Source organism: Conservatibacter flavescens, from assembly GCF_002795425.1.
GTDB classification, from domain to species: domain Bacteria; phylum Pseudomonadota; class Gammaproteobacteria; order Enterobacterales; family Pasteurellaceae; genus Conservatibacter; species Conservatibacter flavescens.
The window spans coordinates 1-57,671 of record NZ_PHHA01000018.1 but is presented as its reverse complement, the minus strand read 5'-3'; the positions used below and the strand labels follow the sequence as shown (position 1 = coordinate 57,671).

Annotated in this window: 49 protein-coding genes, 2 tRNA genes, 1 rRNA gene and 1 pseudogene (1 of these 53 running past the window's edge); 20 read left to right on the top strand and 33 right to left on the bottom strand. The window is 39.3% G+C overall.

The window, feature by feature from the left end:
- Both hpaI and CVP05_RS07410 read left to right on the top strand, forming a co-directional pair.
- Window positions 1–321, top strand: partial view of a 4-hydroxy-2-oxoheptanedioate aldolase gene (gene hpaI / locus CVP05_RS07415; protein ID WP_100288936.1) — the final stretch only. It extends 480 nt beyond the left edge of the window; the window shows 321 of its 801 coding nt (coding positions 481–801); its start codon lies off the left edge, out of view; its stop codon occupies window positions 319–321.
- Window positions 322–329: 8 nt separating this feature from the next.
- Window positions 330–1,775 (top strand): NAD-dependent succinate-semialdehyde dehydrogenase, encoded by a 1,446-nt coding sequence (locus CVP05_RS07410; protein WP_100288935.1) that lies wholly within the window; start codon window positions 330–332, stop codon window positions 1,773–1,775.
- A 31-nt stretch (window positions 1,776–1,806) separates the two neighbouring features.
- Here the strand turns inward: CVP05_RS07410 and CVP05_RS07405 are convergent, their stop codons facing one another.
- The gene (locus CVP05_RS07405; protein ID WP_100288934.1) at window positions 1,807–2,793 is read right to left on the bottom strand and encodes an amidohydrolase family protein; all 987 of its coding nucleotides are present in this window, start codon (window positions 2,791–2,793) and stop codon (window positions 1,807–1,809) included.
- 333 nt (window positions 2,794–3,126) lie between these two features.
- Window positions 3,127–4,497: a glutathione-disulfide reductase gene (gene gorA, locus CVP05_RS07400; protein WP_100288933.1), complete on the bottom strand. Its 1,371-nt coding sequence runs from the start codon at window positions 4,495–4,497 to the stop codon at window positions 3,127–3,129.
- 332 nt (window positions 4,498–4,829) lie between these two features.
- Here gorA and CVP05_RS07395 point away from each other — a divergent pair, with 332 nt between their 5' ends.
- The gene (locus tag CVP05_RS07395; RefSeq protein ID WP_100288932.1) at window positions 4,830–5,624 is read left to right on the top strand and encodes a hypothetical protein; all 795 of its coding nucleotides are present in this window, start codon (window positions 4,830–4,832) and stop codon (window positions 5,622–5,624) included.
- A 65-nt stretch (window positions 5,625–5,689) separates the two neighbouring features.
- On the opposite strand, the gene CVP05_RS07390 is transcribed toward CVP05_RS07395, so the two are convergent.
- The 4 genes from CVP05_RS07390 to CVP05_RS07375 form a co-directional block, all read right to left on the bottom strand.
- On the bottom strand, window positions 5,690–6,859 hold the full coding sequence (locus tag CVP05_RS07390; protein WP_100288931.1) for an iron-containing alcohol dehydrogenase: 1,170 nt from the start codon (window positions 6,857–6,859) through the stop codon (window positions 5,690–5,692).
- Window positions 6,852–8,258 (bottom strand): hypothetical protein, encoded by a 1,407-nt coding sequence (locus tag CVP05_RS07385; protein WP_100288930.1) that lies wholly within the window; start codon window positions 8,256–8,258, stop codon window positions 6,852–6,854. The genes CVP05_RS07390 and CVP05_RS07385 overlap by 8 nt, the downstream gene beginning before the upstream one ends.
- 154 nt (window positions 8,259–8,412) lie before the next feature.
- Complete coding sequence (locus tag CVP05_RS07380; protein WP_100288929.1) at window positions 8,413–9,429, bottom strand: LacI family DNA-binding transcriptional regulator; 1,017 nt, start codon at window positions 9,427–9,429, stop codon at window positions 8,413–8,415.
- 13 nt (window positions 9,430–9,442) lie between these two features.
- Window positions 9,443–10,282, bottom strand: coding sequence for a 23S rRNA (adenine(2030)-N(6))-methyltransferase RlmJ (locus CVP05_RS07375; protein ID WP_100288928.1), 840 nt, complete (start codon window positions 10,280–10,282; stop codon window positions 9,443–9,445).
- A 289-nt stretch (window positions 10,283–10,571) separates the two neighbouring features.
- Here CVP05_RS07375 and CVP05_RS07370 point away from each other — a divergent pair, with 289 nt between their 5' ends.
- The 6 genes from CVP05_RS07370 (at window position 10,572) to rnb (ending at window position 15,541) form a co-directional block, all read left to right on the top strand.
- On the top strand, window positions 10,572–11,327 hold the full coding sequence (locus CVP05_RS07370; RefSeq protein WP_100288927.1) for a Nif3-like dinuclear metal center hexameric protein: 756 nt from the start codon (window positions 10,572–10,574) through the stop codon (window positions 11,325–11,327).
- 143 nt (window positions 11,328–11,470) lie between these two features.
- The gene (locus CVP05_RS07365) at window positions 11,471–11,782 is read left to right on the top strand and encodes an ElaB/YgaM/YqjD family protein (RefSeq protein ID WP_100288926.1); all 312 of its coding nucleotides are present in this window, start codon (window positions 11,471–11,473) and stop codon (window positions 11,780–11,782) included.
- A gap of 118 nt (window positions 11,783–11,900) precedes the next feature.
- Window positions 11,901–12,302 carry a phage holin family protein gene (locus tag CVP05_RS07360; protein WP_100288925.1) on the top strand — a complete coding sequence of 134 codons (402 nt, stop codon included), beginning with the start codon at window positions 11,901–11,903 and terminating at the stop codon, window positions 12,300–12,302.
- Window positions 12,303–12,319: 17 nt separating this feature from the next.
- Window positions 12,320–12,589, top strand: a complete 270-nt coding sequence (locus CVP05_RS07355) for a hypothetical protein (protein ID WP_100288924.1) — start codon at window positions 12,320–12,322, stop codon at window positions 12,587–12,589.
- Between the two features lie 105 nt (window positions 12,590–12,694).
- Window positions 12,695–13,483 (top strand): SDR family oxidoreductase, encoded by a 789-nt coding sequence (locus CVP05_RS07350; RefSeq protein WP_100288923.1) that lies wholly within the window; start codon window positions 12,695–12,697, stop codon window positions 13,481–13,483.
- Between the two features lie 78 nt (window positions 13,484–13,561).
- A complete protein-coding gene (rnb, locus tag CVP05_RS07345) occupies window positions 13,562–15,541 on the top strand; it encodes an exoribonuclease II (protein ID WP_100288922.1) in 1,980 nt (659 codons plus the stop codon).
- Window positions 15,542–15,625: 84 nt separating this feature from the next.
- Here rnb and ligA read toward each other — a convergent pair whose 3' ends face one another.
- Together ligA and zipA are read right to left on the bottom strand one after the other, a co-directional pair.
- Complete coding sequence (gene ligA, locus CVP05_RS07340; RefSeq protein WP_100288921.1) at window positions 15,626–17,644, bottom strand: NAD-dependent DNA ligase LigA; 2,019 nt, start codon at window positions 17,642–17,644, stop codon at window positions 15,626–15,628.
- 59 nt (window positions 17,645–17,703) lie between these two features.
- Window positions 17,704–18,789 (bottom strand): cell division protein ZipA, encoded by a 1,086-nt coding sequence (zipA, locus tag CVP05_RS07335; protein WP_100288920.1) that lies wholly within the window; start codon window positions 18,787–18,789, stop codon window positions 17,704–17,706.
- 200 nt (window positions 18,790–18,989) lie between these two features.
- On the opposite strand from zipA, the gene cysZ reads away from it, so the two are divergent.
- Window positions 18,990–19,778: a sulfate transporter CysZ gene (cysZ, locus tag CVP05_RS07330; RefSeq protein ID WP_100289087.1), complete on the top strand. Its 789-nt coding sequence runs from the start codon at window positions 18,990–18,992 to the stop codon at window positions 19,776–19,778.
- Between the two features lie 108 nt (window positions 19,779–19,886).
- Window positions 19,887–20,837: a cysteine synthase A gene (cysK, locus tag CVP05_RS07325; protein WP_100288919.1), complete on the top strand. Its 951-nt coding sequence runs from the start codon at window positions 19,887–19,889 to the stop codon at window positions 20,835–20,837.
- Between the two features lie 96 nt (window positions 20,838–20,933).
- On the opposite strand, the gene CVP05_RS07320 is transcribed toward cysK, so the two are convergent.
- From CVP05_RS07320 to yejK, 11 genes are all read right to left on the bottom strand, one after another.
- A complete protein-coding gene (locus CVP05_RS07320; RefSeq protein WP_100288918.1) occupies window positions 20,934–23,099 on the bottom strand; it encodes a TonB-dependent hemoglobin/transferrin/lactoferrin family receptor in 2,166 nt (721 codons plus the stop codon).
- A gap of 42 nt (window positions 23,100–23,141) precedes the next feature.
- Window positions 23,142–23,666 carry a heme utilization protein HutZ gene (gene hutZ, locus CVP05_RS07315; RefSeq protein WP_100288917.1) on the bottom strand — a complete coding sequence of 175 codons (525 nt, stop codon included), beginning with the start codon at window positions 23,664–23,666 and terminating at the stop codon, window positions 23,142–23,144.
- A 9-nt stretch (window positions 23,667–23,675) separates the two neighbouring features.
- Window positions 23,676–24,167, bottom strand: a complete 492-nt coding sequence (hutX, locus tag CVP05_RS07310; RefSeq protein ID WP_100288916.1) for a heme utilization cystosolic carrier protein HutX — start codon at window positions 24,165–24,167, stop codon at window positions 23,676–23,678.
- A 17-nt stretch (window positions 24,168–24,184) separates the two neighbouring features.
- Window positions 24,185–24,988: a heme ABC transporter ATP-binding protein gene (locus tag CVP05_RS07305; RefSeq protein WP_100288915.1), complete on the bottom strand. Its 804-nt coding sequence runs from the start codon at window positions 24,986–24,988 to the stop codon at window positions 24,185–24,187.
- On the bottom strand, window positions 24,988–25,977 hold the full coding sequence (locus tag CVP05_RS07300; RefSeq protein WP_100288914.1) for a FecCD family ABC transporter permease: 990 nt from the start codon (window positions 25,975–25,977) through the stop codon (window positions 24,988–24,990). Before CVP05_RS07300 ends, CVP05_RS07305 begins: the two co-directional genes overlap by 1 nt.
- A complete protein-coding gene (locus CVP05_RS07295; protein WP_341476357.1) occupies window positions 25,977–26,816 on the bottom strand; it encodes a heme/hemin ABC transporter substrate-binding protein in 840 nt (279 codons plus the stop codon). The genes CVP05_RS07300 and CVP05_RS07295 overlap by 1 nt, the downstream gene beginning before the upstream one ends.
- Window positions 26,817–27,017: 201 nt before the next feature.
- Window positions 27,018–28,598: an AbgT family transporter gene (locus CVP05_RS07285; RefSeq protein ID WP_100288912.1), complete on the bottom strand. Its 1,581-nt coding sequence runs from the start codon at window positions 28,596–28,598 to the stop codon at window positions 27,018–27,020.
- A 140-nt stretch (window positions 28,599–28,738) separates the two neighbouring features.
- Window positions 28,739–29,326 carry a Maf family protein gene (locus CVP05_RS07280; protein WP_100288911.1) on the bottom strand — a complete coding sequence of 196 codons (588 nt, stop codon included), beginning with the start codon at window positions 29,324–29,326 and terminating at the stop codon, window positions 28,739–28,741.
- A 48-nt stretch (window positions 29,327–29,374) separates the two neighbouring features.
- Window positions 29,375–29,731, bottom strand: a complete 357-nt coding sequence (locus CVP05_RS07275; RefSeq protein ID WP_100288910.1) for a RidA family protein — start codon at window positions 29,729–29,731, stop codon at window positions 29,375–29,377.
- Between the two features lie 110 nt (window positions 29,732–29,841).
- Window positions 29,842–30,261 carry an outer membrane protein assembly factor BamE gene (bamE, locus tag CVP05_RS07270; protein ID WP_100288909.1) on the bottom strand — a complete coding sequence of 140 codons (420 nt, stop codon included), beginning with the start codon at window positions 30,259–30,261 and terminating at the stop codon, window positions 29,842–29,844.
- A gap of 91 nt (window positions 30,262–30,352) precedes the next feature.
- Entirely contained in the window at window positions 30,353–31,366 is a 1,014-nt protein-coding gene (yejK, locus tag CVP05_RS07265; RefSeq protein ID WP_100288908.1) for a nucleoid-associated protein YejK, read from the bottom strand.
- A 135-nt stretch (window positions 31,367–31,501) separates the two neighbouring features.
- Here yejK and CVP05_RS07260 point away from each other — a divergent pair, with 135 nt between their 5' ends.
- Window positions 31,502–31,729 (top strand): YejL family protein, encoded by a 228-nt coding sequence (locus CVP05_RS07260; RefSeq protein ID WP_100288907.1) that lies wholly within the window; start codon window positions 31,502–31,504, stop codon window positions 31,727–31,729.
- Window positions 31,726–33,462: a DUF3413 domain-containing protein gene (locus tag CVP05_RS07255; protein ID WP_100288906.1), complete on the top strand. Its 1,737-nt coding sequence runs from the start codon at window positions 31,726–31,728 to the stop codon at window positions 33,460–33,462. The genes CVP05_RS07260 and CVP05_RS07255 overlap by 4 nt, the downstream gene beginning before the upstream one ends.
- Window positions 33,463–33,520: 58 nt before the next feature.
- Here the strand turns inward: CVP05_RS07255 and rlmC are convergent, their stop codons facing one another.
- Together rlmC and nagZ are read right to left on the bottom strand one after the other, a co-directional pair.
- Window positions 33,521–34,714 (bottom strand): 23S rRNA (uracil(747)-C(5))-methyltransferase RlmC, encoded by a 1,194-nt coding sequence (gene rlmC, locus CVP05_RS07250; RefSeq protein WP_100288905.1) that lies wholly within the window; start codon window positions 34,712–34,714, stop codon window positions 33,521–33,523.
- Between the two features lie 4 nt (window positions 34,715–34,718).
- Entirely contained in the window at window positions 34,719–35,765 is a 1,047-nt protein-coding gene (gene nagZ / locus CVP05_RS07245) for a beta-N-acetylhexosaminidase (protein WP_100288904.1), read from the bottom strand.
- Window positions 35,766–35,921: 156 nt separating this feature from the next.
- On the opposite strand from nagZ, the gene CVP05_RS07240 reads away from it, so the two are divergent.
- Complete coding sequence (locus tag CVP05_RS07240; protein ID WP_100288903.1) at window positions 35,922–36,719, top strand: tetratricopeptide repeat protein; 798 nt, start codon at window positions 35,922–35,924, stop codon at window positions 36,717–36,719.
- Window positions 36,720–36,766: 47 nt separating this feature from the next.
- Here CVP05_RS07240 and CVP05_RS07235 read toward each other — a convergent pair whose 3' ends face one another.
- Window positions 36,767–37,135, bottom strand: a complete 369-nt coding sequence (locus CVP05_RS07235) for a YcfL family putative periplasmic lipoprotein (protein WP_100288902.1) — start codon at window positions 37,133–37,135, stop codon at window positions 36,767–36,769.
- 1 nt (window position 37,136) lies between these two features.
- The gene (gene hinT / locus CVP05_RS07230; protein ID WP_100288901.1) at window positions 37,137–37,487 is read right to left on the bottom strand and encodes a purine nucleoside phosphoramidase; all 351 of its coding nucleotides are present in this window, start codon (window positions 37,485–37,487) and stop codon (window positions 37,137–37,139) included.
- Window positions 37,488–37,710: 223 nt separating this feature from the next.
- Here hinT and focA point away from each other — a divergent pair, with 223 nt between their 5' ends.
- From focA to pflA, 3 genes are all read left to right on the top strand, one after another.
- Window positions 37,711–38,562 (top strand): formate transporter FocA, encoded by an 852-nt coding sequence (gene focA, locus CVP05_RS07225; protein WP_100288900.1) that lies wholly within the window; start codon window positions 37,711–37,713, stop codon window positions 38,560–38,562.
- Between the two features lie 71 nt (window positions 38,563–38,633).
- Window positions 38,634–40,946, top strand: a complete 2,313-nt coding sequence (pflB, locus tag CVP05_RS07220; RefSeq protein WP_100288899.1) for a formate C-acetyltransferase — start codon at window positions 38,634–38,636, stop codon at window positions 40,944–40,946.
- A 174-nt stretch (window positions 40,947–41,120) separates the two neighbouring features.
- The gene (pflA, locus tag CVP05_RS07215; RefSeq protein ID WP_100288898.1) at window positions 41,121–41,861 is read left to right on the top strand and encodes a pyruvate formate lyase 1-activating protein; all 741 of its coding nucleotides are present in this window, start codon (window positions 41,121–41,123) and stop codon (window positions 41,859–41,861) included.
- A gap of 38 nt (window positions 41,862–41,899) precedes the next feature.
- On the opposite strand, the gene tadA is transcribed toward pflA, so the two are convergent.
- The 7 genes from tadA to aceE all read right to left on the bottom strand — a co-directional run bounded on the left by tadA (window position 41,900) and on the right by aceE (window position 53,874).
- Window positions 41,900–42,394, bottom strand: coding sequence for a tRNA adenosine(34) deaminase TadA (gene tadA, locus CVP05_RS07210; protein ID WP_279324785.1), 495 nt, complete (start codon window positions 42,392–42,394; stop codon window positions 41,900–41,902).
- A gap of 76 nt (window positions 42,395–42,470) precedes the next feature.
- A complete protein-coding gene (locus CVP05_RS07205) occupies window positions 42,471–44,294 on the bottom strand; it encodes a DEAD/DEAH box helicase (RefSeq protein ID WP_100288897.1) in 1,824 nt (607 codons plus the stop codon).
- Between the two features lie 66 nt (window positions 44,295–44,360).
- Window positions 44,361–45,284 carry a lipoprotein NlpI gene (nlpI, locus tag CVP05_RS07200; RefSeq protein WP_100288896.1) on the bottom strand — a complete coding sequence of 308 codons (924 nt, stop codon included), beginning with the start codon at window positions 45,282–45,284 and terminating at the stop codon, window positions 44,361–44,363.
- A gap of 97 nt (window positions 45,285–45,381) precedes the next feature.
- Window positions 45,382–47,517: a polyribonucleotide nucleotidyltransferase gene (gene pnp / locus CVP05_RS07195; protein ID WP_100288895.1), complete on the bottom strand. Its 2,136-nt coding sequence runs from the start codon at window positions 47,515–47,517 to the stop codon at window positions 45,382–45,384.
- A gap of 252 nt (window positions 47,518–47,769) precedes the next feature.
- Window positions 47,770–49,194 (bottom strand): dihydrolipoyl dehydrogenase, encoded by a 1,425-nt coding sequence (gene lpdA / locus CVP05_RS07190; protein ID WP_100288894.1) that lies wholly within the window; start codon window positions 49,192–49,194, stop codon window positions 47,770–47,772.
- A gap of 92 nt (window positions 49,195–49,286) precedes the next feature.
- Window positions 49,287–51,167 carry a pyruvate dehydrogenase complex dihydrolipoyllysine-residue acetyltransferase gene (gene aceF / locus CVP05_RS07185; protein ID WP_100288893.1) on the bottom strand — a complete coding sequence of 627 codons (1,881 nt, stop codon included), beginning with the start codon at window positions 51,165–51,167 and terminating at the stop codon, window positions 49,287–49,289.
- Window positions 51,168–51,219: 52 nt separating this feature from the next.
- Complete coding sequence (gene aceE / locus CVP05_RS07180; RefSeq protein WP_100288892.1) at window positions 51,220–53,874, bottom strand: pyruvate dehydrogenase (acetyl-transferring), homodimeric type; 2,655 nt, start codon at window positions 53,872–53,874, stop codon at window positions 51,220–51,222.
- A gap of 537 nt (window positions 53,875–54,411) precedes the next feature.
- Here aceE and CVP05_RS07175 point away from each other — a divergent pair.
- The 3 genes and pseudogenes from CVP05_RS07175 to CVP05_RS12865 form a co-directional block, all read left to right on the top strand.
- Window positions 54,412–55,065: a TfoX/Sxy family DNA transformation protein gene (locus tag CVP05_RS07175; protein WP_100288891.1), complete on the top strand. Its 654-nt coding sequence runs from the start codon at window positions 54,412–54,414 to the stop codon at window positions 55,063–55,065.
- Window positions 55,066–55,129: 64 nt separating this feature from the next.
- A complete protein-coding gene (locus CVP05_RS07170; protein WP_100288890.1) occupies window positions 55,130–55,786 on the top strand; it encodes a TfoX/Sxy family DNA transformation protein in 657 nt (218 codons plus the stop codon).
- A 1,203-nt stretch (window positions 55,787–56,989) separates the two neighbouring features.
- Window positions 56,990–57,243 (top strand): annotated as a pseudogene (locus CVP05_RS12865) (site-specific integrase); the annotation flags it as partial.
- A 39-nt stretch (window positions 57,244–57,282) separates the two neighbouring features.
- On the opposite strand, the gene CVP05_RS07155 reads toward CVP05_RS12865, so the two are convergent.
- The 3 genes from CVP05_RS07155 to rrf form a co-directional block, all read right to left on the bottom strand.
- A tRNA-Trp gene (locus CVP05_RS07155) sits at window positions 57,283–57,358 on the bottom strand.
- A 9-nt stretch (window positions 57,359–57,367) separates the two neighbouring features.
- Window positions 57,368–57,444: transfer RNA gene (locus CVP05_RS07150), tRNA-Asp, on the bottom strand.
- A gap of 10 nt (window positions 57,445–57,454) precedes the next feature.
- Window positions 57,455–57,570 (bottom strand): 5S ribosomal RNA (gene rrf, locus CVP05_RS07145).
- Window positions 57,571–57,671: the final 101 nt, after the last annotated feature.

The window sequence follows — 57,671 nt, the reverse complement described above, 5'->3', positions numbered from 1 at the left end:
GTCGCAGTGGAAGGCGTTGACGGGGTCTTTATTGGCCCAGCAGATCTTAGCGCCTCACTTGGTCATTTAGGCAACCCAAGCCACCCTGATGTACAATATGCCATTGAGCAGGCCATTCATACCATTAATCAAGCCAATAAAGCAGCGGGGATCTTATATGCCGATGAAACCCTAGCAAAACATTATTTGCAATTGGGTTGTTTATTTGTTGCTGTCGGGGTGGACACTTCATTATTGATGCAATCACTTAAAAATTTAGCCCAAAAATATAAAAATAGTGATAACATCAATATCTCTCCCAATGCAAACCAAATTTACTAGGAGCCTATATGTCTGAATTTTCTTTATTAAAAACGCAATGCTATATTGATGGACAATTTGTTATTGCAGATGATAAGAAAACCTTTGAGGTCATCGATCCTGCTTCAAACCAAGTCATTTGTCATGTTCCTGATATGGGCATAAACGAAACCCGTAAAGCCATTGAAGCCGCAGCCATTGCACAAAAAAAATGGCAACAGGTTACCCCAAAAGAAAAAGCACAGATTTTACGCCGTTGGCATGATTTAATTATGTCCAATCAAGAAGAACTCGCTCAAATTTTAAGCTTAGAACAAGGTAAACCCATTACTGAAAGTCGTGGCGAAATTGCTTATGGTGCAAGCTTTATTGAATGGTTTGCAGAAGAAGCAAAGCGTATATATGGCGATGTGTTGCCACAAGATAAAACAAACCATCGCTTATTGGTTATCAAACAACCCATCGGTGTCGTTGCCGCGATTACCCCTTGGAACTTCCCTAATGCGATGATTACACGCAAAGCTGCACCGGCATTGGCTGCAGGTTGTGCCATTGTCATTAAACCTGCGGCAGAAACCCCTTTATCTGCATTGGCTTTAGCTGAATTAGCTCACCAAGCTGGCATTCCGGCAGGCTTATTTAATGTCATCACCTCCACCGATGCGGTAGGAGTGGGTAAAGAAATGACAACGAACAAACTTGTGCGAAAAGTAACGTTCACAGGTTCTACTCGCGTTGGTAAAATTTTAATGGAGCAATCTGCTAGCACAGTAAAAAAACTCGCCCTTGAATTAGGTGGTAACGCCCCGTCTATTATTTTCGATGATGCAGACTTAGATAATGCGGTTGACAACGCTATTGCTTCCAAATTTCGTAATAGTGGGCAAACTTGTGTCTGCACCAACCGCATTTACGTTCAATCGGGGATTTACGATCAATTCGTAGAGAAATTTAGTCAAAAAGTGGCTCAATTTAAAGTGGGTTCTGCTAATGAACCTGGTGTGAATTTAGGGCCATTAATTAGCCAAAGTGCGGTACAAAAAATCGAAGAACATATTCAAAACGCGATTGATAATGGCGCAGAAATAGTACTCGGCGGACAGCGTCATGATCTTGGTGGCACTTATTTCCAACCAACGGTATTAAAGAATGTCACACAATCTATGCGTGTTGCCAAAGAAGAAACATTTGCGCCTTTAGCCCCTATTTTTAAATTCGATAGCGAAGAAGAAGCTGTCGCAATGGCTAATGATACGGAATTTGGTTTAGCCTCTTATCTCTATACACAAGATATTTCTCGTTTATGGCGCGTGGCCGAACAACTGGAATATGGCATTGTGGGCATTAACGAAGGCTTAATCAGCAATGAAATCGCACCATTCGGAGGAATTAAAGAATCCGGTTTAGGTCGAGAAGGCTCTAAATATGGGCTGGAAGAGTTTTTAGAAATGAAATACTTGTGCTGGAAAGTCTAAAGGATTGAGGCGGTATATTACCGCCTCTATATTACTCCAATCCCAATACTTTACGCCCGTTGACACTCGCAATATCAACCATTGATTCCAAATCTGGGAAACGGCAACCGGCAGATAATAAACTGAGTTCTTGCCACATATCTCCCTCACAAAGGGGAACCATATAGTCACAGATATTATCCGTACCAATGGCCACGGTGATCCCTTCTGGAATCATTTCATCTGCTGGCGTTAATGCGTTATGAAATGGCATAAGTTCTTCTTTACGATTGCTGTCAATCCATGCCATCGGACAAGCAATCATCATCATTTGAGCTTGGCGCATTTTTTCATAAAGACGATAACGGTAGTCTTTAGAATGAGAACCGATCGAAATACCATGGATCGCAACCACTCGCCCTTGCATACCATGTTCAATCGTTTTATCGCAAAGCTGTTCGGTTTCTTTTTCCGTCGGGGTGTTAAATTGATCCACATGTACATGGCACATAATACCGCGTGATTTCGCTGCCTCAAGTAGAATATCCATCGCTTCTAACCCTTTACCGTAGTCCAATTCGTCACGATAAGGCAAACCGCCGATCATATCGACCATATCCGCACCAATATCAAACCACTGTTTCGCGACAGGATCAATCACACCTTTTAAGGTCTGATTCGCAAATTTCAGTACGATATCATTTTTATACACTTCACGCGCTCGGTGTGCTGCGATAATCGCCCGGTCTTCACACACCGGATCAATATCCACAAAGGTCCCAAATGCTGTTACCCCTTGAGAAATCATTAATTCAATCGCTTGACTAAAACGCGCATAATAATCTTCAATGCTTGAATTACGCTTTACTTCATCAACCAAATCCCATTTTTGTTGCAAATTGGCAGTACGATAAATATTGATCTTTTCAGGCGTCATCGTAAATGCGCGATCAGCATGCGCATGGGCATTAACCCAGCCGCCTTTTTTGATAATTTCATCTCGGATATAGGATTTCAGGGTAGGAATTAAGTTATTCATAATCACCTCAGATTGTGAAACTAAGCGAACGAAAAGCAGCCAAATCGTAGATGGAAAGAGATAAGAAATTCAGATTAATCAAAAATAAAAGACTGGCACGACACAATAATAAACCCCTTGTGTCTGTGTAGTTGGGAATGTTATGAAAAATTCTCAGATTTTTAATTAATAACATTTGGTATCTAGTCCTGTCTTGGCACTAGGTGGATAGTATAGTGACTTGCCACAAAAAAATATAATTGGTTTTGGCTATTGATTTCTTGAGTATAATCAAAAAAGTGCGGTAAAAAATTTTTCTTTTTTCACCGCACTTCGCATATTAAGCCTTTATCGTTAGCGCATCGTCACAAATTCTTCTGAACCGGTTGGGTGAATAGCAACCGTATTATCAAAATCTGCTTTTGTTGCACCCATTTTAATGGCCACGGCAAACCCTTGAATCATTTCATCGACACCAAAGCCAATACCATGTAACCCCACAATTTTTTCATCTTTGCCTACACATACTAACTTCATGCGACAAGGCTGACGATGTTGTGTCACAGCAGTATACATGGCCGTAAAGCTGGATTTATACACTTTCACATTGTCTGCGCCATATTGTTCAATGGCTTGTGGTTCTGTTAGTCCCACCGTACCTATCGGCGGGTGGCTAAATACGACCGTTGGCACTAAATTATAATCTAAGTGTTCATTCGGTTTATTATTAAATAAACGTTCAGATAAACGACGACCTGCGGCAACCGCAACCGGCGTTAACTCTATTCCACCCTCAATAATATCTCCAACGGCATAAATATTAGGCACGTTAGTATTTTGGAATTTGTCCACTTTAATATAGCCACGTTCGTTGGTTTCCACGCCGGCTGCTTGTAAATTAATCACATCAGTTGCGGGTTCACGCCCAATCGCCCAAATGAGTGTTTCAACTGTTTGTTCACGACCATCGGCTAATTTCAACGTTAAAGAACCATCTGCGTTTTTTACCACTTCTTCAGGCGTGGAATGGGTATGTAGTTTAATACCATCTTGTTCTAACACCTCAAGTAAAGTTTCGACAATTAAAGGATCTTGGTTACGCAATGGCGCATGTTGACGCACAAATAAATGGCTTTCTACCCCAAAACTATTTAAAACACCAGCTAGCTCTACAGCGATATAACCCGCCCCCACAACTGCGACACTTTTTGGTAATGTATCCAATGCAAAAACACCATCAGAATCAATTCCATATTCTGCACCAGGAATATTTGGACGAGAAGGACGACCGCCTGTCGCAATTAAAATATGATCAGCTGTAACACGCTCTGTTCTACCATCAGCATATTTCACCTCAACAGTTTTACTATCAACAAAAGTGGCAAAACCATTTAATACATCGACATTATTTTTGCCTAACACATTGCCATAAGAGGTGTGAATACGTCCGATATAAGCTTGTCGGCTTTCAACTAACTTAGCAAAATCAAAATTATTTACCTTAACATCAAAGCCATAATCAGGCGCATAACGATGAATCGCTTCTGCAATTTGTGCGCCATAAAACATCACTTTTTTAGGCACACAACCGACATTAACACAAGTCCCACCTAAATATTTGGCTTCCACAATGGCACATTTTTTTCCATAACTTGCAGCACGGTTAATTGACGCGATTCCACCGGAACCACCACCAATCGCTAAATAATCATAATGTTTAGTCATATTATTATCCTTTTTTCAGGTTCAAAAATTTTTTCTATTCTGCGGCAAAAGCGCTATAAAGACAACCAGTCCAATTAAATTAGTTTAATCGGTTTTATCAATATATCTCCAGAAAATCCTTCAAATCTGACCGCACTTTCATTTAAAAAGTAAATGATAAACACATAAAACTCTTAAATTTACAATTAATATTATTAACTTACATTTTGATTTATGTTAAAAATATAGCGGTGTTTTCTACCTTGCTTTCTCAATCAATAAAAATAAGCGCTTGTGAGGGAGAAAATACTCAAAATAATGAGTCATACAATTTTATAACTATAGGAAAAAATATGAAAAAACTCTGTCTTATCGCGAGTGTAGCTTTGCTACAAATGAATATCGCCTCCGCTTCACCAGTAGAATATACTTTGGGTGGCGAATGGTATAAAGAGACCTATCGAGAATATGTTCAAGGTAATGAAAGATTTATGCAACAACGTGGCAATCTCTGGTCTTTTAATGGCGCAGTCAAATACAATTTCAATCAACAACACTCCCTTAAACTTGCTGGACGCTATTCTAAAGGTAAAATCAATTATATTGGCGGTGTTAATGGTGATGAAGAAAATCCAGAAGGCTCCCCTTACGGCTCCGTCACTCAGAAAGGCGCTCCCCGTAATAGCTTTGATATCCGCTTAACCTATCAGTACAGCATGCCTGTGTACCAAGACATTAGCGCGTTTATTGAGCCTGGTTTCGGTTATCGGGAACTGAATGATCACAGTACGAGAATTCAGCACGATGATTACGATCGTAAAAACAAATTATTCTACGCGCATTTAGCTGTCGGCATGGTTATCCCTTTCGCTACAAATTATGAATTTACCCCTCGTGTCGCTTATAATCAGCTCATTCGTGGTAAACAATATTCATATATGGAATCAACCATTGTCAATAAGCAAAGAAATGGTAAAGGTGTTGAAGTGGATTTATTGGTGTCAGCTCGTCTGCCTTATGATACAAAATTGACATTCGGTCCATTCTATCGAGGCTGGAAAGTATTTGACTCTAACGAAGCTGAGGAGATTTTTGAGCCTAAAAACTATACACACGAAGTCGGCGTGAAAGTGACTTATACTTTCTAAGCCTATATAACGTTTGAATTACGACCTAACACCGGGCGCGGCAAAACCGCACCCGGTTACAAGCTTTATTTCTCACCATGTCCATGATATGCCGCGTAGTAAATATGATAAATATCCTCTTGAGTTAAACGTAATGGGCTACGTTCAAGTAAACGGGTTTGCTTCATAGCCTCAGCTGTCAATGTGCTCAGTGCAGATTCTGGAATATTAAATGCCTGAATACTGTTTGCAATTCCGACGGCATGCACCAGCTGTTCTAATTCTTGAATACATTTTATTGCCGCCTCTTGGGTTGAAAGTGAGCCGATATTAAATCCCATTGCCTGATAAATATCTTTCAACTTTGACTCACAACTTTTAGCAATATATTTCATCACATACGGCAGTAATACCGCGTTAGATTCGCCGTGAGAAACATGAAATTGTCCACCTAAAGGATATGCTAATGCGTGCACAGCGGCACAACCGGCATTAAAAAAAGCCAAGCCAGCCAAATAACTCCCATAACTCATATCAATTCTAGCTTGTTTGTTATTTCCCTCACGAACGGCTGTTAATAAGGAACCTGCGATAAGCTTAATCGCTTGTAGTGAGAACCCCTCACTTATCGGAGTAGCATTGACTGATACATAAGATTCTATCGCATGAGTCAAGGCATCAATCCCTGTCGCCGCAGTAATTTTGGCAGGAACAGAAACCGTCAATTCCGGATCGACAATCACGACATCAGCCAATAAATAATCATGTACAACCGCATCCTTTGTGCTAGCTAAAGATAATACGGAAATATTTGTGACTTCTGAGCCTGTTCCAGATGTGGTGGGAATGAATATTTTAGGCAGCCCTTTCGATTGAAACTGTTTTTTCGCCGTTAAATTTAAATAATCAGCGACTTGCCCTTCTTGAGTGGCCAATACCGCAACCAATTTTGCCAAATCTAAAGCGCTTCCACCACCCAATCCAATCACTAAATCAGCAGTATGTGCACGGGCAAATTTAACTAAATTCTCAGCACTCTCAATAGGTGGTTCAGGTACCACATCACTATTTACTATGCATGCAATGTGTTTTTCATTTAACATATCCACGATCTTTTGGCTCAAACCATTTTGAACTAAAAATGGATCCGTAATGAGCAGTACGGTCTTCGCACCAAACTTAATCACCTCGTCAGGCAAAGCACTTAAACTTCCCCACCCATGAATATTTTGGGGAACAAATGTTGTTTTAATCATTACCCTCTCCTTCTAATTGTTTATCATGATCTTTAGTAAAGGTATAATCCACTTCCCCTTTAAAAAAATCTCGACCAAAAATCAATCCACACAATAAAATGCCAGCAGCAAACGCCCAACCCGCGCCTTTGATACATAAGATGGCAGCAACAATGCCCGCTATACCTAAGTCCTTACCACACTTCGCTTCTAATACCCCTATTTTCATATTGACATAGCCCTGAATCAATAAAGTTAATGCTAACGCAATACCTAAAATAGGTTCCACCAAACTCACTATGGGCATTAATAACAACCCAGTATTCGTTCCCCAACGGAATGAACCAATTCCACCAAAGAATGAATCCATTGCTTGACGGCCTTTTTTCCAACGCTCAATCATCACTACTTGCATTGCAGACCAAATCGGCCCGCACATAGTCACATCGGGCCCAACAATACTCATAATAGTATTACGCCCTCCAAAAATAAGATGAGCGCGACTCGATTTATATTTCACCACTTCATCAGTACGCACTGCCTGTCCATCTGCAACCAGTGCTTTATTTTGTAAAATATCACCAAACAACACGATATAAGTCGCTAATACTGTGGGAATTGCTGTAATAAACATGGAAATAGGAGGAAATCCAATGCCAAAAATCGTATATTGCTCCCACAATGTTTTAAAATCCGGTTGAGAAAATCCCCATTTAATGTCAGGCCATTTCGCCTCTCCAAAAAGCGGCGCAATGATAACCGCTAGTAAAATAATCGGAAAAATGCCTAATTTGCCAATGGTGTTTAATACTGAAAAACGCTGTTGTAGTTGCGCAAAATGTGCCGAGTAAAGTAGATAGAAAGCAATACCTACCGCAATACTGATGGACCAAGGAAAACTTTCAAAACGTCCTCCGACTTGGAAAATTGAGATAATAGCGGCTAAACCCGCGCCAATAATGATCCCTGATTTTATTGCAGATGGAATAAGACGAACAATTTTAGAAGCCAATCCTGTTGCCCCTAAGAAAATAGATAAAATGCCTAGCATCATTTGGAAAGCGATTAATGAATGAATACGCTCCGGTCCTTCCGGAAACTGCTGACAATATATCATGATCAAAGGAATCGCTGGGGTGATCCAACCTGGTACACAAGGATCACCAAGTAAATGGTGAGCTAGATAAAATAGTCCATTCAATACAATAATTGCAAGTGCCACTTCAAATGGCATTCCAAGCAATTGGGTTAATAATGGAATTGCTGCTAAATCAACCGCACACATCAATAGACCTTGTAAATAATCAGGCCATTCAAAGCGGTAATGAATAAAAGGCAAACGAATTTGAAATGGTCCGAAAGGAATATAAGGTGCGGGCTCTCCAGACTTGCGTGTTTTCCACTGGGCAAAAACTCTCATGTTCGACTCCTAATAATTAAATAGATTTCACTAGGAACAAAAGACAGCATATTGTTAACCTTACTGTTAGCCATTAATGAATACGAATTCACAAAATGGTTACGTATTCACAATAAGATACAAAAAAGTTTAGTCAACATTTTTTTAACATTTGTTATTGATTGTATTGCTGAGTACTACCACGTGTGTATAAAGAAACGGGTAAGGTGATGGAAAATTCATCTAGCTTATCTTTATGTTCAATCATCTCAATGAGTTTTTGAATAGCCAATAAGCCGAGACAAGTATTATTTTCGGCCCCCACTGTGGTTAATTGCACTAGATAATTGCCACTTAAATCCACATTATCAATGCCAATAATACTGATGTCTTCGGGAATTGATACCCCCAAAGAAATTAAGATCTCCATTGCGGCAATTGCCATTGCATCTGTTGCTGCACAAATTGCACTTGGTAATCGCTTGGTTTGATATAATTTGGTCAACAATTTGCGTAAGTCAGGCTGATCTAATTGTTTATAATTAATCGTCCTCACGTTGAGTTTGGAAGAATTCGGTTGTTTTTTCAACCATTCATAATGCTGTTTAAAGCCTATAAAACGATCACGAAAAGTACTCACTACATCTGAGGCGCCAATCCACAAAATATCAGTATGCGCCAAATCCACTAGGTGTTGTAACGCTTTTCGCCCAGCTGCAATATTATCAATTTCAACAAAATGCCTTGCTGTTGAATGGCGACGATTAAAACTAATAAAAGGCAGGTTCAATTTCTTTAATTGTTCAACAATAGGATCATCTAATAAAACACAAGACATGATTAAGCCGTCGATTTTGTGGCTTAACGCTAATTCATAAATATGCTGTGCATTATCTATAGTCGAAAAATGGACATTTACCTTATAACCCAAAGTAGTTGCATACTGAATAATTCGAGAAGTCGTGTCCACATAAAAAGGATTGTGCAACGGGCCAGAGATTAACGAGATAGTATATGTACGTTTGGCAACCAAATTACGCGCATTTTCATTACGCACATAACCTAACTCTTGTATCACTTGTAATACTTTATCACGAGTTTTTGCTTTCACTCGCTCAGGCGTATTCAGCACTCGGGAAACCGTTGTTTGTGAAACGCCTGCTCTTTTAGCCACATCTTTTGATGAAAACATGACAGCCTCACCATTACTCAGGCGTAATCCAGTTTACTGTCCAACTCCCTGTTTCTGGCGCTAAAAGTGCGGTTAAATATGGTAGAATTTTTTTCATTTGACTTTCTAATTGCCAAGGCGGATTAATCACAATCATACCACTTGCCGTCATGCCTTTTTGATCGCTATCAGGACGAACTGCCAGCTCAAGCTGTAAGATTTTACGAATACCTGTGGATTCCAGCCCTTTAATCATACGTTTAATTTGCTGGCGCAATACAACGGGATACCAAATGGCATAAATTCCTGTGGCAAAACGTTTATATCCTTCTTTGATTGCTTCTACGACTAATTCATAATCCTCTTTCAGTTCATAAGGCGGATCAATGAGCACTAACCCTCTACGTTCTTTAGGCGGTAATGTTGCTTTTAATTGCTGAAAGCCATTATCACGTTTTGTCGTCACATTCTTAAACTGACTAAAATTATGACGCAATAAAGGAAAATCTGTTGGGTGTAGCTCTGTTAATAACGCATGATCTTGCTGGCGTAACAATGTGGCAGCAATCAATGGTGAACCGGCATAATATCGCAACGTCTGGCTACCATTGAGTTTTCTGATTAATTGTATATAGCGCTCAACCTCTTCCGGCATATCCTTTTGCGCCCATAACCGCCCAATTCCTTCTTTAAATTCTGCCGTTTTCTCAGCTTCTTCACTAAAAAGGCGATAGCGCCCCACGCCCGCATGCGTATCGAGGTAATAAAAACCTTTTTCTTTTTGTTGTAAACTCTCAATAATTAACATTAAAGTAATATGTTTGAGTACATCTGCATGATTGCCTGCATGAAAACTGTGACGATAGCTCAGCATGATAGCCCTTAATAATAAAATAAATTTGTAAAATTCTACCGCACTTTTTAGCAAATGAGAATCATGGACTTCCTCCTATTTGAATGCACATAAATTCTCCTTGCCTTGTTATATAAACAAGTATATAATGAATCTATCTTATAAAAATAAATAATTGTTAGGTTGTTCAATTTGAGTTGGTATAAATTCATCCCCCACGAATTTATGCCAACTTTTTTTATTGGACTTTTGATGATTCATTAAAAATCCTTTAGACTAATGCAAAATAGCCAAATACTAGAGGGATATTATGAATAACATTGCGCTTGAACAGCTGCTTGATCAAAAATTAAATGCAAATAGTATCAAAGATTATGCGCCAAACGGTCTACAAATTGAAGGCAAAACAGAAGTCAAAAAGATCATCACAGGCGTGACCGCCAGCCAAGCATTAATTGATTATGCCGTTAGCCAAAATGCCGATGCCATTTTAGTTCATCATGGCTATTTTTGGAAAAGTGAAAACCCATGTATTCGAGGAATGAAAGGCAAACGGATTAAAACCTTATTGCAGCATGAAATAAACTTATATGCCTATCATCTGCCTTTAGATATACACCCTGAGCTTGGTAATAACGCTCAACTTGCTCAGCTATTAGGTATTGAAAACTTAAAACCGTTGGAAGACACAACTAATAGTATTCCTATGTATGGCGAGTTAACTGCTCCAATAACAAGTGAAGCTTTTATCCAACGAATTGAGCAAAAATTACAACGTACCCCCCTTGTGTGTTGTGATGCTGGCCCAACTTTAATTAAAACTATTGGTTTATGCACCGGTGGAGGACAAGGCTATATTGATCTTGCTGCGGCTAAAGGACTCGATGCTTATATTACGGGAGAGGTTTCCGAACAGACCATTCATTCCGCCCGTGAACAAGGCATGCATTTTTTTGCGGCTGGACATCATGCTACAGAGCGTTATGGCATCAAAGCGCTTGGTGAATGGCTCGCTGAGCAGTACCACTTTGATGTGGAATTCAAAGATATTGATAATCCTGCATAGACAAAAATAGAGATTAATTGACAAAAAAATATGATTAAAATTTGACATTGTTAATAGAGTTTGACTATCATGAGGACATCTAGCAAATAAATTCTATCTATTTTCTAGAAAAGAAATGTATATGAAAGACAACCAAAGGGGAAATTATGAGTCAATTCGATAAAAAACGTGATGCCTTATTAGATGAAATTCGTGATATTTTAGCTAATGCGGAAGAATTATTTGATGACCAAAAACAATCAGGCGAAGCTGAACTCAAAAAATTGAAAGATACCCTAAACTCGCGTATTGGTCGCGCAAAAGAACAGTTCAGCAATTTACAGCAAGATGCGGTAGCTGGAGCGAAACAAGTGGCAAAACAAACTGATGCTATTGTTCAAGACAATCCTTATAAAGCTATCGGTATTGCTGGGGTTATCGGCTTATTATTAGGTGTTTTAATCAGCAAAAAATAAGCTTTTTAAGTTATGTTTTAGGCGTAAGATAACTAAAACGACTTTATATCTAAACAAATGGGCGAACTCAGTTCGCCCAATCTTTATTGTTACTCGTGACAGCCTTTGAGGGAATCCTATGCAAGCTATTCAAAATATTAAAGTGGGTATAAAAAACATTCTCATTACGACGCTTGAGCTAGCACAAGTTCGCCTAGATATGGCTCGTATTGAGTTAAGCCAATTAAAAGAACGTTTAATTATTACCCTTATTTCCGCACTTATCTTAGTGGTATGTTTGCTGATTGCATTAATGAGTGGGCTGTTTGCGGTTAATGCTTATATTACCGATCCACAACAAAAATTCATTGTATTCAGTGCTATCTGTGGTGGTGGCGTATTCATTGCATTCATTTTATTCCTCGTCATCTTAAATTCTCTTAAGAAACAACGTACATTTATGCAAAATACCCTAGAGGAAGTAAAATTAGATATTGCAACATTAAAACAATTAGCTGATAAATCATCACATAGTAATTAATTGGTAAGGAGGCGACAATGAAAAACCAACTGACCGAAGAAAAAGAGCTATTAATCATGAAAGGCGATGCTTTACGCATGAAATTATTAGCACAAAGCCAACATACTCGCCGCAATGTATCTCAGCCTTTTGCAGGGATAAAAAATTTAGGCTTAAGTTTTTCAAATCCACTTATTCGAGCATTACTTTTTGCCTTACTCAAACGCAAATTATTGACGGTTAAAGGATTAAGCTATTCCGCACTTGGATTAACGGCTCTTTACTTACTCGGAAACAGACAGAAATAAAAACAAACAACGCAATCCTGCTGAAAAATCAAGGTCTGATTTGCGTTATTTGTTTTTTGCCTTATACTAAGCAAAATCTTCTCCACTAATCATTTAGGATATATTATGGGTTTCTTAACAAATAAACGAATTCTTATTACTGGTCTTGCGAGCAATCGTTCTATTGCATACGGCATTGCTGCTGCCATGAAACGTGAAGGCGCTGAACTTGCGTTCACTTATTTAAATGATAAATTAAAACCACGCGTTGAAGAGTTTGCCAAAGAATTTGATTCTAATATTGTTTTGCCGTTAGATGTTGCAACCGATGAAAGCATTCAAAATTGCTTTACTGAATTAAGCAAACATTGGGATAAGTTTGATGGTTTTGTTCACGCTATCGCTTTTGCACCAGGTGATCAATTAGATGGCGATTATGTTAATGCTGCAACCCGAGAAGGTTATCGCATTGCTCACGATATTAGTGCATATAGTTTTGTTGCTATGGCACAAGCTGCACGTCCATTTTTAAATCCAAATGCAGCCCTATTAACCCTGACTTATTTAGGGGCTGAACGCGCTATTCCAAATTATAATGTAATGTGTTTAGCGAAAGCTTCTCTTGAAGCCGCTACGCGTGTTATGGCAGCAGATCTAGGTAAAGATGGTATTCGCGTTAATGCGGTATCTGCAGGTCCAATCCGTACACTTGCCGCCTCTGGCATCAAAAACTTTAAGAAAATGCTGTCAGCTTTTGAGAAAACGGCTGCACTACGTCGCACCGTTACCATTGAAGACGTTGGTAATTCCGCTGCGTTCCTATGTTCTGATTTAGCTTCAGGCATCACTGGAGAAGTCGTGCATGTTGATGCTGGATTTAGCATTACCGCAATGGGCGAATTAGGCGAAGAGTAATTTGCTCAATATTGATTATTTTCAAAGGGCGGTCCCCACCGCCCTATTCCATTTATATTAACTTTCCATAGCAATAACATGTTTCAAAACAATCCCCTATTAAGTCAACTTAAACAACAAATTCGCGAAAGTAAACCCCATGTAGAAGGTGTCGTAAAAGCTTCCGACAAAGCTTATGGCTTTCTTGAGTGTGAAAAGAAAAGCTATTTTATTCCGCCAATGGCAATGAAAAAGCTAATGCATGGTGATAAAATTAAAGCGGTAATAGAAACCATTAATGACAAAGAACAAGCTGAACCTGATGCGTTAATTGAAGCTATGCTCGATCGCTTTATTGCGAAAGTACGCTTTAACAAAGAAGGCAAATTGCAGGTTATCGTCGATCATCCAAATATTAATCAACCCATAGGCGCAAATTGTGCTAACCCTATCAAAAAAGAGCAATTAAAGGAGGGAGATTGGGTTGTCGCTCGCTTAAAAACACACCCTTTACGTGACGATCGTTTCTTCTTTGCGCAAATTGAACAATTTATTTGTGCAGCTAACGATGATTTTGCGCCTTGGTGGGTCACATTAGCACGCCACGAACAATCCCGCTATCCGGTAGAAGGCCAAGACCACTATGAAATGTTAGATCAACAAACTCGTGAAGATCTGACCGCACTTCATTTTGTGACTATCGATAGTGAAACAACAAAAGATATGGATGATGCGTTATATATTGAACCCATCACAAATAACGGCACGCAAACAGGTTGGAAATTAATTGTCGCAATTGCTGATCCAACTGCTTATATTGCCCTTGATTCGCAAATTGAACAAGATGCTAAGCAGCGGTGTTTTACGAATTACTTGCCTGGCTTCAATATTCCTATGCTACCACGCGAATTATCGGACGAACTCTGTTCATTGGTAGCCAATGAAACACGCCCCGCCCTTGTCTGTTATATTGAAACAGATTTAACTGGCAATATCTCTGCTAAACCCGTTTTTGTATCCGCATTTGTGCAATCCAAAGGGAAATTAGCTTACAACAACGTATCAAATTATCTCGAGCAACAACCAAATGCTTGGCAACCTGAACACCCCGATACTCAACAACAAATTGACTGGTTACATCAATTTACACTCGCACGTATACAATGGCGTAAAACACATTCGCTATTATTTAAAGAAAAACCTGATTACACTTTCCTGCTTGAAGATAATGGCAAAGTCAAAGAAATTAAAGCAGAGCATCGCCGTATAGCAAATCAAATCGTTGAAGAATCTATGATCATTGCAAACATTTGTGCCGCATTATATTTAGACGAACATGCACATTGCGGTATCTTTAATACCCATGCTGGATTTGATAAAAAAAATCTACCTGCTGTACAGCAATTTTTATTAAACCAATTAGCCAATGATGAAAATCGGGAGGCATTAACAGAACGTTATTCACCGGAAAATCTTTCTACCCTAGCTGGCTATTGCCAAATGCGTCATGACATAGAGCCAATAGCGGGAGACTATCTTGAATTACGTTTACGTCGTTTTCTCACTTTTGCAGAATTTAAAGCTGAACTCGCGCCACATTTTGGCTTAGGTTTAACAGGCTATGCCACTTGGACCTCCCCTATTCGCAAATATTCGGATATGGTTAATCATCGCTTAATTAAAGCTTGTCTCACTCAGCAACCTTGTCAAAAGCCGAATGAGCCTATATTAGCACGTTTGCAAGAAGCACGAAAACAGAATCGCTTAGTGGAACGTGATATTGCTGATTGGCTATATGCGTTATATCTACAAGACAAACTTGCTCTTTCACCAGAGTTTGAAGGTGAAATACAAGATGTGAGTCGTGGTGGTCTACGTGTTTTATTATTAGAAAATGGCGCTAGCGTTTTTGTACCCGCGTCAAGCTTACATAACAACAAAGAAGAAATCACCATCAATTCTGACGAACTCGCTTTCTACATAAAAGGAGAGCGCGCTTATAAAATTGGTGATATTGTGAAAATAAAATTAACCGAAGTGAAAGTTGAAACTCGTAGTATTATTGGTCACATTATATAGTCAAATCAATTCGGCCTGAGACAAAGAAACAAGCCGAATTGAAAACCTATTTAAACTCAGTAAGGCAAGGAAACTTGCCTTATTTTATCTCACTAATTGCAAAAACGCCTCTTCACTCAATACCCTAATCCCTAATTCATTCGCCTTTGTCAATTTAGACCCCGCATTATCACCGGCAATCAAAAAATCCGTTTTTGCCGACACACTACCCGTCACTTTACAACCTAACTGTAATAAGATCTCTTTTGCCTCACTACGTCCCATTTGGCTTAATGTGCCTGTTAATACCACAGTTTTGCCTTTCAGTGGATTATCATCGATCTCTTTTGTTTCTACATCCGCCCAATGAACACCTTGCGCAATCAAATCATCTACTACGGCGACGTTATGTGGCTCTTGCCAAAACAAATAAATATGGTTCGCGACAACATCTCCCACATCAGAGACCTCTTTTAATGTGTCAATATCTGCTTGGCGAAGTGCGGTTAAATTTTTGAAATAATTTGCCAAGTTTAATGCCGTACTTTCCCCCACTTCTCGAATACCTAAGGCAAAAATGAAACGAGCCAATGTCGTCTGTTTTGCCTTTTCCAAACTGGATAACGCATTTTCTGCTGATTTCTGCCCCATACGCTCCAAGCGCATTAAGGTTGTCAAATCCAACTTAAACAAATCTGCTGGCGTATGAATGAGTTCACGCTCTACAAGCTGTTCAATCAGTTTTGCCCCAACACCATCAATATCCATAGCTCGACGAGACACAAAATGTTTTAGCGCCTCTTTACGCTGTGCCGCACAGATTAATCCCCCTGTACAACGCGCCACTGCTTCACCATCAATACGCTTAATAATCGAACTACACACAGGACAGTATTGAGGAAATACAATAGGTTTTGCATCAGTTGGGCGGCGCTCATGAATTACCCCCACAATTTGAGGAATGACATCGCCTGCTCGACGGATAACCACAGTATCACCAATGGCAATATTTAAACGTGCAATTTCATCACCATTATGTAATGTCGCATTACTTACTGTCACTCCCGCGACAAACACAGGCTCAAGCTTCGCCACAGGCGTAATCGCCCCTGTTCTGCCTACCTGAAATTCAACATCCTTTAATACCGTTAATTCCTCTTGAGCAGGAAACTTATACGCTATCGCCCAACGCGGCGCTTTCGAGATAAAACCAAGACGTTCCTGTAACGCAATATCATTAATTTTTAGCACGGTTCCATCAATGTCGTAACCTAATTGTGTACGTTTTTCACCAATAACCCGATAAAAACTCAGCACCTGATCGACACCTTGGCATAATTGAATTTCTGAATTCACTGGAATACCAATAGATTTCAACCATTGCAAACGTGCATAATGAGTATCAGGCAAACTCACCCCCTCTACAATCCCAATGCCATAAGCATTTAAAACCAACATACGCTGACGAGTAATACGAGGGTCTAATTGACGTAATGACCCTGCAGCCGCATTACGAGGATTAGCAAACGTTTTTTCCCCTTTTGCTAACGCTTTTTCATTTAGCTGTTCAAATCCCATATGCGGCATAAATATTTCCCCTCGCACTTCTAAACGATGCGGCGGATGCTCTGTTAATAATTGCAGAGGAATATTACGAATTGTGCGAATATTTAGGGTAATATCTTCCCCTGTAGTACCATCGCCTCTCGTTGCTGCTTGAACCAATTTACCATCTACATATAAAATACTCACCGCTAATCCGTCGAGTTTAGGCTCACAACAAAAAGTCAAATCTGTCGTATCCACATTAATTCTATCTTGAATACGTTTTACGAAAGCTAAAAAGTCTTCATCAGAAAAGGCATTATCCAAAGATAACATCGGAATTTCATGACGAACTTGTGCAAAACTCGCGAGGGGTTTCGCGCCTACTCGTTGGGTTGGAGAATCTGCCGTGATAAGTTGAGGATAATTCTGTTCGAGTTGTTTTAACTGGTTCATCATGCGATCATATTCCGCATCAGGAATGATTGGGTTATCTAGCACATGATATTGATATTCATGATAGCGCAAGGTTTCGCGCAATTGTTCACACTGTTGTTGAATTTGATTAAAATCTGACATAGGAAAAACTCTATAAAAACAAACCGCACTTTTAAGTGCGGTCAACATTCACATATTTTTTAATATTGGGTAAACCGTGTTAAATAACGTGTTTTGGTTTCTTCTGTAAACAGCTCTTGTTCTTCATCTAACACAAAGCCCCCCAAGCGCTCAGCCAGCTGTTTCGCATCTTGGTACATATAGAGGAAATTCATACGATCTTTTGCTGTGCTTGATAACTGCATAAAAAACACAATACCAATTGTACTGAACTCCGCCATTGCCCCTAAGTCAAAAGTGCCCGGTTGACGAATATTCGCCACGCTGTACACAACGGGTGTCGCAACGGTATCCACATGACGATTGAAAATTCCTTCTTCACTGAAAACAAAGCCTAGCTCTTCTAAGGCGAGGGCCAAGTGTGAACCATAAAACTCTCGATTTTCTGGCGAAACGACATAAAGCACAACAAAATCTGGTGTCTCATTCACCGCTTTTTTCATCGGCTCTGAAGCAGCTGGCGCATCCATAGTCGGTTGTCGTGTGACACTTGGTTCTGTCGTATAATTCGTTGCTTGCCCTGCAGTCTGTGAGGCCTGAGCTAACTGCTCACGAAGTATGGTCGAAGAAGTATTGATTCCCTCATTTTCATCCACTTGCGCCTCAATATCCGCAATAGAGCGATAGCCTAAATTTTCTCCTTGTGTAACAGGCATGGTATAAACAGGATTGGATTCCTGTGTCATCGTCTCACCAGGCAAACTAATTTTTATTTCGTTTACGGCTTGTTCTACAGATTTAGAAGATGAACTCGGGTATTCATAGTGTGGAGCACGCTTAACCTCCGAGATATCCTCATCAAAATTTAGACCTTGTTGTACCGGTTGTGAAGCCACTTCCTGTGATATAACAGGTTGTTGAATTGGCGAGGTTGTTTGTAATGGGACCTCTTGATTATGTAATTGTGCTGCACGTTGTACAGGCACGCCAGTTAAAGGATCATGCCCGCTATTTTGCGAATGATGCTCTATACGCCCATCACGTGTGAAAGTATTTGCGTTTTTGAAAAATTGCGTTTTTTCGCGGCGATTTGACCATAAACCATGGGCAACTAAAATTACTAAAGCGAGTACGCCTAATATAATTAAAATCGTGTTTAAATCCATTACTCACCCAATCTCATATTGTGATATGCCAACCGTTTTTAACAAAATGATTCTTCATTTGTCAACACGGCACGTTGAATGTAAGCTTAACATAATTCTTATGTAGGTGATAGCGCTTGTCATTGAAAATCTCTTTTTTGCCTACATATATAAAGCAGCATTGATTCTTGTCTATTAAGGAGCATTTTGTGCTAACACAAATGAAATTAGGGATCCATTATTTTGCCCAAGGTTGGCAACTGATCACCCAAAAAGGGTTGCGTCGCTTTGTCATTATGCCTATTTTACTTAATATCTTAATTTTAAGTGGTATTTTTTGGCTATTTATCAGTCAAGTTTCTGTTTTTATCGATTGGGTCATTGATTATATGCCATCGTGGTTGGAATGGCTGAGTTCTATCATTCTTATTTTATCTATCTTGATGATTTTACTCTTCTTCTATTTCATTTTTAACACTGTTTCCGGTTTTATTGCAGCGCCCTTTAACGGATTACTCGCGGAAAAAGTGGAAAAAATGCTCACAAACGAAGATTTCTCTACTGGAAATACCCTTGATTTTATTAAAGATATTCCACGTATGCTCGGGCGTGAATGGCAAAAACTTGTTTATAGCCTCCCTAAATTTATTGGTCTATTCTTATTAGGGTTTGTGCCTGGTATAGGGCAAACCATTGTGCCCGTACTGGTATTTTTATTTACCGCCTGGATGCTCGCCATTCAATATTGTGATTATCCTTTTGATAATCATAAAATCTCTTTTATCAAAATGCGCGAGGAACTGTCTAATAAGCGCACGCTGAATATGACATTTGGTGGGTTAGTCTCCCTTTGTGCATTTATTCCATTAATTAACTTTGTCGTGATTCCTGTTGCTGTCTGTGGTGCAACCGCTATGTGGGTAGATCATTATCGTGAACAACTCACTAAAAATGCTCAAAAATCTACCGCACTTCAAGAAGTTGGACAGGGAACCGATATAGTAAAATAACATTTAGTTATAAAATATAGCCAATAACTATTTTTTTAGACAAAACGCTTATGTTAAAAATACACTATCGAAAAAATTGCAAATATTATTTAGTTTAAGGAGACAATAATGACCATTTATGCAGATAATTCACTTACCATAGGAAATACCCCATTAGTACGTTTAAAAAACTTTGGGCAAAATGGTAATATTGCCGTTAAAATTGAATCTCGCAACCCTAGCTTCAGTGTAAAATGCCGTATTGGCGCCAATATGGTATGGCAAGCGGAAAAAGACGGTATTCTTGGACCAGGAAAAGAAATCGTAGATGCAACTAGTGGTAATACTGGGATTGCTTTAGCTTATGTTGCCGCAGCACGAGGATATAAAATCACACTTACCATGCCTGAGACGATGAGCCTTGAGCGTAAACGCTTATTAAAAGGCTTAGGCGTTAACCTTGTGTTAACGGAAGGAGCAAAAGGCATGAAAGGCGCAATTGCCAAAGCGGAAGAGATTGCTGCTTCAGATCCGGCACGCTATGTCACCTTAAAACAATTTGAAAACCCTGCAAACCCAGCTATCCACCAACAAACTACAGGCCCTGAAATTTGGGCGGCGACAGAAGGTCAAATTGATGTATTAGTTGCTGGTGTAGGAACTGGTGGTACTATCACTGGCGTAAGCCGTGCGATTAAACAAGACAAAGGCAAAGCCATTCTTTCCGTTGCGGTTGAGCCTGCGGAATCTCCGGTGATTACGCAAACTTTAGCTGGTGAAGAAATCAAACCCGGCCCACATAAAATTCAAGGGATCGGTGCTGGATTTATTCCGAAAAACTTAGATTTGTCTTTGATTGATCGCGTGGAAACCGTAGACAGTGAAACCGCTGTTGCCTATGCTCGCCGTTTAATGGCAGAAGAAGGTATTTTAGGCGGGATCTCATCTGGCGCAGCCCTTGCTGCAGCAGATCGTTTAGCTAAACAACCTGAATTTGCTGATAAGCTTATCGTTGTAGTGCTACCATCAGCGTCAGAACGCTATTTAAGCACTGTATTATTTGACGGTATTGAAGCCTAATATTCAACATACTACACCATAATAAACACAAGCCCTAACATTGAGTTAGGGCTTTATTTTTGTGAGTTTGTTAGTTATCTAGATAATTCGTTTAGATTAAAACTCATAACGTAACCCCAAATTGAAATTACGACCCGGTGCGGAATAAGTATCTGCATTATTTGCGGTGAAACTTGATGCACTCGGACCTGCCGCAGCTGATGAACTTTGAATAGCAAAGTAAGAAATATCGGCCCAATTCCAATATTTTTTATTGAAAACATTATTCACATTGGCACTTAACGTTAAGTTCTTCAATGGTTTCCAATAAAAACCTAAGTCGACCAAATTGACATTGCGCGTTGGATTATAAATCTCACCATGAATATCTTTATCTGCTTTTGCCTTAATATGTGTTAACTGAACATTTGCCCCAAAGACTTCACGCTCATAGCCCAAACCGGCTTTCAATTTCAATGGCTGAATAGTATTGATGGGAAAAGTTTCATCTGCTTTTTTGGCTTTGCCTTTAGAATAGGCAATCCCACCATTCACATAAAATCCGTCCATAAAATGCCATTTTGCACTCGCTGTCACACCATAAATCTTCGCTTTTTCTAAATTTTCATATTGAATCAGCGGATTGTATGTTGCCGTTGCACGCGTTGTCCAATCAATAAAATGTTTATATAGGTTATAATAGCCGGAAATATCATATTGAACCGTCTCATTATGCCCTTTAAAGCCCAAGCTAAAATTGTTTGCAGTTTCGGCTTGTAAATTCCCATTCCCTACAACTGCATATTGTCGAATAACCCGACCACCTGCAATCACTGTATTACCGAATGATGAGGTAAGCTGCTGAGCTGATGGTGTTTTAACACCACGAGAATATTGAAAATATGGCTCAAAAAGCGGTGCGATTTTCCAATTTATACTGATTTTAGGTAAAAATTCCGTTTCACGCCGTGCTTTGACTTCTGCATATTGTTCTGCAGCTTGCACATACCCTGCTTTAGATGGGCGAATACGATAATGCAATACCCCCAAATGTGGTGTGAACACAAAGTTACCTATTGCTAGCTCATCTTCAATATATAAGTGAACTTTTTGCTGTGTTGTTTTCGCCACTGGCGCAAAAGACAATCCTGTTGAACACGTATTGCAATCCAATTGCCCCATAAAATCTGTTTGATGATAAGCCACACCATAACGCAATGTTTGCGGAATAGTGGTATCAATCAATGTCATTAAATTGCTACTTAATCCATAGGCTTTTTGGGAAAAAACGCCTTTCTCTACACGATTTGAACGTGCTGAGCTTCGCTGACGAAAGTTTTCAGTTTTCGCATTTTGGAAATAGAAATGGGTATCTACACGATTAACCCAGCCGCTGTCATTTTGATATTCGTGACTAAGCGAAGCTCTGGATCTACGATTTTTATCTTTCGTCACACCGGATAGTTGAATCCCCGTAGCACGATCAATCGATAACCCGTTAGATGAAAGTAATGCGGTATCTTTATTTTTTTGCTGATGTTCAAAAGTCAAATTGACTTTATTATGCTCATTTAATTGATAGCCATTTTTAACTAACACATAGCGATTTTTATAATCTGCTGGATTAGGTTTAGTTCGAGTTTCTCCCTCACCACCGATTTCCCCTTTATTTTTGGTCTCATGTCCTACTCTACCGGTCACAATGAGCAAACCTTCATAACGATCATTTTTAACTGCGCCACCAACTGCACCATATATTGAACGATCTACACTGCTATAACCGGTTGCCAAAAACCCTCCCAGATTGCCCGATTGGATTAAATCTTTTGCTTCAAGTGTGGCAAAATTGACACTATTCGATAATGTTTGAAAAGAGCCACCGTGTTTCACTGTTGCCGAACGAAGCGAAAGAGGTTCAAGGCTATTTGCGCCACCAAAATCCAATCCAAGCGTGTTAAATAATTTATTTTCTTGCGCTTCTGGCAAAGGTACACCATCAATACTGCTTGCTACTCGATTACCTTGTAAACCTCGTACATTAAAACCTTCATTACCAGTACGACTATTTTGTAAATCATTGACGCTAACCTCTAGACTATCCGCAAATAATGCTTTGGCATCTTGTGGTTGTTTTTTAGCAATTTGCGTTTGGATCATTTGATTTGGCGTATTTACCGTCGCCTGTACTTCAATCGTATCAAGTTCAACTGTCGTATCCGCAAATGCGGTAGTCAATGTACAAGCGGTGGTCACGAATATTGCAATTTGAGTCTTCTTTAACATGTTTTGATCCTATTTTAAATATGACGTTATGTTGTGAAAATCTTATTCTTTAATATGTTGATGTCCCTGATCTAAATGCACGAAACTCACTAAATCTTCACTACTCACCTGAAACGCTTTCCCAAAGCCTTTCACAAATAGACCTTGTTGCGGCTTTAAACTAAACAGTTTGAAATCCTCTAATTTAGCCAGTTCAAGTACAAGTTCACCATGCCGTGCTTTTAACGCAGCAATCACTTCTTCCCACTCTGGTGAATGGCGCGCTAAAATACGGGCTGTCGCATCAAAAGTCAGGCGACGCCGGGCAAAAATTTCACGACTTTCGCTTTCATCTTCAATCAACATTAAGGAAACTTTCGGCACTTCCTGTAAGTTACGAGCATGACGAGCTATTGTTGAAATTAAAATTTGATATTCTCCGTTATAAATCACAAAAGGCGCATAACTCACATTCGGATTCCCTTTTGCATCAACCGTTGAAAGCACAATAGTTTTGGCATTCTGTTTAAGTGCTTGAATTTCAGGTTCTAAACGATTTTGTAACACTTCTTGACGGTTTGTAGTCATCTTTCCTCCTTATTTAAAATGTTTAAACTTTTCGATTTGTTCTGGGAAGAGTTTGTGGTTTTCATCTCGCCCAAGATAAACTTTAAAAATCGTGTGTCCATTATGGGCAATAAAAGCAATGTTATAGCTCTCTTTGCCTCGAAATGGCAGGCTGATAAAAGCTATTTGAGCAATATTGTCCAGCTTTAAATGCCCATGTAACGCGCCTTCTTGGTGTTTCATATTTAAATTGTAATAACCACGTCCTATCACACCGCTTGGAAAACGATCTTTGATTTCAAAAATTGAGCCTTCTTTTTCAAGAATCGTCGTAAAAACACCCCAACCACTGATTTCCTTTAGGATCTCCTCCGCTCGTTCTGCCGGAAATACTCGGACAAATTCAGTCGGCAATGCCAGTAAAATCTCTCCCTCTGGACGATTAAACTCAGCGGCAATCTCTAAAGTTATCGCATTCGGGTTTTGAGCCAAATAATCGGCTACTTGTTGTGATAAATTCATAAAAACTCCTTTATTTTCTAATCGCAAAATTGGAATTGCGGAACGGCTTTAGCATAATGTGGTAAGCTTTTCATTTTCGCTTGATACCAACGGTAAATATTTTCTTCAGTCAATACTTCTACAGGTGTGCCTTGTGCCTGTAGTTTTTGCTCAGCAAGTAGAAAAATTTGATCACCAAATAACGCCGCTAAATTGAGATCATGCAAGATACAAAAGACCGTTAATCCTTGTTCTTGACTCAGTTTTTTCAGCAAACGCAAACAATGTTGTTGATGATAAAGATCAAAAGCAGACGTAGGTTCATCTAACATCAATAATTTACCATGCATGTTCTCAGACCAAATTTGTAATAATGCTCTGGCTAACTGAACACGTTGCTGTTCACCACCAGATAATTGACGATAGGTTTTGCCGACCAAAACATCACAATCGGTAAGTTGGATAATGGTATTAAACCATTTATCCACTTCATGTTTACGACGATGATAGCCCCCCATTCGCACAACATCTTCAGCTGAGAAAGGAAAATTTAATGCACCATGCTGCTTCATTACTGCTCGTCGCTCTGCAAGGGCTTTAGCGCTGTAATGGCTAATTTCCTGTCCATTTAATACACAGCGCCCCATATTCGGCGTCAAATAACCTGCAAGGAGACGAAGCAAAGTTGATTTACCCGCGCCATTCGGGCCGATAAGCACATTAAATGACCCAGCTTTTAAAACAAATGAGATATTCTGTACAATCCACTTATGCTGCAAAGCAAAATGAAGATGTTCGGCGATGAACAGATCATTCTTTTCTACAAATTCCGAGCTATTCATCAGTGAACCTCTTTATAACGCAATACTAACCATAAAAAGTAAGGCGCACCGATAAGGCTAGTAAGCATACCTACTGGCAATTCTGCCGGTGAAATGGCTATACGAGCCACAGTATCTGCAATCAACAATAAAATCGCGCCACACAATGCTGAAGCCGGTAATACCCAACGGTGATCAGCGCCCAATTTAAAACGCACAAGATGCGGAATCACCAAACCAATAAAACCAATCGCACCACTCACGGCAACAGAAACACCCACTAACAAAGCACCGATTAAAATTAACTGTTTTTTCAAACGAACCACCTCAATACCTAGATACAGCGCTTCTTCATCTCCTAACTGCAAAATATTTAATTTATTAGCAAGAGAGAAAGCATAAACACTGACAGGTAAAATGATACTGGCGGCAGCAATCAAGGGTTTCCATTGTGCTTGTCCAAGACTTCCCATTGTCCAAAGAGTGAATTGACGAAGTTGCTGATCGTTACTTAAATAAGTTAATACGCCAACACAGGCAAAACAAAGGGCATTCACTGCGATCCCTGCCAACAATAATTTATGGACTGACGCTTTTGAACGAACACTGAGTACATAAATCAGAATAGAGACAATCACACTACCAATAAAAGCCGCAATCATTGTGCTGTAAAGGACAAATTCAGTAGGCAGTAAACTTGGCATTAAAATTGCAATAGCGACTGCAAGCGCAGCGCCGCTATTTACTCCAATTAATCCCGGGTCAGCCATAGGATTATGAAATAGGCCTTGAAATAATGCCCCTGAAATTGCCAATGCGACTCCAACAATCACCGCCAATAAAATGCGAGGTAAACGAATATTAAACCAAATTTTCCATTGGCTCTCATTCCCACTCATACCTAATAGATCTTGCCAAGTCAGCGATAGCGCCCCTACATTGGTCGTAAATAACATCAATCCAAACAAGGCAAGAATTAAGCCAAACAACCAAATTTGCTGACTTTGCATTACTTCTTCACCTTTTCCGCAGCCATTCTAAGTTTTGCCATTTCTTTGGGAGTCGTTAAACCAAAAGACATCAAGGCAATATCTTCCACCACAACCAAATTTCTCTGCTTGCCTGCATTTGTGTGCAAAATTCCCGCTAACTCCCAAACTTTGTCTTCACCACCCAGCGCCTTAATGCCTAACTGGGTCATCACAATTAAGTCTGGATTGGCTGCAATCACGCCTTCTTGAGAAATTGGCGTAAAACGAACTTGGTTTTCCATTGCATTTTTAGCGCCAATCAACTTAATCTCCGTATCCGCCATTGTCCCAGAACCCGCGACCATTTGGTTTGCCCCTGCTCGATTTAAAACAAACAGAATACGCACATCCAGATCTGAGCGATCAATTGCCTCAAGCTGTTGTACAAACGTCTTACTTAATATCTCTGCTTGTGCGCTTTTGTTCAGGCTTTTACCAATACGCTTAATTTTCTCAATCACACTTTCAGCCGTATAACCAAACGGCAAAATATCTACCTGAATACCGACGGACTTCAATTGTTCGAACACCACTGCCGGCTGTGCAACTTCAGAAGCCATCACTTTGGTTGGTTTCAAACTTAAAATCCCTTCAGCATTAAGCTGGCGCATATAACCAATATCCGGTAATTTTTGCACTTGTGTAGGAATAAGGCTTGTAGAATCTCTCCCGACCAATGATTGCTCGGCATTTAGCGCATAAATAATTTCAGTCACATCTCCCCCAATGCTGACAATACGTTCACCGGCAAAAGATTGCACACTGAAAAACATAATAGAAGCGGTAAGATAACGTAAAAGATTCATAAGTTTCATCATGATTGCGCACCCATTGATTAAAATGATTTTAATAATAATTATCAATTACATTTTAATCAAGAGAAAAGAGACAAATTTTGATGTAATAAATGAAATAATTGCAGTGATGTTGGAGATAATTGATATAAGGAAAGGTGTTTTGACTAAAGTGCGGTCAAAAAATCGTGAATTTTTAACCGCACTTTTATCAGAAAGAGGGCATTAGCCTACACTATAATAAGTGGCAGATTCCGGTCCGACTGGTAAACCAAATACAAAGACCCAGAGATAGAACAACAATGACCAACCCACCATAAAGGCGAATGAATATGGAATCATCATTGCCATTAATGTACCAGCACCAGTATCTTTCTTATACCGCATTGCCACCGCCAAAATTAAACCGAAATAACTCATCATTGGGGTAATAATATTCGTTGTCGAATCCCCAATACGATACGCGGTTTGGATCACTTCTGGCGCATATCCGATTAACATTAACATTGGCACAAAAATTGGTGCGGTTAACGCCCATTGCGCTGAAGCCGATGACATTAATAAGTTAATGGTTGCACAAATAAGGATAAAACCGATCAGCATAAGTGGTCCAGTTAACCCGAGTTCTTTTAATAGATCCGCCCCTTTTACCGCAATAATGGCGCCTAAATTCGACCAGCTAAAGAAAGCTAATAATTGAGCTAAGAAGAAAACTAAAACAATGTATAAGCCCATAGAACTCATACTTTCTGACATGGCTTTCACCACATCATTATTATTTTTCATGCTACCGGTGATCTTGCCATATACATAACCTGAAACGGCAAAGAAAACAAAAATAAATACCACAATACCGTGTAAGAATGGTGAACCTGCAACACGACCCGTTTTCGGATTACGTAATACACCATCTTCAGGAATAATTGTCCAAGCTAATAACAGAGCAAAAATGACAGCACTTAAACCCGCAAATAGCAAACCTTTTTTCTCTAGTGCAGTTAAAGGCTCGATTTTAGAATTCAAAATTTCCTCATCAGAGGCATCATTTGGATTATATTTACCCAATTGTGGTTCAATAATTTTTTCTGTTACCAAATAACCCAAAATACTGATCAGGAACGTACTTACCATCATAAAATACCAGTTAGCTTCCGACCCAACCACATAAGATGGATCAATTAGGCGAGCAGCTTCTTGTGTAATTCCGGATAATAACGGATCTACCGTACCTAAAAGTAAATTAGCACTATAACCACCAGATACCCCAGCAAATGCAGCAGCAAGTCCCGCTAAAGGATGACGACCTAACGCATGAAAAATCATCGCCGCAAGTGGAATCAATACCACATAACCCAATTCCGCCGCAGTATTAGACATAATACCTGCAAAAACAATGGTAAAAGTTACTAATTTTCTAGACGCTTTAAGCACTAAACCACGTAATGCCGCAGAAATAACCCCTGAGCGTTCTGCAATTCCAACCCCAAGCAAAGCCACAAGTACTGTGCCAAGTGGTGCAAAATTGGTAAAGTTTTTCACCAAATTACTCACAATTTGAGCAAGCCCTTCACCGCTTATTAAATTTTTAACATAAATTATGCCGTCTGCACTACGACCTGCCGCGCCTTCTGGACGAGGATCAATGGCACTTACCCCCAATGCTGATGCAATATATGATACAGCTAACACAATCACACACATAATCATGAAAAGAATTACTGGGTGAGGCAGCAAATTACCTAGCCATTCTACACCCCGTAAAAATCGCTGAATGCGACCATTTTGCAAAGTATTATCTTGTTGCATATTATCATCCTTATTCGCTTGAAGAATAAATAGGATTGCTTTATATCATGATGTTAAATTTGTGTAAAATACATTGATACAAAAATGTGATCTAGCCAAAATTTTTCCCCCAAACAAAGACCAACCACCCCTAGATAAAACTATAAAACGGATATTCCCACCTGTTTTAATAAAGCACTCGTTTCAAAAATAGGTAATCCCATTACTCCACTAAAGCTGCCTGATAAATGCTCAATAAATACTCCACCTAACTGTTGAATACCATAAGCCCCCGCTTTATCCATCGGTTCTTTGGTGGCGATATATGCTAAAATTTCCTCATGAGATAAGCATTTAAAGGTTACTTCGCTGGTTTGTACCACGTCTAAATGTTGCCCTGCAAAACTCACACATACGGCAGTAAACACCTGATGTGTCCTACCTGAAAGCTGTTTTAACATCGCAAAGGCCTGCTGCGCATCTTTAGGCTTACCTAAAATCTGTTCATCAATGGACACCGTCGTATCCGCAGTTAAAATCGGATAATCGGTAAGTTGCTGCTCTTGTTTCACCGCTTGAGCCGCTTGGCTCTTTAGTCTCGCAATCCGCAAACAATAGTCGCTCGCTCGTTCATTCGGTAAAACACTCTCATCGACCTCACTGGCTAACGGCAATAAGGTCAGGCCCAAATTTTTTAATAATTCCCAACGGCGAGGGCTTTGAGAGGCAAGATACAAGGTGCGATTCATTGAAACTCCTTAGACAATATCGTTATATACGATAAAAGCGTTAATGTTCTATTCTTTAATTGAACATACCGCATTGACCACAATCTCGACTTTCCAATTAGGATTTGCAAGACGTGCTTCAACACAAGCTCTAGGCGGGGCATTATTTGGCGCAACCCACTCGTCCCAAGCTCGATTCATTTCATCATAATCAGCCATATCCGCCAGATAAACTGTTGCCATTAGAATACGGCTTTTATCGCTATCCGCTTTGGCGAGATATTTATCAATTTCACTTAATACTTGCTGGGTTTGGCAATAGGCATTTTGCGTTTCATCTGTAGGTACTTGTCCGGCAAGATAAGCGACACCATTATAAATAGCGACTTCTGAAAATCGTGAACTGACATCAATACGTTTAATCATTATTTTATTCTCTTCCATTAATTTGTTCATGCTTACTTTAAGAAAAATAAAAAACAGCAAGCTCATAGCAAACTTACTGTTTTTAAACTCTCATGGGGAAATACGCTAGTTTACCAATACTGCCAAAATTTCCACCATCTACGTGGTTCTGTTTTTTGTGATTCAATAATCGCATTATTTACTGCAACCTGACTATCATCAGGCAATGGCTTATCTAAATGGAAATCTGTCACAATGTTACGTTGATTAAAATTCACCGTTAAAGTATGTTGCTCTGGTGTCTCATAGCCACGTTGTTCTAAATACACATAGTACCAAGTATTTGCGCCGAATGGATCAGTAAGCATCGGCGTACCTAATAAATATTGCACCTGCTTATCATTCATTCCTGTTTGCAATTGTGCTACTTTTGAGGCCTCTAAAAAATTGCCTTGTGGCACATCAATACGATACACAAGTTTACTCACTGTTGAGCATGACGTCACACTTAATGCCAGCACAAGTGCACTGATAATGGATTTTAATTGCATGGTTTTTATCCTATAAAATACTGCAAATATCTGCAGATAATACCGAAACTTCATTGAAATGCCAAATTAATTCTGATTTTCCCATGTTATTTTATGCTTTTTGTTTTTGTAATTGATCGCGCAAATTGGGTGGAATCCCCTTAATCGTTAACGTATCCGTCATTTCATCCCAAACAATGCGGTTATTCAATAATTCCGCATCAAAACTCAATGTCACGCCTTTGCCTGAACCCGAAAATTTAGTTAAGGATTTCAACGCAGAGCGCATTGGCGGGATACTTTGCTCCAAACCATAATCTTGCTCAACAGTAAATTCAGAAAAAGATTGTTCGTTTAATTTCGGTATATTTTCCGATAAATCCCCTAATGCAATTTCATCGCCTGCATTAATTTGCCCTTTACAATATTCAAATACTTGTTTTTTCACCGCATAGGTTTGCTCTTGGCTCAGTTCGCCCTGCTCGCAATAATCACTCACAGCTTGCAATAAACATTGATTTTGAACTTGCGGATCAAGCCCCGTTTCAGCGCCCAAAAATGCCATAAAGAAATCCCCGACTTTGCGCCCTACTCGCCCTTTCACAAAAGTTAAGTAACGATTTGAGTCAGCTTTTAACTGCAATTCTGTTAAATTAATCCGTGCCGCAATATCAAATTGATTAATATCTAAATACTGAGTACGGTGAATTTCCAAATTCTCATCAACCAACATACTTGAACGGCTATCCAACAACGCAATAAACAGATAATCCGTGGCTAAAAAATTGTACTGACACATAACAAATGTGCCACTATCTGCAAATACATATTGACTTAATTCTTGGCTTAAACGTTGTGCAGCCTGATGGCTCATGGTTAAAAAATCTGTTTCCTGTTCTAACAGATTGTTCAACAATTGAGCAAACTCAGAGGAATCCTGAAATATGCCATAACCTTTGGTTTTATTTTGATAACCTTGATGTAATTGCAACATCATCTGCTCCACCTCTGATGTAATAGGCAATAACTCGTGGCGTAGCTGCGTTGCTAGTTGTGGCGCTTGCCCTTCTTCAACTGGCGTTAGGATCAATTGATGTAATACGATTTGGCTAACATTTATACTCATTTTTCTTTTCCAATAGTTTGAACGTCTGAAAAATATTATAATAAAATTAACCGCACTTTTTTAGCTTAAAAAGCAATAAAATGTGCTAATATTGAGTAAATCGTTAGAATATTAATCATCAAGATAAGGCAAATCATGACCACACGCTCTAAATACCAAGATAAACAAGTCGAGGCAATTTTAAATGATATGATCGCAGTCATTGAAAAACACCAAGCACCAGTGGATTTATCCCTTATGGTTTTAGGCAATATGGTCACTAATTTATTAGCCAGTAGCGTAGGTGAAAATCAACGTATCGTATTGGCGCAGGCGTTTTCCAATGCCTTATTGGATTCCGTTAAAAGTAAAAAATCATCATGATCAAACTAAGCAGACAATATCGAGAAGAAACCTCACAAAAAATTTCTTGGGGTCACTGGTTTGCTTTTTTTAATATTATTTGGGCAATCGCGATCGGTTCTCGTTATGCTTTTCTGATCGACTGGCCAGATACATTACTAGGTAAAATCTACTTTTTTATCAGTATATTAGGACACTTTAGCTTTGCGGTTTTTGCCTGTTATTTGCTAATTGTTTTCCCTTTAAGTTTTATCATAAAAAACCACCGCACTTTTCGTGGGGTCAGTGTTATTTTAGCCACCATTGGACAAACTTTATTATTGGTTGATACGGAGGTTTTTGCGCGTTTTAATCTGCATTTATCTTCAGTCGTGTGGAATTTACTGGTTAACCCTGAAAATGGCGAACTGTCACGAAATTGGCAAATCTTCTTTGCACCAATGCCCATTGTATTATTAGCGCAAATGCTGTTTTCGCGCTGGTCTTGGGATAAATTACGTAGCTTAAGTCGACAACGTTGGCGAAAATGGGTGGCACCTTTTTTCATCGGTTGTTTCATTGCCACACATCTTATTTACAGTTGGGCTGATGCGTTTATTTATCGTCCAATTACAATGCAAAAATCAAACTTCCCCTTATCGTACCCGATGACTGCGCGAACCTTTCTCGAAAAACATGGTTTTTTAGATAAAACGGAATACGATGAAACGATCCAAAAAGAAGGACGCTTAGACGCACCGAAAGTGGATTATCCGCTAAACGCCCTTAAGTTTGGCCAAAATCCTCTTCGCCCGAATATTCTATTTATTACCATTTCCGGTTTACGATATGATGCCATTTCTCCACAAAAAATGCCTCATTTAGCCAAATTTGCGGAGAGTTCCGCACAATTTATGAACCATTACAGCACTGGTAATAGTAATAATGCTGGGCTACTCGGTTTGTTTTATGGACTAAACGGTAACTATACTGACAGTGTATTAAACAATCACACACCATCTGTTTTATTACAAACACTTGATCAAGAAAAATATCACCAAGCTTTCTTTTCAGCTTCTAGCTTTAAAGACAGTTTATTTGGGCAAAGTTTATTTTATCGACAAACAAAACATCTCATTGCCAAACAAACCAACCAAGCCGCAGTGCAAGCATTTATTCATTGGCAGCAAAAACAAGAAAAAAATCAACCGCACTTTGCCTATATCAGCTTAAATATTCGCCCTAATTTAAGCACGGAAACCTATAACACCGACTTAGCAGAACTTGATCGTTTATTCGCTCAAATTTTGCCTCAACTTGATTTAGATAATAGCTTAATCATGATTAGTGCCGAACAGGGCTACACATTCCAAAATCAGGATGAAAATACGCAACGCAATTATTTCGCGCGAGAAGAGATCCAAGTGCCAATGATTATCCATTGGCGTGACTTCCCAATGGGAAAATATGAAAAACTCAGTAGCCATGCGGATCTGTTGCCAACTCTACTGCCGCTATATCAAGTAAAAAATCCAGCAAGCGATTATGCACAAGGTGAGAATTTATTCAATCCGCAGCGTCAATCCAATTGGGTAATGGCGGCGAATTATCGTTGGTATGCCATCATTACCCCTGATGGCACACAATATCATATTGATAACAAAGGGAATTATCAAAAATATAATCGTAACTATGAACAAGAAAATTCTCAACGTCCACCATTGGGATTATTTTTGGAAGTATTTAATCAAAATCAACGCTTTTTGCATAAATAACCGATTTGGCTTTTCCTTGTTGCCAAGCATTTTAAGATCAGGAAAAGTCAAATACTTATTAGGAAATCATTGACTTCCTCTGCAACAAGACCAACACTTCATAATGCGCAGTATGAGGAAACATATCAAATAACTGGATTTGGCACAGCTGATAATGGCTCAACTCCATTAAATCTTTTCCCATGCTTTCGGCATTACAGCTGGAATACAAGATAAAGTGCGGTTGAATTTGATTAAGAAATTGCGCCAATACTTTGCCAATGCCTCGTCGTGGCGGATTAACGATCACTAAATCTGGCACATTGTCATCTTGCTTCAAAGCGAACTGCGCACTGTCTAAAGATCGGAATGTAACTTGAGAAAGTTCCAACTGTTGCGCCGATAATGTGGCGGAAGCAATAGCCGATGGCGAAATTTCAATACCGGTTAGCTCAATATCGCTTGTCGGATTTTTTTCTTGTAATGCCGCTGCACAATGTAAACCAAATCCACCTACGCCACAAAATAAATCCCATAACTTAGTAATCGGTAAATGCTCAACCCAGCGTTGTGCCGTACGATACAACCCTTCTGCTACTTTAGGATTAGTTTGAAAAAAACCTTGCGGACGAATAAATAAAGGAATGTGATTAAAACGTTCCTCTAAGGTTTTTTGCTCTGTTAAAAAGATCTCCTGCGCACCTTCTAAAATCGCGGCGTGTTGAGGCTGAATATTTAAGCTCACCACTTGTAATGGCGGAATTTTTGTCAACAATCCTTTAAGTTCTCGTTGTACTAACGGCAATTTAGCCTCACTTCGCACAACAAAGCGCAACATCAATCCGCCAGAAAAACGACTTTCGGTGAGTAAAATATATTTTAATTCCCCTTTCTGCTTTTGAATGTTATATGGCACTAAACCCGCTCGAGCAATAAAATCTTTTAAGATCGGAAACCACTGCTGAAATGATTGGGGATACAACGCGCAATCACACAAATCTACCGCACTTGTTGGATCATTTGGATCGCGCAAAATACCTAAAATAGGTCGTTCAACTGTACCACTTACCACCATTTTAGCTTTATTACGAAAATGTGTTTGTGCCGATACAAAAGGAGGAAGCCAAGTTAATTGACTACAATCCAAATGAGATAATTGTAATGTTAAATGCTGTGTTTTATCTTGAATTTGTACAGAATAAGCACGCTCAAGCCATTGACATGAGCGACATTCTCCACGCAAATAATGGGAACAATTTACAGCTAAATTCATACAATTAGCCTTTTGTTGTTAACCACTGTTGTTGAAGTGCGGTCAATTTTTTACGATTTTCTAACCAACGTGGCGCACACTCTAATTCAGCCCAAGATAAGCTCTTGCGCTTAAACAAAGCAGCCAAACGTTTAGCCCTTAATGCTGCTTGTTCGACACTTTCTGTGGGATTAAAATGATCAAGTACTTGAACTACACCTGCCCGTTCATTACAAAGCAATAAAATATCACAACCGGCCATAAAGGATTTTTCACAGCGCGCAACAAAATCCCCCATAAAGCCCGCGCCTTTCATGCCCAGATCATCTGAAAAAATCACGCCTTGAAAACCTAGCTGTTGACGTAATACTTGCTGGAGCCAATAGACTGAACCACTTGCAGGCTGTGTATCACATTGCGTATAAACCACATGAGCAGGCATCACCGCATCAAGCATATTCTGCGCAATTAGCTGTTCAAATGGCTTCAAATCTTGCTGAAAAATAACCGCACTTTCTCGATCATCAAATGGGGTTTCTAGGTGAGAATCCGCAAGCACATGCCCATGTCCAGGAAAATGCTTGCCCGTTGTGGCCATTCCCATTTGTTTCATACCATAAATAAATGCACTTGCTAACTGAATGGCAGGATCTATATCGCGATGAAAACTACGATCGCCAATCGCTCGACAAACATGCCCTAAATCCAATACTGGCGCAAAACTCAGATCGATATCCAATGCGATCATCTCTGCCGCCATTTGCCAACCGGCTTCCGTTGCCATCATTTTTTGTTGCATAGGATCGGAAATTAGCTCGGCAAACGCTTGCATAGCTGGCAGTTGCGTAAATCCCTCTCGAAAGCGCTGTACTCTTCCCCCTTCCTGATCAACGGTAATTAATAACGGTTTTTTTACTCGTTGACGAATAGATTGAATCAAAGCCTGTAATTGGGCGCGATCATGAAAATTACGGCTAAATAAAATTAACCCCGCAACAAGGGGATGCTCTAATAATTCAACCTCTTCTTGCTGCAACGTCTGGTGTTCAATATCAATCAACAAAGTGGACATAAATCATTATTCTCATTCATAAAAAATTGCGCATATTTTAGCAGATATTCTCCTATTTCTCTAAAAATAGAAAAATTTAAAAAAATAATTTTTTGCTTGACAGAAGTTGTTTTTTTTTTGAATAGGAGGATTTTTATTAAAACTGAGGAAACAACAATGAAACTCAAAAAAACATTTTTGGTTATGGCGCTAAGTGTTTTAGTTGCCGCTTGTCAAAGTAGTGATCAATTTGTCTATCCGACAGAAAAAGAAACCGAACGAACATACACAACCGACACTTGGGAGGGACGTTGCGTATTGTATTTCGATCATCGCTACCATAAAGAATCGCTCAACGCCTGCCAAAAAGCCAATAGCAAAAACCCTGATGTACAAATTATCTTAGCTAATTTTTATCTCAGAGGCATCGCAGATCACAGCTTAAAAAATCCAGAAAGAGCCCTAGCAATCTATGAATACTTAAGCCAACAAGGTTATGGTCGAGCCACTAATGGAATTGGATTGTATTATCAAGATAAAGGCGATTATGCCAAAGCGCGCCATTATTATGAATTAGCCGCCCGCAAAGGCAATCCCATCGCTCAAAGTAATTTAGGCTATATGTTTCGTGATGGACAAGGTGTAAGCAAAAATCAAGCCCTCGCAAACCGTTATTTTGAAGCCGCTGCTGCGCAAAATAGTGCTAGCGCTCAATTCGCTTTAGGCTGGCAGCATGAAAATGGTAATGGCTATCGCCAAAGCTATGTTAAAGCACGTGAATACTATGAACTTGCCGCGAAGAAAAATCATTCTATGGCATTAAATAATTTAGGTGTAATGTATGAAAAAAATCGTGGTGGTGAACATAACTTAACAAAAGCGATGGAATTATATAAAAAAGCCTACAAATTTGATTCTAACAATGATACAGCTTATCGAAATATGAAACGCTTAGAACGTCAAGGTTATAAATAAAATCAAGTGCGGTGAAGTTTTCACCGCTTTTTTATTATTACATAGTATTAATGGGTTCTTTGCTCAGTGAGATATAAACGATAATTCACACTTTGCGCTGTTGGACGCTGTAAAGGAATATCATAGCGTTGTTTAGGCGTTAAACTTAAAGCATGCCATGCTTCCGGTGTTTGATAATCGGCTAGCTGTGTGACACCTTGCTTATCATACCAAGTGAGTAAATAGCGCAATGAAACCATACTTTCCGTTTTATTTTTCACATATGCGCCATTTTGCGATGCGCCCACATCAACAAGTGGATCTAATTCAGCCGTAATATTGACAATCGGACTGTCTGTATGCACTAAGTTTGGCTTTGGGCTGGAACAAGCGGCCAAAAGTGCGGTCAACATAATTAGAAAAATGGATCTTTTCATATTATTTCGCCAACATTTTACCAAGGGGTTCACCACCAACAAGATGCATATGTAAATGAAATACTTCTTGCCCTCCGTGTTGATTGCAGTTAACAATCAAACGATAACCATTCTCCGCAATCCCCTCTTCTTTCGCTAATTTTGCCGCAACGGTAAACAAACGCCCAAGACTGAGCTCATCTTGTTCCGTTACATGATTTGCTGTTGGAATTAATTTATTGGGAATAATCAGAATATGCGTATTTGCTTGTGGCGAAATATCACGGAATGCCGTCACTAATTCGTCTTGATATAGGATATTTGCAGGAATTTCTTTACGTATAATTTTGCTGAAAATGGTTTCTTCTGCCATAACTCGCCCTTATAAAATGAGATAAAAATAGATTACTCTTTGTAACAGAAAATGGCTTAAATAGCAATTTTCAACATTACTTGATCTGGATCAATAAACTACGATTTCCTACCTCTTTAAGTGTAAACAACCCTGTTATTGGCGAGAAAAAGACCTTATAATTAACAAAAAGTACAAAATATAAAAAAAATTTGAATCACCATTTGTAAGGATTCATGCCCACATGAGAACTGACGACAATTCGCAAAATACGATGTTAACGCCAACACAAATAGCGCAACTTGCTGAAGATATTGGTGTATACAAAGCAAGCAAAAAACAATTTTACTCTTTCCTTTCCGCTATTCCGGCTGGCGCTTTTATTGCCATTGCCTTTGTTTTTTATACCACAACTCAAACAGGCGCAAACGGAGTCTCATGGGGATTATTAAAACTCGTTGGCGGTATTGTATTTTCTTTAGGCGTTATCATGGTCGTCGTTTGTGGTGCTGAACTTTTTACCTCCTCAACCATGACCTTAGTCGCAAAAGCCAGTGGCCGAATCAGTTGGACACAGTTATTACGCAATTGGTGTGTGGTTTATTGCGGAAATTTTATAGGTGCAATATTCATCGTACTACTCACATGGTTTGCCGGGCAAATCATGGCCGCTGATGGCCAATGGGGGTTAACCATTTTAAAAACGGCACAGCATAAGATTCACCACACTTGGGTGGAAGCCTTTGCCTTAGGCATTTTTTGTAACATTATGGTTTGTATTGCCGTATGGATGACTTATGCTGGCAAAACCCTAACAGACAAAGCATTAATTATGATTTTACCTATCTCAATGTTTGTTGCTTCAGGCTTTGAGCATAGCGTAGCAAATATGTTTATGATCCCGATGGGGATAATGATCTCTCAGTTCGCAGATGCTGAATTTTGGCAAACCATCGGACTAAATTCTGAACAATTTAAGGATTTAGATGTCTATCATTTAGTCATACGAAATCTAATTCCAGTTACTTTAGGCAATATTTTAGGTGGCGGTTGTTGTGTTGCTTTAGGGCAATGGTATATCAATCGTCCCCATTAATTTGGAAAAAGATGTGGTTTTTGACCGCACTTTTGTACTATTTTTATTATCAATAGAAGGAATATATCAACATGACTCAATTAACTGAACAGCAACAACAAGCATGGTCTGGTTTTGTCGGCGGTGATTGGCAAAATGAGGTTAATTTACGTGATTTTATTCAGAAAAATTACACGCCGTATGAAGGTGACGAATCTTTCCTGGCTGAAGTTACACCTGCTACTTCAACACTGTGGGAAAAGGTCATGGAAGGGATCAAGGTAGAAAATAAAACTCATGAACCTTATGATTTTGATACCTCTAATCCATCTACTATTACCTCTCATGCACCAGGCTATATCAATAAAGATTTAGAAAAAATTGTTGGCCTTCAAACTGATGCACCATTAAAACGCGCGATTATGCCATTTGGTGGGATTAAAATGGTTGAGGGTTCATGTCAAGTGTATGGCCGTCAATTAGATCCAGAAGTCAAAAAAATCTTTACTGAATATCGTAAAACCCATAACCAAGGCGTGTTTGATGTCTATACTCCTGATATTTTACGCTGCCGTAAATCCGGTGTGTTAACTGGTTTACCTGATGCTTATGGTCGTGGTCGTATTATCGGTGACTATCGTCGTTTAGCTGTCTATGGTGCTGATTTCTTAATGAAAGATAAAGTCCGTCAATTTAATTCATTACAAGGGAAATTAGAGGCAGGTGAAGATATTCAAGCCACAATCCAATTACGTGAAGAAATTGCGGAACAACACCGTGCATTAGGCAAAATTAAAGAAATGGCTGCGAGTTATGGTTTTGATGTTTCAGGCCCAGCGACTAACGCTAAAGAAGCCGTACAATGGACATATTTTGCTTATCTTGCAGCTGTCAAATCACAAAACGGTGCGGCAATGTCATTTGGTCGCGTATCTTCATTCTTAGATATCTATATCGAGCGCGATTTAAAAGCAGGCAAAATCACTGAGCAAGAAGCACAAGAATTAATCGATCACTTAGTCATGAAATTACGTATGGTGCGCTTCTTACGTACCCCTGAATACGATCAATTGTTCTCTGGAGACCCTATTTGGGCAACTGAAACCTTAGCGGGTATGGGGTTAGATGGTCGTACTTTAGTGACAAAAACCAGCTTCCGTTTCTTGCACACGCTCTATACAATGGGTCCGTCACCAGAGCCAAACTTAACAATTCTTTGGTCTGAACAATTGCCAGACGCATTTAAACGCTATTGCGCTAAAGTATCCATTGATACCTCTTCTGTACAATATGAAAATGATGATTTAATGCGCCCTGACTTCAATAACGATGATTACGCCATTGCTTGCTGTGTATCTCCGATGATTGTGGGCAAACAAATGCAATTCTTTGGTGCGCGTGCTAACTTAGCTAAAACCATGCTTTACGCTATCAACGGGGGCGTTGATGAGAAAAATGGTATGCAAGTTGGACCAAAAACTGCGCCAATCACCGATGAGTATTTAAATTTCGATGACGTGATGACCCGCATGGACAGCTTTATGGACTGGCTAGCAACTCAATATGTCACTGCATTAAATATTATCCATTTTATGCACGATAAATATGCTTATGAAGCCGCGTTAATGGCATTCCATGATCGCGATGTATATCGCACAATGGCTTGTGGTATCGCTGGGCTTTCCGTCGCAGCCGATTCACTTTCTGCGATTAAGTATGCAAAAGTTAAGCCGATTCGTGGTGATATTAAAGATAAAGATGGTAATGTCGTTGCTTCAAATATTGCTATTGATTTTGAGATCGAAGGTGAATATCCACAATTTGGTAATAACGATAACCGCGTAGATGAAATTGCATGTGACCTAGTCGAACGTTTCATGAAAAAAGTGCAAACACACCCGACTTACAGAAATGCAGTACCGACCCAATCTGTATTAACGATTACATCAAATGTCGTCTATGGTAAAAAAACAGGTAACACACCTGATGGCCGTCGCGCGGGCGCACCGTTTGGACCAGGTGCAAACCCTATGCACGGTCGTGACCAAAAAGGTGCGGTTGCCTCATTAACTTCGGTCGCTAAATTGCCATTTGCTTATGCGAAAGACGGTATTTCTTATACTTTCTCTATCGTACCAAATGCGTTAGGTAAAGATTACGAAGCACAAAAACGCAATCTTGCTGGTTTAATGGATGGTTATTTCCACCACGAGGCAGAAGTCGAAGGCGGTCAGCACTTGAATGTTAATGTAATGAACCGAGACATGCTATTAGATGCGATGAATAATCCTGAGAAATATCCTCAATTAACGATTCGTGTTTCTGGTTATGCTGTGCGGTTTAACTCTTTAACTAAAGAGCAACAACAAGATGTCATTACCCGTACTTTTACCCAAAGTATGTAATTTCACAAAACTTTATTAAAATAAACCGCTCTTTTAGGGCGGTTTTTTTTTAAAGGAGATAAAACATTGGATTTTGTTATTCTGCGATTATTTTATATTAGAAGATCTATTTATCACATAAGACTTTTTCAGGTAAAATAACCTCAGTTAAACATCTTTTTGATTGAGGTTATTATGTCTGCAGTGGGGAGAATCCATTCTTTTGAATCGTGTGGTACGGTCGATGGTCCAGGTATTCGATTTATCTTATTTTTGCAAGGCTGCTTAATGCGCTGTAAATATTGCCATAACCGTGATACTTGGGATCTACATGCTGGCAAAGAAATCACTGTTGAAGAATTAATGAAAGAAGTTGTCACTTACCGTCATTTTATGAAAGCCTCAGGCGGAGGAGTGACGGCCTCAGGTGGTGAAGCTATTTTGCAAGCCGAGTTTGTGCGTGATTGGTTTCGTGCTTGTAAAGCGGAAAACATTCATACTTGCCTAGACACAAATGGCTATGTGCGCCGCTACGATGCGGTAATAGACGAATTACTTGATGTCACTGATATTGTTTTACTGGACCTAAAACAACTCAACGATGACATACACCAAAACCTCATCGGTGTGCCCAACAAACGTACCCTAGAATTTGCTAAATACCTACAAAAACGTAATCAGCCTACATGGATCCGTTATGTCGTTGTGCCTGGCTGGACAGATGATGATGATTCAGTACATCGTCTAGGCCAATTTATTGAAGGTATGACAAATATAGAGAAAGTAGAATTATTACCTTATCACCGATTAGGTGCACATAAATGGGAAGCACTTGGTCAAGAATATGAACTAGAAGATGTGAATCCACCCACCAAAGATTCCCTTGAACATATTAAATCCATTTTGGAAAGTTATGGGCATTCAGTGAAATACTAACAAAAAATGGGCAGATTAAATTGATTAATTTGCCCATTTCAACTTTCAAGCTGTTGTTTTGCTCGCTTCTTCTGTTCACGACGTTTTTGAAAAAAAGTACTCAGTTTTTGACCGCACTCTTCTGACAACACGCCACTACTAATTGCTATAGCATGATTCATTTTGTAGTCTTCAAAAAAGTGAAAACGCGATCCTACAGCTCCCGTTTTATAATCAAAAGCACCAAAAACTAAACGTTTCACGCGGCTATGTAAAATCGCACCAGCACACATAGTGCAAGGTTCCAACGTCACATATAAGGTTGTATTAAGTAAGCGATAATTTTGCAACTGTTTGGCCGCTGCACGTAGGGCGATAATTTCAGCATGCGCAGTAGGGTCAGAATGCGAAATGGATAAATTCCACCCTTCCCCAAGAATTTCCCCTTGCTCATTCACTAAAACAGCTCCGACGGGGATCTCTCCCGCTTGCTCAGCTTTATCTGCGAGCATAAGAGCATAGCGCATAAATTTTTCATCTAAATCTGACCGCACTTTGTCTCCCTTGGATAGTTAGGCAATAAAACGGGCAAGCTAAGCTCACCCGTATACTTATCAATTTAGCAGAAAATTATCCTCTTCCACGAGAACGACTGCCTTTACGCTCGCCTCTTGGACGTTCGTTAAAACCACGCTCATTAAAAGTGCGGTGCTTTTTATCATTAAATTTGCGCTCACCACGCTCTCCTTTTCCGCCTCGACGCTCATTGCGTTCAGCACCACTATGGCTACGCACATCGCTAACAAAGGACATTTGCATTGGTTTATTTAATACGCGAGTTTTACCAAACATCTGTAGTAATTCTTTTGGCATGCCTTGCGGTAATTCAATGGTCGAATAATCATCGTACAATTTGATATGCCCAATATAACGACTGTTGATATCCCCTTCATTTGCAATCGCGCCCACAATATGTCGGACTTCCACACCATCTGCTCGACCAATTTCAATACGATATAAATCCATCGGCTGCGGATTACCATAACCACGACGTTCTGCTGAACGTGAGTTTTCACGTTCTCTACGGTCTCGTCTTCCTCGTTCTTCAGTACGTTCCCGACGAGGTTTAACGATAGGATCCGGAGGTAAAATCATTTTTTGTTTACCTTGCAATAACATCATCATCGCAGCGGCAATATCTTCTTGCGATTGATCTGCAGTAAACATATCTTCTAACAAGCTACGGTACAACTCTAAGTCATGATGTTCTAGTTGTTTCGTAATTTTTTCTTGGAACTTCTGGCGACGAGACTGCTCTAACACGAGATGATTCGGTACATTAACCTCATCAATCGGTTTTTTCATTAGGTGTTCAATATTCCGTAATAAACGACGCTCACGTGGTTCAACAAATAATAATGCTCGCCCTGCGCGTCCTGCTCGCCCTGTACGCCCGATACGATGAACATAAGACTCTGCATCAAGTGGAATATCGTAATTCACCACTAAACTAATACGCTCAATATCAATTCCACGTGCCGCGACATCGGTTGCAACAACAATATCTAAACTACCACTACGTAAGCGTTCTAGGGTTTGTTCACGTAATTGTTGGGTCATATCACCATTTAATGCGGCGCTACGGAAACCATTTTTATCTAATAATTCCGTGACATCTAATGTACCTGTTTTGGTACGCGTGAAAATAATAGCGGCATCAAAATCTTCCACTTCTAAGAAACGTAGCAAAGCTTCATTTTTACGAAATCCCTCTACTTTCCAATAACTTTGAGTGATATCAGGCGCAGTACGCTGAGTGGCTTGAATTTTCACTTCTTGTGGATTCTGCATAAAACGCTTGGTAATACGACGAATAGGTTCTGGCATAGTTGCAGAAAATAAGGCTGTTTGATGTTGTTCTGGTAATTCAGCCATGACCGTTTCAACGTCATCAATAAATCCCATGCGCAACATTTCATCGGCTTCATCTAATACAATAAAGCGCAACTCTGATAAATCCAATGTACCACGACGAATATGATCTAAAATACGTCCAGGCGTACCTACAATAACTTGCGCGCCCTGTTTCAACGCACGCAATTGAATATCATAACGTTGACCACCGTAAAGGGTCACAATGTGAATACCTTTAGCATTTTTAGAAAAGTGTTCACAGGCATCCGCAACTTGAATTGCTAACTCACGAGTAGGCGCCATTACTAGCATCTGTGGATAACGTTCGTCAGGATTAATTTGCGCCAATAATGGCAAAGAGAAAGCGGCTGTTTTTCCGCTTCCCGTCTGAGCCATTCCTAAAACATCTTGCCCATTTAATAAATGTGGAATGCAAGCTTGTTGAATGGGTGAAGGTGTTTCAAAACCTAAATCTGAAACAGCAGAAAGAATGAATTCAGGCAAGCCTAATTCACCAAAAGTGATTTTTTTGTCAGTCATGTAAAATACTCGAAAATGAGAAAAGAAGTGCTCAATACACCTCAATTCAGGTATAAAAAAACGTTGTTATTGTTGAACAACAGCCTGTTCTGTCGATATATCTCTTAAACGAGATAATTCAAACAGCGCAAAACGATACTCAACAAAGTTATATACCCGATTTGCCATTGCAAGCTTAAATAGCGTCTTTGCCTCGTCAATATGGCCTGTATTGAGTTTTTGTTTTGCTAGATAAAAATAAGTTTCCGTTAGAATTTCAGGATAATTTGCTGGAGACTCTTTTTCAATTTTCTCCATGCTTTGTTTTAACTGTGCTAACGAAAGATTACCCAAATAGTATTCAACAATTTGGGAACCCCAATATTCGCGAGAAAGCCCTTTAGCTCGTTTCGCTAGGTTTTGTTTTGCCTCATTCGGTTTAAATTCAATTTCATTTAAATATAACCATAACGCTCGATAAGGATCTGTTTGATCTTGTTGGAAAAAAGTTTCCAAATCTTGCTGAGCTAAGTTATATCGTTTTGTATAATAAAAATTTAATCCACGGTTTAGGTGGGTATATTCATAACTTGGGTCCAGTTCAAAAACCGCATTAAAAGCTTCTAATGCCCCTTCATAATCTTCATCAAGTAATAAATATAAACCAAGATAGTTATAAACCGCTGCCATTTTAGGCTGTAGAGCTAAGGCATGAGTAAAGTCATAACGAGCTAGCGCCCAGAGTCCCAAACTATCGTATAAGACTCCTCGCTCAAAATGCAATCCTGCACGCTCTTCTTTACTTAATTGTCCTACCAATAATATTTGGCTAATACGCACTATCATCACTTCTTGATCAAAATGAGAATTTGGCTGCTGCTCGGCTAGCATTAAATTATTTTCTGATACTAATTCTCTACTGGAACTGTTTACACAGCCAGATAACAATAGAATAATGATAAAACTTGGTAAGAGAACCACAAAGTTGAATAACTTAGTGAGCTGTGCCATCTCTGATAAGCCTTAACGAAGCATGATATTATTAATAGATAGGATTTTATCGTCCATAGTCTCTAGTATATCAGATACTATGGACGAATTACACAGATTATTCTTGTTCTTCCACAACAACGTCAGCTGCTGTTTCCGTTTCAGAAGTCTCTTTCGCCGCCAGTTCTTTCATGGTTAAACGAATACGACCTTGACGATCAATTTCCACCACTTTTACTGTCACTTCTTGACCCACTTGTAGATAATCAGTCACTTTTTCAACACGCTCTTCTGCAATCTGAGAGATATGAACCAAGCCTTCTTTGCCACCAACAATAGCCACAAATGCGCCGAAATCTGCAATACGTGTGACTTTACCTTGATAAATGGCACCCGCTTCTACTTCTGCAACAATATCTTCAATACGTGTCATCACAGCTTTTGCCGCATTGTTATCTACAGCAGCGATTTTCACTGTACCATCATCTTCAATATCAATTGATGTGCCGGTTTCTTCAGTTAATGCACGGATTACCGCGCCACCTTTACCGATAACATCCTTAATTTTCTTCGGATCAATCTTCATAGTATGAATACGTGGTGCAAAATCTGAAATCTCTGCACGTGGCGCAGAAATAGCTTGCTCCATCACACCTAAGATATGTAAACGTGCTGATTTAGCTTGGTTTAATGCAATTTGCATAATCTCTGCTGTAATGCCTTCGATTTTAATATCCATCTGAAGTGCAGTGACACCCGTACGCGTACCCGCAACTTTGAAATCCATATCACCTAAGTGATCTTCATCGCCAAGAATATCAGACAATACCACAAATTTATCGTCTTCTTTCACTAGTCCCATCGCGATACCTGCTACTGCAGATTTAATTGGCACACCAGCGTCCATTAAGGCAAGTGAAGCGCCACACACAGAGGCCATAGAAGAAGAACCGTTTGATTCGGTAATTTCAGAAACAACACGTACAGTATATGGAAATTCTGCTAAGGTTGGCATCACTGCAGCCACCCCGCGTTTTGCTAAACGACCATGTCCAATTTCACGACGCTTTGGAGAACCGATCATGCCAGTTTCTCCTACTGAATATGGAGGGAAATTATAATGGAATAGGAAATGATCTGCGCGCTCTCCGGTTAACTCATCAATAATTTGCGCATCACGTTCAGTTCCTAAAGTGGCTACTGCAAGTGCTTGGGTTTCACCACGCGTAAAAATCGCTGAACCGTGAGTACGTGGAAGTACACCAGTGCAAATATCTAAAGCTCGTACAGTATCCACTGTTCTGCCATCAATACGCGGTTCACCCGCTAAAATTCTGCCACGTACGACCGCACTTTCTAATGAAGTAATAATATCAATAATTGAAGCTTCACTCACGGTTTCATCTTCCGCAGTCAATTGTGCAATCACATCAGCCTTAATCGCATCAATTTGCTCATAGCGTACCTGTTTTTCAGTAATGCGATAAGCTTCCCCCAAACGGGTTTCCGCTAAGGCTTTGATTTTATCAATTAATGTTGTATTTGGTTCAGGGGCAACCCAATCCCAACGCGGCTTACCTGCTTCTGCAGCAAATTCTTTAATCGCGTTCACCACCACTTGTTGCTGCTCATGACCAAACACCACAGCAGCAAGCATTTGTTCTTCAGTTAACACATCTGCTTCTGACTCAACCATTAATACGGCCTTATCAGTACCTGCTACAACAAGATCTAAACGGCTAATCTTCTGCTCTGCCATTGTTGGATTTAAGACAAATTGATCATCAATAAAACCGACACGAGCAGCACCAATAGGCCCATTAAATGGAACACCTGAAAGAGAAAGCGCCGCCGAAGCACCAATCATAGCCACTAAATCTGGACTAATTTGTGGGTTTACAGAAACCACAGTCGCGACAATTTGAATTTCATTATAAAATCCTTCTGGAAACAATGGGCGAATTGGACGATCAATTAAACGCGCAATTAATGTTTCGCCTTCTGAAGGACGACCTTCACGTTTAAAAAATCCGCCAGGAATACGGCCTGCCGCATAAGTTCTTTCTTGGTAATTAACGGTTAACGGGAAGAAATCCTGCCCTTCTTTTACCTCTTTTTTCGCCACGACTGTCACAAAAACTGTCGTGTCGTCCATACTTGCCATTACCGCAGCTGTTGCTTGACGTGCAATTGCACCCGTTTCTAAAGTTACAGTATGCTGACCATACTTAAATTGTTTCACAATTGGAGTCACAATGTTTCCTTTTTATAAATTAATAAAAATATTCACTCGTTCCTAAGAACATAACTAACTATTGTTTTATTCTAATTGCGACTAGCAAAAATATTCTGCATTGTTCAAAACATTTTTGATAGCCGCACGCCAATAGAGATAAAACTCAACTATTATACTCAGGTTTTAAGGGAAAACCTATTTTTATTTTTCCTTAATTCCCATAAAAAAATAAAGGCATCCCATAAGAGATGCCTTGCTGTCATTCAAACATTATTTTTTCTTTTTCGCTTTTGGATTCGGTAAATCCGTAATTGAACCTTCAAATACTTCAGCGGCTAAACCAACTGACTCATGTAAGGTTGGGTGAGCATGGATAGTGAGCGCTAAATCTTCTGCATCACAACCCATTTCAATAGCAAGGCCGATTTCGCCTAATAATTCGCCACCATTAGTCCCGACAATTGCGCCACCAATAACACGATGCGTATCTTTATCGAAGATTAATTTCGTCATACCATCTGCACAGTCAGAAGCAATTGCTCGACCTGATGCCGCCCAAGGGAACTTAGCCACTTCGTAGTTAATACCCTCTGCTTTACATTCTTTCTCTGTTTTACCTACCCAAGCAACTTCTGGTTCAGTATAAGCAATCGAAGGAATCACTTTTGGATCAAAATAATGCTTCATGCCTGCAATCACTTCAGCTGCTACATGACCTTCATGAACGCCTTTATGTGCAAGCATCGGTTGTCCGACAATATCACCAATTGCAAAAATATGTGGCACATTTGTGCGCATTTGTTTATCTGTGCGAATAAACCCACGCTCATCTACTTCTACACCCGCAGCATTAGCATCAATTAATTTACCATTTGGTGTACGGCCAATAGCAACTAATACCGCATCATAACGACGTGTTTCTGTTGCAGCCTTGCCTTCCATTGATACGTGAATACCATCTTCTTTTGCTTCAACCGCAGTAACTTTGGTTTCTAACAATAAACTAAATTTATCTTGAATGCGTTTAGTATAAATTGCAACAATATCTTTGTCTGCCGCCGGAATAACCTGATCAAACATCTCGACAACATCGACTTTTGAGCCTAAAGCGTGATATACGGTTCCCATTTCAAGACCGATAATTCCGCCCCCCATAATCAATAGATTTTTTGGAACTTCACGTAATGCAAGTGCATCTGTCGAATCCCAAATACGAGGGTCTTCATGTGGAATGAATGGTAGCTGAATAGGACGTGAACCCGCTGCAATAATCGCGTTATCAAATTTAATAACTGTTTCGCCATCTTCTCCTGCCACAACAAGGGAATTTGGACCGGTGAATTTTCCGTAGCCATTAACAACTTGCACTTTACGCTGTTTAGCCATTCCAGCTAAACCACCAGTCAATTGACCAATAACTTTTTCTTTCCACCCACGAATTTTATTAATATCGGTTGTTGGCTCACCAAATACAATACCGTGATGCGCTAAAGATCTTGCTTCTTCAATAACCTTAGCCACATGCAATAACGCTTTAGATGGGATACAACCTACATTTAAACAAACACCACCTAAGGTCGAATAGCGTTCAACAATGACTGTGTCTAAACCTAAATCTGCGCAACGGAATGCGGCTGAATAACCTGCCGGACCAGCCCCTAAAACAACAACTTGAGTTTTAATTTCTTTGCTCATTTTCTTTCCTCGTAAAAATTTTGCAATTTTCTACCGCACTTTTACTGAATATTGCGAATAATTGTTGGGCAATATTGCCCAACAAGATAGGATTACATGACTAAGCGACGTAAATCGCCTAATACACCATTGATGAACGTTAAGAAACGCGCACCATCTGCACCATCAATAACACGATGGTCGAATGATAATGAAACCGGCAACATTAGACGCGGAGTAAATTCTTTACCATTCCACACAGGTGCCATTTCTGATTTTGATACACCCAAAATCGCAACTTCCGGCGCATTAACAATCGGAGCAAAATGGGTTGTACCTAAACCACCGATACTTGAAATGGTAAAACAACCACCTTGCATATCTGCTGCTGTCAATTTGCCTTCACGTGCTTTCTTAGAGACTTCCATTAGTTCACGAGAAAGTTCAATAATACCTTTCTTATTAACATCTTTGAACACTGGCACAACCAATCCATTTGGTGTATCTACAGCCACACCGACATTGATGTACTTTTTCAAAATTAAACGTTGCGCATCTTCGGTAATTGAGCTATTGAAACGAGGGAATGCTTCTAAAGCTTTCGCTACCGCTTTCATAATGAACACAACCGGTGTAATTTTCACACCTAATTTTTGTTTTTCTGCTAAGACATTTTGCTCTTTACGGAACGCTTCTAAATCAGTAATATCCGCACGATCAAAATGTGTCACATGAGGAATCATTACCCAGTTACGATGTAAATTTGCACCTGAAATCTTATTAATACGGCTCAATTCAACTTCTTCAATTTCACCAAATTTGCTGAAATCAACTTTTGGCCATGGTAACAAGCCTAAACCAGCGCCATTCGCTGCGCCTGTTCCAGCGGTTGCACCACTTTCAAGCGCATTAACGGCTGCTTTCACGTAAGCTTGAACATCTTCTTTTAAAATACGCCCCTTACGACCTGTTCCTTTTACTTTATCTAAATTTACGCCAAACTCACGAGCTAAACGACGCACCACCGGCGTAGCATGAGCAAAAGTTGTCGCCGACGTTACCTCTGCCTGGTTTCCTGCTGGCGCAGCTTTAGCCACTGGTGCAGGTGCCGCACTAGCTGGAGCAGATGTTGTCGCTTGTGCTGGAGAAGCTGCAGGCGCTTTACCCGCAACTTCAAAACGCATAATAAGCGTTCCTGTCGCAACTTTATCACCTGATTTGACTAAAATTTCAACCACTTTACCCGCAAACGGCGCTGGCACTTCCATAGAGGCTTTATCGCCTTCAACAGTAATTAATGATTGTTCTTCTTCAATGCTGTCACCGACTGCAACCATGATTTCAGTCACGTTTACTTCATCGCCACCAATATCAGGTATATTCACATCTACAACACCACCACTTGTCTCTGGCGCTTCAGCCGGAGTAGCTGTTTGAGCAGTCGCAGCAGGGGCGCTAGCGCCTGCAATTTCAAACTTCATAATTAATGAACCGGTTGATACTTTATCCCCTACATTAATTAAAATTTCTTTTACCACACCCGCTTGTGGAGCAGGCACTTCCATAGAAGCCTTATCACCTTCTACATTAATAATAGATTGTTCCGCTTCAACACTATCGCCTACTTTCACCATAATTTCGGTGACATTGACCTCATCTCCTCCTATATCAGGAACATGAATTTCGACAATGGCTGAACTTGTGCTAGCCGCTGCTGATGTTGATGATGCTTCTGCTTTTGGCGCTTCTTCAGCTGCCGCTCCAGCAGAGTCTAATACTAACATCGGTGTACCCGTTGTCACTTTATCACCAACTTTGACTAAGATTTCTTTGACGACACCCGCTTCTGGTGCTGGCACTTCCATTGACGCCTTATCACCTTCAACATTGATAATACTTTGATCAACCTCAATCGTATCACCAACTTTCACCATAACTTCTGTCACAGTGACTTCATCACCACCAATATCTGGGATTTGAATTTGTTTTGACATATTTTTACCTTCTTAATTTCAATAAGGGCGTCACTAAACGCCCTTAATAAGATTATGCGAACAATGGATTTACACGATCTGTGTCAATACCGTATTTAGCAATCGCTTCAGCAATTACTTTCTTCTCAACTTTACCTTGTTTAGCCAATTCAGATAATGCAGCAATAACCACATAATGCGCATTGACCTCAAAGTATGTACGTAAATTCTCACGGCTATCTGATACACCAAATCCATCTGTACCAAGTACATGATAATGCTGTGTTGGTAAAAAGGCACGAATCTGCTCAGCATATAGTTTCATATAATCTGTTGCAGCTACGGTTGGTTTATCATTCAATACTTGTGATGCATAAGGAACACGTGGAGTTTCTGTCGGATGTAACATATTCCAACGAACAGCATCTGCCCCTTCTCTCGCCACCTCAGTAAATGATGGAGCGCTAAATACATCGACTGTTAGGCCATAATCATTAGCTAAAATTTGTGCAGCCTCACGTACATGGCGGAAAATCGCACCTGATCCCAATAATTGAATATCAGCTTCACCTTTACCAACCGTTTCAAACTTATAAAGCCCTTTACGAATACCTTCTTCTGCGCCTACTGGCATAGCTGGCTGATCATAAGTTTCATTCAATGTTGTAATATAGTAGAAGACATTCTCTTGTTTTTCACCATACATACGGTTAATACCATCTTGCATGATGACTGCAACTTCATAAGCATAAGCTGGATCATAAGAAATACAATTCGGAATCACTGAAGATTGAATATGGCTATGACCGTCTTCATGTTGTAACCCTTCTCCATTCAAGGTAGTGCGGCCCGATGTTCCACCAATCATGAAACCGCGTGCTAATTGATCGCCCGCAGCCCACATCATATCTCCTACACGTTGGAAACCAAACATAGAGTAATAGATAAAGAATGGGATCATTGGTACATTATTGACAGAATAAGACGTTGCTGCAGCTAACCACGAAGCGGTTGCGCCTAACTCATTAATGCCTTCTTGTAACACTTGTCCATCGGTTGCCTCACGGTAATAAGCCACAAGATCTTTATCTGATGGAACATACTGTTGACCATGAGGGTTATAAATCCCTACTTGACGGAATAAGCCTTCCATACCAAAAGTACGTGCTTCATCTGCCAAAATTGGCACAATATTTTTACCAATATCTTTATTTTTCAACAATGTATTCAAGAAACGAACAAACGCCATTGTAGTTGAAATTGGACGAGCTTGCTCTTCTAATAATTGAGAAAACTCAGATAACTCTGGCACTTTAAAATCAACAGTAAAATTCGGTAAACGTGCTGGTAAGTAGCCATTTAAAGCATTGCGACGGCCGTGTAAATATTTATACTCTTCAGAATCTTCTGCAAAAGTAATATATTCATAATTTTCCACTTGCTCATCTGTTAATGGCAACTTAAACCCATCACGGAATCCTTTAAGACTTTCTAAGGACATTTTTTTCGATTGGTGAGCAGTATTTTTACTTTCCGCTTCAGGAATTTTATAACCTTTTACTGATTGAATTAACAATACTACCGGTTTGCCCGCATTTTGTGCTTTGGTAAAGGCAGCAAACATTTTCTTAGTATCATGTCCACCGCGTTTTAATTTCCAAATTTCCTCATCAGTCATATCGGCAACTAATGCCGCAGTTTCAGGATAACGACCAAAGAAATGCTCACGAATATAAGCACCATCTTTTGATTTAAAGGTCAAATAGTCACCATCAACCACTTCCATCATGAGCTGAGCTAATTTACCAGAAGTATCTTTCTCAAATAATTTATCCCAACCGGATCCCCAAAGTACTTTAATGACTTCCCAACCAGCACCGTTAAACAGGCCTTCTAGCTCCTGAACAATTTTACCATTACCATTAACAGGGCCATCTAAGCGTTGTAAGTTACAAGAAACGACGAAAATTAAGTTATCTAAGCCTTCACGGGCAGCAAAAGTCAATGCACCTTTTGACTCAATTTCATCCATTTCACCATCACCTAAAAAGGCATAAACTTTTTGATCTTTCGTGTCTTTTAGGCCACGATTATCCAAATATTTTAAGAAACGTGCATTGTAGATAGCATTAACCGGTCCCAATCCCATTGAGACGGTAGAAAATTGCCAAAATTCAGGCATAAGTTTAGGGTGTGGATAAGAAGAAAGACCATTAGCAAATGCTTCTTGACGGAAATTATTCATTTGCTCTTCAGAAATACGTCCTTCAACAAATGCACGAGCGTAAATACCCGGTGCAGCATGACCTTGGAAGAATACTAAATCCCCGCCATTTTTATCCGTTGCAGCTTTGAAAAAATGGTTAAAGCACAATTCATACATTGTTGCTGCAGATTGGTAGGTAGATAAGTGACCGCCTAAGTCAAGATCTTTTTTCTGACCACGTAATACCGCCATAATCGCATTCCAACGAATTGCAGAAGTAATACGATTTTCAACATCTAAGTTACCTGGATATTCTGGCTGAGCAGAAGGGGGAATTGTATTTACATAGTCAGTTGTTGTTCCTGTTGGCAAAGATACCGCTTGGCTACGTGCGCGCTGCATTAATTCTTTAATAATAAATTGCGCTCTTTCTGTCCCCTCTTCACGAATAAGAGAGTCAATAGCCAATAGCCAATCATTTGTTTCGATTGGATCTACGTCATTTTTAACCATATCTGACATGGGCTTTTCCTTTTTATTAAGTTAAAAGTTCAGTTTAATCACTCATCTGATTAAACGCGGATAAATACCAAATTTGTGTATCGCTTATTTCATTCCATCTTTTTTACTTTTAGCTAAAAAGTGCGGTCAAAAATCAGCATAAATTTGTTTGCTAAATGAATTTAACAAATTATATAAATTTTATTAAATTCTTTGAAATAAAGATAGAAGATTTTGCCACTAAAATAACAAATTTCACATTTTTTGTCTATTTTTATCCAAATAAAGCCACTTTGTGTTTGTAAAAAGAAAATTCACATCACCACTATGCATATCACTAGACATTTCACATCGCTTGGCTGCATTTTTGGTCAAATTTTCTCTTAAAAATTTACTGATTATTCACATAAATAATCTAAATAATCGCTGTTTTTATAACAAAAAAGATAAAATTTGCGACTAAGATCACAAAAACAAAATAAGTTGATGGATTTATTTTTATTTAGCTTTACTTCAATGGTATAAATTTTATCAGATTTGCAACAGAGGAGTTTTATTATGCAAATGAACAAAAACATCGAATCAATTTGTAAAACTTTTACCACACTGGTCGGAAAAGTTACCGCGAAAAAACTGTTTTTAGGCTACGGCCTATACCACAGTGAATCTTTGATGTTTGGCATTTATCACTGTGATACAGACCGGCTTTTTATTCGAGCTGAATCTGACAGCCTAGTTAAATACATTAAATCTCTAGGCGCTAAACAATGGATAAAGGGTGAACCTACATCAGCCATCTCATATTATTACTCTGTTCCCGAATCGATTAAACAAAATCACCATCTCTATCAACGCGTCCTTATTGCTTCTATTAGTGAACTTAAAGAGAAACGTACGCTCGAAGAACTGAATCGAAAAAATAGATTACGAGAAATGGTCAACTTCTCCCTAAAACATGAACGATTATTAGCAAAAGTTGGCATACCTGATGTCAAAACATTCCGTTCTGTGGGCCCTATTACTACCTATGTCCGATTAAAAAAGAAAATGCTCCCAATTTCAAAAAAATTCTTTTGGGTGTTAGTGGGTGCGCTTAAAAATAAGCTTGTCGAGGCATTAACTGAAAATGAAAAGAAAGCAGCCTTAAATATGTTAAATAAGGCTTTAATTAAAGAAGGGCTCAAACCTATACGATTTAAGGAAAGCAAATAAACATGCTAAACACGACGTCTATATTTTACAAACCTAAGTTACAACCGCTGTATAAGGAGTGATTATGCAAATGAACAAAACCAATCAAGATACCGAAGTTATTCGTAAACATCTCACTACCCTAATAGGAAAAGTCACCGCTAAAAAACTATTTTCAGGCTACGGTTTATTCTATAGCGAATCATTAATGTTTGGCATTTATCATCATAAAACCGATCAGTTTTACATTCGAGCAGAGTCAGATAGCCTAGTTAGATATATAAAATCACTCGGTGCTGAACAATGGAGCAAAGGAGATCCCCCAATAATCGTCCCAAATTATTACCTCCTTCCAAATTCAATCAAACAAAATCACCATGTATACCAACGCATTCTTATGGCTTCAATCGATGAACTCAGAGACAAACGAAATATTGAAGAGTTAAGTAGGAGAAATAGATTACGAGATATGCTTAATCTTTCATTAAAATATGAACGATTATTAGCAAAAGTAGATATTCCTGACGTGAACACACTGCGTTCTGTCGGTGCTGCTGGTGCGTATGTTCGTCTAAAAAAACAGGATTTTCCTGTTACAGAAAAATTATTTTGGCTTCTTGTCGGCGCGCTAAAAAACAAGCCCGTCGAATTATTGACAGAACAGGAAAAGAAAAGTGCACTTAACGCATTAAATCATGCTTTAATTGCAGCGGGGCTACCTCCTATTGAACCACAAGAATAGCGCTCAAACTGATGATGACCTCTATTTTTAACTCTTAAAATTTTAATTATAGAGGTTCAATGCTAGGGATTGCACAACAGCATTCCAAGGTACATTTAGATGGAGCTAAATGGTAGCCATATTATTGTGGCTACCATGTTTTACTGATACAAGGCTATTTAGGTATAGGAGATTACACAATAACAATCTGTACGCAAAACGGATGGGTTGTTATTGCTTCTTTTTCCTTATACGACAACTTCTAGCTAGTAATTGTTTTTCAGGATTATTAGCTACTGCTCTTTTTATTAAAAAACCTTTACAAGCATAACATTACGACTTTTATTTAATCTATTGTGATTATTTAATTTTCGCTTTAGTTCACTAAATAATCCTTCCAACCTATTTGTTATCCTTACAATATTCAAGTCCACATACTTTTCAAAGGTAAACAAATATTTTTCATAGTATTTTAAACTGGCTAAAGACTCCTCTAATATTTTTATGTTTACAAGGAAAACAACTTCTTTCATTACATTTATCTGAGCATTTGTTTAAAAAATCTTGATATTTTAAATACCAGTGATATAAACGGCAATGAAATTCATTTTTTGAACTCTCTTTTAATGTTTTTACGATGATTTTTAATTTATTTCCCGCCACAGATTTATGCTTTTTTCTTAGTTTTATCATCACAACAGCTACCATATAAAAAAGCACATTTGTGTGGGAATATTAAATAGATCTTTCAATAACCTCTTACAATCGTTACAATTAACCAATTGAATAAAAAGACTTTTTTCTAAATCAATTCAGTGCAAGCTGATAGTATTCATATCGTTCTGTCCTCACAATTTGATGATAGATTACCTTTTCGATTATGCTATCTATCAGCACGAGAACACCAAATTCACGCCCAAAGAAAATGGTATCCATAATAATATTAAGAGTATTTAAAATAGGTGTTTTTAAAACTACTTTAGGCGCTTTATCAATATATCTTTGAATAGTTTTAACCGAGCATTTAATATTTAACAACAAGTTCTTGATAGGTTTGTTTTTCTTGAGAAGAATCAAACCAAATATCGACAGGATTTAATTTTATTTGGAAGATAAATGTAGCTAGCTTTCAAGGCTAGGGCTATCTTTCCTAGCCAAGCATGAAACATAACAGCATATCTGCACTGATCGCAGACTTCCTATTTAATAAACGAGAAAGCGTTACACGGTTTACGACATACCTGGGCAAGCTGGCACCGTTCAAAACGGCACACCCTAATGGCATTAAAAGAGTTAGGCGGCTAGGAAACTGTAGAAATGGTAAAAAACGCTATACCCACTTAAACGCTAGCCACTTACTAAACTATGCAAATGTGGGAACGTTTTGGGAACACTCTGCTATAAATCGGTTTGGATTGGTAGCAGAAAATGAGGCAATAACAGAAATATCAGGCAACAAAAAAGCCGTAAGTTATTGATTTTAGGAAATAAACTTACAGCTTATTGGATTATCTAAATGGCAGGGGCGGAGAGGCTCGAACTCCCAACACCCGGTTTTGGAGACCGGTGCTCTACCAATTGAACTACGCCCCTAAATAAGATTGGCGGAATGGACGGGACTCGAACCCGCGACCCCCTGCGTGACAGGCAGGTATTCTAACCAGCTGAACTACCACTCCGCTAAATTTGAATTGGCAGTGACCTACTCTCACATGGGGAAGCCCCACACTACCATCGGCGTAACAGCGTTTCACTTCTGAGTTCGACATGGAATCAGGTGGGTCCACTGCACTATTGCTGCCAAAAATTTTGATATTTTATGAGCCCACTTTTATTAAATAAGCTTATAAAATACTACCTGGCGGTGACCTACTCTCACATGGGGAAGCCCCACACTACCATCGGC

Bases quoted from the DNA above. Each gene is read 5' to 3' on its own strand.
- CVP05_RS07410 (WP_100288935.1), top strand. From the start codon at position 330: ATGTCTGAATTTTCTTTATTAAAAACGCAATGCTATATTGATGGACAA.
- CVP05_RS07405 (WP_100288934.1), bottom strand. From the start codon at position 2,793: ATGAATAACTTAATTCCTACCCTGAAATCCTATATCCGAGATGAAATT.
- gorA (WP_100288933.1), bottom strand. From the start codon at position 4,497: ATGACTAAACATTATGATTATTTAGCGATTGGTGGTGGTTCCGGTGGA.
- CVP05_RS07395 (WP_100288932.1), top strand. From the start codon at position 4,830: ATGAAAAAACTCTGTCTTATCGCGAGTGTAGCTTTGCTACAAATGAAT.
- CVP05_RS07390 (WP_100288931.1), bottom strand. From the start codon at position 6,859: ATGATTAAAACAACATTTGTTCCCCAAAATATTCATGGGTGGGGAAGT.
- CVP05_RS07385 (WP_100288930.1), bottom strand. From the start codon at position 8,258: ATGAGAGTTTTTGCCCAGTGGAAAACACGCAAGTCTGGAGAGCCCGCA.
- CVP05_RS07380 (WP_100288929.1), bottom strand. From the start codon at position 9,429: ATGTTTTCATCAAAAGATGTGGCTAAAAGAGCAGGCGTTTCACAAACA.
- CVP05_RS07375 (WP_100288928.1), bottom strand. From the start codon at position 10,282: ATGCTGAGCTATCGTCACAGTTTTCATGCAGGCAATCATGCAGATGTA.
- CVP05_RS07370 (WP_100288927.1), top strand. From the start codon at position 10,572: ATGAATAACATTGCGCTTGAACAGCTGCTTGATCAAAAATTAAATGCA.
- CVP05_RS07360 (WP_100288925.1), top strand. From the start codon at position 11,901: ATGCAAGCTATTCAAAATATTAAAGTGGGTATAAAAAACATTCTCATT.
- CVP05_RS07355 (WP_100288924.1), top strand. From the start codon at position 12,320: ATGAAAAACCAACTGACCGAAGAAAAAGAGCTATTAATCATGAAAGGC.
- CVP05_RS07350 (WP_100288923.1), top strand. From the start codon at position 12,695: ATGGGTTTCTTAACAAATAAACGAATTCTTATTACTGGTCTTGCGAGC.
- rnb (WP_100288922.1), top strand. From the start codon at position 13,562: ATGTTTCAAAACAATCCCCTATTAAGTCAACTTAAACAACAAATTCGC.
- ligA (WP_100288921.1), bottom strand. From the start codon at position 17,644: ATGTCAGATTTTAATCAAATTCAACAACAGTGTGAACAATTGCGCGAA.
- zipA (WP_100288920.1), bottom strand. From the start codon at position 18,789: ATGGATTTAAACACGATTTTAATTATATTAGGCGTACTCGCTTTAGTA.
- cysZ (WP_100289087.1), top strand. From the start codon at position 18,990: ATGAAATTAGGGATCCATTATTTTGCCCAAGGTTGGCAACTGATCACC.
- cysK (WP_100288919.1), top strand. From the start codon at position 19,887: ATGACCATTTATGCAGATAATTCACTTACCATAGGAAATACCCCATTA.
- CVP05_RS07320 (WP_100288918.1), bottom strand. From the start codon at position 23,099: ATGTTAAAGAAGACTCAAATTGCAATATTCGTGACCACCGCTTGTACA.
- hutZ (WP_100288917.1), bottom strand. From the start codon at position 23,666: ATGACTACAAACCGTCAAGAAGTGTTACAAAATCGTTTAGAACCTGAA.
- hutX (WP_100288916.1), bottom strand. From the start codon at position 24,167: ATGAATTTATCACAACAAGTAGCCGATTATTTGGCTCAAAACCCGAAT.
- CVP05_RS07305 (WP_100288915.1), bottom strand. From the start codon at position 24,988: ATGAATAGCTCGGAATTTGTAGAAAAGAATGATCTGTTCATCGCCGAA.
- CVP05_RS07300 (WP_100288914.1), bottom strand. From the start codon at position 25,977: ATGCAAAGTCAGCAAATTTGGTTGTTTGGCTTAATTCTTGCCTTGTTT.
- CVP05_RS07295 (WP_341476357.1), bottom strand. From the start codon at position 26,816: ATGATGAAACTTATGAATCTTTTACGTTATCTTACCGCTTCTATTATG.
- CVP05_RS07285 (WP_100288912.1), bottom strand. From the start codon at position 28,598: ATGCAACAAGATAATACTTTGCAAAATGGTCGCATTCAGCGATTTTTA.
- CVP05_RS07280 (WP_100288911.1), bottom strand. From the start codon at position 29,326: ATGAATCGCACCTTGTATCTTGCCTCTCAAAGCCCTCGCCGTTGGGAA.
- CVP05_RS07275 (WP_100288910.1), bottom strand. From the start codon at position 29,731: ATGATTAAACGTATTGATGTCAGTTCACGATTTTCAGAAGTCGCTATT.
- bamE (WP_100288909.1), bottom strand. From the start codon at position 30,261: ATGCAATTAAAATCCATTATCAGTGCACTTGTGCTGGCATTAAGTGTG.
- yejK (WP_100288908.1), bottom strand. From the start codon at position 31,366: ATGAGTATAAATGTTAGCCAAATCGTATTACATCAATTGATCCTAACG.
- CVP05_RS07260 (WP_100288907.1), top strand. From the start codon at position 31,502: ATGACCACACGCTCTAAATACCAAGATAAACAAGTCGAGGCAATTTTA.
- CVP05_RS07255 (WP_100288906.1), top strand. From the start codon at position 31,726: ATGATCAAACTAAGCAGACAATATCGAGAAGAAACCTCACAAAAAATT.
- rlmC (WP_100288905.1), bottom strand. From the start codon at position 34,714: ATGAATTTAGCTGTAAATTGTTCCCATTATTTGCGTGGAGAATGTCGC.
- nagZ (WP_100288904.1), bottom strand. From the start codon at position 35,765: ATGTCCACTTTGTTGATTGATATTGAACACCAGACGTTGCAGCAAGAA.
- CVP05_RS07240 (WP_100288903.1), top strand. From the start codon at position 35,922: ATGAAACTCAAAAAAACATTTTTGGTTATGGCGCTAAGTGTTTTAGTT.
- CVP05_RS07235 (WP_100288902.1), bottom strand. From the start codon at position 37,135: ATGAAAAGATCCATTTTTCTAATTATGTTGACCGCACTTTTGGCCGCT.
- hinT (WP_100288901.1), bottom strand. From the start codon at position 37,487: ATGGCAGAAGAAACCATTTTCAGCAAAATTATACGTAAAGAAATTCCT.
- focA (WP_100288900.1), top strand. From the start codon at position 37,711: ATGAGAACTGACGACAATTCGCAAAATACGATGTTAACGCCAACACAA.
- pflB (WP_100288899.1), top strand. From the start codon at position 38,634: ATGACTCAATTAACTGAACAGCAACAACAAGCATGGTCTGGTTTTGTC.
- pflA (WP_100288898.1), top strand. From the start codon at position 41,121: ATGTCTGCAGTGGGGAGAATCCATTCTTTTGAATCGTGTGGTACGGTC.
- CVP05_RS07205 (WP_100288897.1), bottom strand. From the start codon at position 44,294: ATGACTGACAAAAAAATCACTTTTGGTGAATTAGGCTTGCCTGAATTC.
- nlpI (WP_100288896.1), bottom strand. From the start codon at position 45,284: ATGGCACAGCTCACTAAGTTATTCAACTTTGTGGTTCTCTTACCAAGT.
- lpdA (WP_100288894.1), bottom strand. From the start codon at position 49,194: ATGAGCAAAGAAATTAAAACTCAAGTTGTTGTTTTAGGGGCTGGTCCG.
- aceF (WP_100288893.1), bottom strand. From the start codon at position 51,167: ATGTCAAAACAAATTCAAATCCCAGATATTGGTGGTGATGAAGTCACT.
- aceE (WP_100288892.1), bottom strand. From the start codon at position 53,874: ATGTCAGATATGGTTAAAAATGACGTAGATCCAATCGAAACAAATGAT.
- CVP05_RS07175 (WP_100288891.1), top strand. From the start codon at position 54,412: ATGCAAATGAACAAAAACATCGAATCAATTTGTAAAACTTTTACCACA.
- CVP05_RS07170 (WP_100288890.1), top strand. From the start codon at position 55,130: ATGCAAATGAACAAAACCAATCAAGATACCGAAGTTATTCGTAAACAT.